The sequence below is a fragment of the Haematobacter sp. genome (assembly GCF_032102465.1).
GTDB lineage: Bacteria > Pseudomonadota > Alphaproteobacteria > Rhodobacterales > Rhodobacteraceae > Haematobacter.
Genome location: NZ_DAMDHB010000003.1, coordinates 72,023 through 128,587, shown reverse-complemented (window position 1 = coordinate 128,587; position 56,565 = coordinate 72,023). Strand labels below are relative to the sequence as shown.

Sequence of the window (56,565 nt, the reverse complement as noted above, 5' to 3'; positions counted from 1 at the left end):
GCACCTGTACGTAACCGAGGCGCGGCATGGAAACCGCCGTGATCTGCCCACCGGGCCTTGCCGCGGGACAGACGCAGTGCTTTATCTTTGCCATGAGCAAGCGCAACGACAACCCCGCCGATCCGTTCAAAAAGGCCCTGGCCGAAGCGACCCGCACCATGGCGGCGGACCGCGATCTTGCCGTAACCTATTCGGTCGATCCTCCCGGCCAGACGAAGGAGGGGGTCAGGCTGCCGCAGATTTCCCGGCGGGTGACGAAGGACGAGGTGCTCCTCGCCCGTGGCACCGCCGATGCATTCGCGCTCCGCCATCGTTATCACAATACCGGAACCCACGCCCGTTACCTTCCGCAGGGTGATATGGCCCGCGATCTCTACGATGCCATGGAAACCGCGCGGACGGAGGCCATCGGCGCGCGGGAAATGCCCGGCACGGCCAAGAACATCGACGCCAAGATCGGCCATGAGGCAGAGCGGAAGGGCTACGGCCAGATCCGCGATGCGGCGGATGCGCCGCTGGCGCAGGCCGCGGGCTATCTCGTCCGTCACCTCGCGACCGGGCGGCCGCTGCCGCCTGCTGCGGCCAATGTGATGGGCCTGTGGCGGGATTTCATCGAGAATCAGGCAGGTGGGCAGTTCTCCAACCTTCAGGACGTGCTGGCGGATCAGGCGGCCTTTGCGCGTCTGGCGCGGCGGGTGATCTCCGATCTCGGCTATGGCGACCAGCTTGGTGACGATCCCGACCTCGAGAACGAGGATGAGGAAGACAGCGCCGAGACCGAAGACGATCAGGACGCGCCGGAGAGCGAGGGCGACGATCAGGAGCAGGGCGAGGAGAACGAGGCCAGCCCCGAACAGTCGCAGGAGCAGCAGCAGGACGCCGCCGAGGCGCAGGTCTCCACCGAACACGACGCCGATGGCGAGATGACCGAGGAGGCGGAGATGCCGGACGGCGAACCGCCGACCGACCCTCCGCCCCCTGCCCCGCATTCGGAAGCCGATCCCGGCTACAAGGTTTTCACCACCGCCTATGACGAGGAGATCAAGGCGGAGGAACTGGCCGATCCGGCGGAACTGGAACGGCTGCGCGCCTATCTGGACCAGCAGCTCGAACCGCTGAAGGGGGCCGTGTCCCGGCTGGCCAACAAGTTGCAGCGCCGCCTGCAGGCCCAGCAGAACCGCTCCTGGCTGTTCGATCTGGAGGAAGGCACGCTCGATGCCGGGCGGCTGGCCCGCGTCGTGGCGAACCCCACGACGCCGCTCTCCTTCAAGCAGGAGAAGGACACCGAATTCCGCGATACGGTCGTCACGCTGCTGCTGGACAATTCCGGCTCCATGCGCGGGCGACCCATTTCCATTGCCGCCATCTGTGCCGATATCCTCGCCCGGACGCTGGAACGCACGCAGGTGAAGGTGGAGATCCTCGGCTTCACCACGCGCGCGTGGAAGGGCGGGCAGAGCCGGGAAGCGTGGCTGGCCGCAGGCAGCCCTCCGCAGCCGGGACGCCTGAACGACCTGCGTCACATCATCTACAAATCCGCCGATTCGCCATGGCGGCGCACGCGCGAGAATCTCGGCCTGATGATGAAGGAAGGGCTGCTGAAGGAGAATATCGACGGTGAGGCGCTCGAATGGGCGCATCGGCGGCTGGCCGGTCGGCCGGAGGTGCGCAAGATCCTCATGGTCATCTCCGACGGCGCCCCGGTGGATGATTCCACGCTCTCCGTGAACCCGGCGAATTATCTTGAGAAACACCTGCGCGATGTGATTGCGATGGTGGAGCGCAAGAAGGCGGTGGAGCTTCTCGCCATCGGCATTGGTCACGACGTCACACGCTATTACAATCGGGCCGTCACAATCACCGATGTGGAGCAGCTTGCGGGCGCGATGACGGAGCAACTGGCCGCGCTGTTCGACGCCGATCCCCGGGCGCGGGCACGGGCGAAACTGCCCGGCGCCGGAGGGCGATTCGCCCGTCGGGCCTGATGGGCGCCCCACCCCTGGTGAGCGACTGTTTATAGCCGGCGCTGTCGTCCGGTCCCACGCCTGCGATGGAGTTGCGCCCCGCTCTCGTCTTGTCCGCGCCGCTGGCGCCGCGCTAGACAGGGGCGCGTCGGTTGGAGGCGCGGTCAGGCCGGGGGAGTCCCATGTTCCAGAGTTTCGATGCGCCCACGTCGCCGGAGCAGGGTCCGCCGCGACTCGCCGCACTGCGCAAGCTTCTGGCGGAGCGGGGGCTCGACGGTTTCATCGTGCCGCGCGCCGACGCCCATCAGGGCGAGTATGTCGCCGATCATGACGCGCGGCTGTCATGGCTCACCGGGTTCACCGGCTCGGCAGGGTTCGCGATCGTGCTGCCTGAAATCGCGGGCGTGTTCATCGACGGACGCTACCGCGTGCAGGTGAAGGCACAGGTCGCCCTCGACAGCTTCACCCCCGTTCCGTGGCCGGAGACAAAACCCGGCGACTGGATACGCACGCATCTGCCGCAGGGGCGGGTGGCCTACGACCCCTGGCTGCACAGCCGCGACGAGATCGACCGGATCGCCACCGCGCTGGCCGGATCCGGGGTGACGCTGGAGCCGACGGAGAACCTTGTTGACGCCATCTGGCCCGATCAGCCCACCCCGCCGCTTGGCCGGGTGGAGGTGCAGCCGGAGGCGCTGGCGGGCGAGACAAGCGCGGCGAAACGTGCCCGCCTCGCCGCGGCGCTGAAGGAGGCCGGGCAGAAGACCGCGATCCTCACCCTCGCCGACAGTATTTCGTGGCTTCTGAACATCCGGGGCCGCGACATTCCGCGCAACCCGGTCGTCCATGCCTTTGCCATCCTTGGCGATGACGGGCGGCTCCGGCTTTTTGTCGATGAGCGGAAGCTCGACGCGGATCTGCGCCGTCATCTCGGGCCGGAGATCAGCGTGGAACCGGTGGAGGACTTTGCCCCCGCGCTGGACGGCCTGAAAGGCCCGGTCCGCGTCGATCGGGCCTCCGCGCCCAAGGCGGTGTCGGACCGGCTCGCCGCTGCGGGTGTGGAGATCGTCTGGGCGCCGGATCCCTGCATCCTGCCGAAAGCCCGCAAGACCCCCGCCGAGATCGCCGGAACGGCGGAGGCGCATCTGCGCGACGGGGCGGCCATGTGCGCGTTCCTCGCCTGGCTCGATGCGGAGGCGCCGAAGGGTACGCTGACGGAGATCGCCGTTGTCTCCGCGCTCGAAGGCTTCCGCCGCGCGACCAATGCGCTCCGGGACATCAGCTTCGACACGATCTGCGGCGCGGGTCCGAACGGCGCCATCGTGCATTACCGTGTGACCGAAGGCACGGATCGTCCGGTGAAAACCGGAGAGCTTCTGCTGGTCGATTCGGGCGGGCAATATGTGGACGGCACGACGGACATCACCCGCACCGTCGCGGTCGGACAGGTGGGAGAGCCGGAGAAGCTTGCCTTCACGCGTGTGCTGCAGGGCATGGTCGCCATTTCTCGCGCCCGCTGGCCGCGCGGATTGGCGGGCCGCGATCTGGATGCGTTGGCGCGGATGCCGCTCTGGCTCGCCGGGCAGGATTACGACCATGGCACGGGGCACGGGGTTGGCGCATTCCTCTGCGTGCACGAGGGGCCGCAGCGCATTTCCCGCATCTCGGAAGTGCCGCTGGAGCCGGGCATGATCCTGTCCAACGAGCCGGGCTACTACCGCGAGGGCGCCTTCGGCATCCGCACGGAAAACCTGCTGGTGGTTGAGGAAGCCCCGACGCTTCCCGGCGGAGACGACCGGGCGATGCTCTCCTTCCGCACGCTCACCTGGGTGCCGATCGACCGGCGGCTGATCCTGCCCGACATGCTCTCGCCCGCGGAACGCTTCTGGATCGACGCCTATCACGCGGAAGTGCTGGAGCGCATCGGGGAGCGCGTCAGCCCGGAAACGCTGGATTGGCTGCAGAGGGCGACAGCCCCCCTCTGACCGTCAGGGGGAGAGCAGCGCCCGCGCCGCATCGCGCGCCGCATCGGTCACCACATCGCCCGCGAGCATGCGGGCGATCTCGTCCACCCGCGCCTCCGCGCCGAGCGGCGTGACCGAAGACAGCGTCATGCCGCCCTCCACCCGCTTTTCCACCCGCCAGTGCTGCGCGCCATAGGCCGCGACCTGCGGGGAATGGGTGACAACCAGCACCTGCGCCCCCTCCTCCGCCAGACGGTGGAGACGGCGCCCGATGGCATCGGCGGTGGCGCCTCCCACACCCCTGTCGATCTCGTCGAAGATCAGCGTCTGCCCGCCTGCCTGCCGGGTCAGCGACACTTTCAGCGCGAGGAGGAAACGCGAGAGTTCGCCCCCCGATGCGATCCGGTCCAGCGGACCCGCCGGTGCGCCGGGGTTCGTCGCCACTGTGAAGGTCACGGCATCCCGTCCCTCCGGGCCGGGATCGCCCTCCTCCACCAGCGTCGTGAAGACCGCGCGCTCCATGCGAAGCGGGCGCAGCTCCTCCGCCATGGACAGGTCGAGCCGTGTCGCGGCCTCCTGCCGCCGGGCGGTGAGCGCGCGGGCGGCGCTGTCATAGGCAAGGCTCGCCGCCTCCACCTCCGCGGCGGCGCGGAGAAGCGCCTGATCCCCCTGATCCACGGCAGCCAGCCGCGCCCGGATCGCCGCCGCCAGCGCAGGCAGGTCGTCGGCCAGCACCGCATGTTTGCGCGACAGCGCCCGGATGGCGAACAGCCGCTCCTCCACCGCTTCCAGCGCACCGGGATCGAAATCCAGCACATCCAGACAACGCTCCACCCCGGACTGCGCCTCCGCCAGTTCGGCAAGCGCGCGCCCCAGGGCGGCGACGGTCTCCTCCAGAACCCCCTCCACCTTGTCTGCGGCCCCCTCCAGCCAGCGGAGCGCATCCGTCATCGCGCCCTCTGCCCCCTGAAGGCCGAGCGCATCGCCCGCACGGGCCACATCGGCGCGGATGCGTTCCGCCCCCTGCATCATGCGGCGGCGGGCGTCGAGATCCGCCTCCTCCCCCACGTCCGGGGAGAGGCGCTCCAGCTCCGCATCGGCATGGCGCAGGAACTCCTCCTCCGCCTTGCCCGCCGCAAGCGCGGCAGTCGCGGCAGCCTCCGCCTGGCGCGCAGCGGCAAGCCGCCGCCATGCGATGCGGACTGCCTCCACCTCCGACGCGAGACCTCCGAAATCGTCCAGCAGCCGGCGATGCCCACGGGCGTTGAGCAGACCCCTGTCATCATGCTGGCCATGCAGCTCCACCAATGTCTCCGACAAGGCGCGAAGCAGCTCACCCCCGGCACGGCGGTCGTTGATCCACGCGGTCTTGCGCCCGTCCGGCATGTTCACGCGGCGGAGGATCAGTTCGCTGTCGTCGGGAAAACCGGCCTCCGTCATCACCGCCCGCGCCGGGTGCCCGGGGGGCAGGTCAAAGACCGCGGTCACCTCGCCCTGTGCCGCACCCTGCCGCACGAGCTCCGCCCGGCCGCGCCAGCCCAGCACGAATCCCAGCGCGTCGAGCAGGATGGATTTCCCCGCCCCCGTTTCGCCGGTCAGCACGTTCAGGCCCGGATGGAACGTCAGCTCCAGCCGGTCGATGATGAGAATGTCGCGGATATCCAGCCCGCGGAGCATGGTTCCCCCCAGCCCGCGCGGCCCGTCAGAGCCACTCGCCGCGGATCGTCTGCCGATAGATTCGCGACAGCCAGCTATCGCCCCGCACTTCAGGCTCCAGCCCGCGGCCGCGCAGGAGCGCGTAGCTGTCCTGATAGAACGGGCTGGACTGGAAGTTGTGCCCCAGAATCGCCGCCGCCGTTACCGCCTCGTTCTCGAAGCCGAGCGCGAGATACGCCTCCACCAGACGGTGCAGCGCCTCGGGCGTATAGGTCGTGGTCTGGTAATCCTCCACCACCACCCGGAACCGGTTGATCGCGGCGGTGTAATGCCCCCGGCTCAGGTAGAAGCGACCGATCTCCATCTCCTTCGCCGCAAGATGGTCGAAGGCGAGGTCGAACTTCATCATCGCCGATTTCGCATATTCGCTGTCGGGATATTTCTCGATCACGTCGCGGAGCGATTGAAGCGCCTGAAAGGTCAGCCCCTGATCGCGGCCAACGGCCTCGATCTGATCGTAATAGCTGAGTGCGAGAAGATACTGGGCATAGGCCGCATCCTGATCGCCGGGATAGAGATCGACGAACCGCTGGGCCGCACCGCGCGCGTTCTCATAGTCACGCGCCTGATGGTAGGAATAGGCCTCCATCACCAGCGCGCGCTTGGCCCATTCGGTATAGGGATAGAGCCGCTCGATCTCCGAGAAGTAATGCGCCGCGTCCTTCGGCTTGCGGTTTGTCTCAAGCTCATACTCACCGCGCTGGTAGATCTGCTCCGCGGTGAAATTGTCCAGCGGCACGTTCGTCCCCGAACCGCCATTCCCCGAACAGCCCGCGAGAATCGTCGCCAGCATCATCGACCCGACGAGAATCGCTCCCCGCTTGCAGCCTGCCATGATCCTGAACCTCATTCACTGCCCCACGGGCGATGCGCTTGCCGGTCTGCCGACCCCTTTTCGGGACGTTGCAGCCCGTTTCGCCGCCTGTTTCCCGTTGGTCCTAACATAGAAAAATCCGGGGCGCAAAACGGCAATCGACCCCCGGCGTCGCGAGGGTCGAAAGCGTGATCTTCGGGTTCAGATGAGAACGGGCACGTCGGTGCGGCGCACACCCACACCCGGCAGCTTTCCGCCCGTGACGCCTTCGGCCACATCGACCATGCGATAGGCGAAGGGATCCGCGAACAGCGCCCGGAGCAGCTTGTTGGTGAGCGCATGACCACCGCGTTGCGACGTGTATTTGCCAAGGATCGGTGCCCCTGCGAGCGCCAGATCGCCAAGCGCATCCAGCATCTTGTGGCGGACGGCCTCATCCTTGTGGCGCAGTCCGCCGGGGGACAGGACTTTGTCATCGTCAAAGACGACAGCATTCTCATAGGTGCCACCAAGCGCCAGACCATTGGCCTGCATCCGCTCCACATCGTCCTGACGGCAGAAGGTGCGGCTGTCGCACAGCTCCCGCACGAAAGCGCCGTTCGACATGTTGAGCGCCTTTTCCTGACGGCCGATTGCCGGCTCGGCGAAGTCGATCGTGAAGTCGATCTCCAGCATGTCGGCCGGATCCAGCCGCGCCCATGCCGCGCCATTGCGCACTTCGACGGGCTTCAGGATGCGCAGCGCGCGCACCGGCACTGCAAGCTCGCGCAGGCCGCGGGACAGGATACCCTTAACGAAGGGCTGCGCCGAACCATCCAGAATCGGTACTTCCGGCCCATCGACCTCCACCAGGGCGTTGGTCACGCCGCATCCGGCGAGCGCCGCCATCACGTGTTCGATAGTGGAGACCGACGCGCCGGAGCGGTTGGCGATCAGCGTGCAGAGTTTCGACGGCACCACCGCATCCCAGCGGGCCGGGATCAGGTTGTCCCCTTCCACATCTGTCCGGCGAAACCAGATCCCGTATTCGGCGGAGGCGGGATGGATCGTCATGCGCACGGGACGGCCGGAGTGGAGACCCACGCCGGTGAACGTCACCTGAGATTTGATCGTCGTTTGCACTTCGTTCATCCTTCTACACGCCGGGATCACAAACGCCTGTTTGCGGTCGATCCGACAAGCATGGAGGTAAGGGCTTGATATCCAGACCTCAATTCACTCTTTGCTACCTCATGTAACAGAGAGCGTTACACACCGCACAAACCTGCCGAACAAGCGGCGTTCGTTATCTAAGCATTTGAAAACAAAAATAAAAAGAGAGCCGAATTGCTTCGACCCTCCCAGGTTTTGTTCACGAAGTTTCTTGGTTTATTCAGTTTGCCTGACGCCGCAGGAAGGCCGGAATCTCGATCCGCTCCTGCTCGGGCGACATGTTCGGCTCTTCCTCGTAACCCGAAACCTGCGGCTGCTGGCGGGGTTGTTGCGGCGCGGGGCGCTCCGCCGGAGCGGCTGCCTCACCATGCCCGGTCATCCGGTTGATGAAGGAGCTGATCCCCATGCGTGGGCGTTCTGCTGCCGGGGCGGGTTGAGCCTGCTGCGGGCGATGCGCCACGGGGCGGGCGGCCTGAGGAGCGGGCGACTTGCTTACCGCGGCATGAAGACGGGCGAGCGTCTCCTCCGAAGGGGTGCCCGCGGGGCGCGCACCACGGGGAGCGACGAAGGCCGCCGGATCGTCATTGACCGGATAGTTACGCGCAGCCTGCGGCTGATAGGCGGGCTGCGGCTGATAAGCCGGCGGCGGCAGATCGTCCGCCTCCTCATAGCGCTGCTGCGGTTCCTGCCGGGCGGCATAGGCATCGAAGCTCGGCTCCTGCGGCTGGCGCTGCGGCTGCGGCTGCGGAGCCGGACGCGGTGCCCGGGCAGCGGGTTGCTGAACCGGTTGCTGGGACGCGTGGAACTGTTGCGGCTGGGGACGCTCCCGCGCGGCGGGCTGCTGCGGGACGAATTGCGGCGTGTGCTGGACGGGCTCAGCCTGCGCCTGCTGGGGCGCGAGCGGCGCGGCAAGGCTGCGGCGCGGCACGGGGAGTTCATCGGCCACGGGAGCAGCGTCGATACCGGTCGCCACGACGGAGACGCGGATCCGGCCCTCCATCGTCGTATCCAGCGTGGAGCCGACGATGATGTTGGCGTTCTGATCGACCTTGTCGCGGATGATGTTCGCCGCTTCGTCCAGTTCGAACAGGGTCAGATCGTAACCGCCGGTGATGTTGATGAGGACACCCTTCGCACCGTTCAGGCTGATCTCGTCCAGCAGCGGGTTGGCGATGGCCTTCTCCGCGGCGTGGATGGCGCGATCTTCGCCCTCTGCCTCACCGGTGCCCATCATGGCCTTGCCCATCTCGTCCATCACCGCGCGAACGTCGGCGAAGTCGAGATTGATGAGGCCCGGACGCACCATGAGGTCGGTCACGCCCTTCACGCCCTGATACAGCACGTCGTCGGCCATCTGGAACGCTTCGGTGAAGGTCGTGCGCTCATTGGCCAGACGGAACAGGTTCTGGTTCGGAATGATGATCAGCGTATCGACGACCTTCTGGAGGTTCTCGATCCCCTCCTCGGCCTGACGCATCCGCTTGTTGCCTTCGAACTGAAACGGCTTGGTCACGACGCCGACCGTCAGCACACCCAGTTCACGCGCGGCCTGCGCGATGATCGGCGCGGCGCCCGTTCCGGTGCCGCCGCCCATGCCTGCGGTGATGAAGCACATGTGCGCGCCGGCGAGATGGTCAACGATCTCCTCGATCGTCTCCTCGGCCGCGGCGGCGCCGACGGGAGGACGCGCACCGGCGCCAAGACCTTCCGTCACCTTCACGCCCATCTGGATGCGTGCGGTGGATTTCGACTGCTGGAGCGCCTGCGCGTCGGTGTTCGCGACGACGAACTCCACACCCTCAAGCTGCTTCTCGATCATGTTGTTGACGGCGTTACCGCCTGCCCCGCCGACGCCGAACACCGTGATACGCGGCTTCAGCTCTTCCTGGTCGTTGACCGTCAGGTTCAATGTCATGGTTCTGGTCCCGCCTGCCTGTGCCGGCTCATGGCCGATTTTTTCCCGCACGTTACCTAAAGGCTACAGTGTGTGGCAGCGAAGGTCACGAAAAAAACGCGGTTTTCCTACAAAATCTGGCCTGCCGCGCAGGGGCGGCAAGCGGGATTTCGCCTATGACGCAGGATGTAGCGGTTACCAGTTCTCGCGGAACCATTTGACCGCGCGGCGCAGGGAACGCGCCGGATAGCGACCCATCGGGATATCGAAATCCCACCACTCGTCCTGCGGGTGAGTCGCAAAAAGGCACAACCCCACGGATGAAGCGAAAGCGGCACCCGTGGCCGCCTGCGGCAGGCCCTGCACGCGGAGCGGACGGCCAAGACGCACCTGCTGGCCCAGGATCCGCGCGGCCAACCCGTCGATCCCCGGCATCTGGCTGCATCCGCCGGTCAGCACGATCTGCCGGGAGGGGAGATGCTCGAAGCCCGCGGCGTCGAGACGCGCGCGCACTTCCTCCAGTATCTCCTCCATCCGCGGACGAATGATACCGATCAGCTCGGAGCGGCTGACGGTCCGGCGATCCTTCTCCCAGTCGCCGGAATCGCCGCCGATCTCGATCATCTCGCGGTCATCGACGCCTGTTGCCACGACGCCGCCGTGGAAGGTCTTGATCCGCTCCGCCGTGGCCAGCGGGATGCGCAGGCCCTGCGCGATGTCGGAGGTGACATTCTCCCCCCCCATCCTCACGCTGTCGGCATAGATCATGTGGCGCTTGAGGAAGATCGACAGCCCGGTGGCGCCGCCGCCCATGTCGATACAGGCCGCACCCAGCTCCTGCTCATCCTCCACCAGCGCCGACATGCCGGAGACATAGGCGGAGGAGGCGATCCCCGCGAGTTCCAGATCGCAGCGCTTGATGCAGTGGAGCAGGTTCTGCACCGCCGCGCCCTCAACGGTCAGAAGGTGCATGTCGCAGGCCAGCCGCCGCCCCATCTGGCCGCGAGGATCGGCAAGGCCGGAGCGGTGATCGAGCGCGAAGTTCACCGGCTGGGCGTGCAGCACCTCGCGCCCATGACCGATGGGTGGCACCTCGCAGGCGGACAACACCTGAGCCACGTCTTCCTCGGTGACCAGACTGTCGGAAACCTCCACCTCACCCGCCAGCCCGTAGGAGCGCGGCTCGCCTCCGGCAAAGCAGGCGATGACATGGTCAACCCGCACATTGGCCATCTTCTGGGCGGCGGTGACGGCGGTGCGGATCGCACGTTCCGTCTCCTGCATCGCGGCCACCTCACCGTAGCGCACGCCGCGGGAGCGGGTGGTGGCGGCGCCGATGATGCGGAAGGAGGACTGGCCGGCCATCGGCCCCACGCCATCCTGCTCGCGGAAACTGTCCGGCCCGTCGAACCGCAGCACCACGCAGGCGATCTTGGAGGTGCCGATGTCGAGAATCGCCACGACTCCCCGCTGCATGGCCGCCCTGCGCATGTTCCGCATCGCACGTTGCGATTGATAGAGGTCGGTCAATGCAGGGCTCCCTTGGTCTGGCGTGTATTGCGTGCGGTGAGGCTTGCCCCCTGCAGCGCGGCGATGGCTTCTTCGGAAAGGCGGAGGGTCGGGCGGCGGCCGATGCGCATGTCCACGACCGTCACGTCGCGATCCAGCAGATCCTCCGCCTGATCGAGCGCGATGACCCGTTCGAGCGCGGCGACGGCATCCTGCTCCGGCAGCATGATCTCCTGCCCGCGGTCGAGCACGAGGTTCCAGCGCCGCTCCCCGATGCGGACAAGACCGCGGATGCGCGTGCGCAACGGCTCCGCCGCGGCAAGCAGCCGCATCGCTTCCGGCACCACGTCCTGAACACCCGGACCGGCGATCAGCGGCAGGTCCGGGCGGTCGATGCGGTTCTCCAGCCCGGCCACGCGGTGGCCGGCCTCATCCAGCAGCACGAGGTCATCGGCATTCCGCCACACGACGATCGGCAGACGTTCCGTCACCGCGACTTCCAGCGTCCCCTCCGGCCGCACCCGAACATCGGCGCGGCGCACGGCATCGAGCCCTTCGGCCCGGGCGCGAAGCGCGCTCAGGTCGAGCGCCAGCGACGACACGGGAAACTGCATGGCCAGCCCGGAACGGATCGCCTCCTCCGTCTCCGGCGAAGCGCCGCTCACCGTGAGACGGACGAGCTGCAACTCCGGCCGGCTCTCGATTCGGGCGCGGATGTCCTGAACGACACCCGCCACCTGCGCGCGGCGATCCGCGTTGGAGAACCAGATGCCAGCCACCGCGGCGACCAGAAGCAGGGGCACACCCGTACGTATCAGGCGGCGGTAAAGCGGGGTCAGCCAGATCCGCTGAAGGCGGTAGGCGATACGGGATGGGGCAGGATCGCGGCGCATCACCGATCGCACGAGGCATCCTCCACGATCCACCGGCACAGCTCCGGGAAGGAGATGCCCCGTGCCGCCGCCTGTTCCGGCGCAAGCGAGGTGGGGGTCATGCCGGGCTGGGTGTTCGTCTCCAGAATGACCAGCCCCTCTACCCCGCGGGAGTCGTCCCAGCGGAAATCGGAGCGACTGATCCCCCGGCAACCAAGCACCCGATGGGCACGGAGCGCATAGTCGAGACAGGCATCCGCCACTTCGGCGGGAATATCGGCGGGCACCACGTGACGCGACCCGCCGGGGCGGTACTTCGCGTCGTAATCATACCATCCCTCGGTGATGATATCGGTCACGGCCAGCGGCTCAGCCCCCATCACCGCGACCGTCAGATCGCGCCCGGGCACATAGGTTTCCAGCATCATCGTGCCGGAGACGCCGGTCAGCGCGGGAGGCCCGTTGTTGGCGGCTGCAACGATATGGATACCGACGGATGATCCTTCGTTATGGGGTTTGACCACATAGGGCGCGGCCATCACGTGACGTTCGCGCACCTCCTCCGCCGTGGCGAGGCAGCTTTCGACCACAGGAAGGCCGGCGACGGCAAAGGCGGCCTTGGCCCGGATCTTGTCCATCGCCAGGGCGGACGCCAGAACGCCCGAATGGGTATAGGGGATCCGCAGCCATTCGAGCAGGCCCTGAACGCAGCCGTCTTCCCCCCAGCGGCCATGCAGGGCATTGAACGCTACATCAGGGCGAATGGCATCGAGGCGCGCGGCCAGATCCGGCCCCGCGTCCACCTCGACCACATCGTAACCCGCCACCCTCAGCGCGCCGGCGCATTCACGCCCGGAGACAAGCGACACCTCCCGCTCCGCGGAAGGCCCACCCATCAGTACCGCCACCTTGGGGGCTGCCCTGCTCGACATGCCCCACCGCCTCGTCCGGGCTTTCGCCCTGTTATCAGGGGGTTGTCCCCCTTTTGGTTATTGGCCAGCCCAACAGGCCGTCAACTGCCCGCCGGTTTTCCGACGCGCATGATTTCCCATTCTAGCCACAAACCGCTCGATTGGAACACCCTATTTCGGACCTCCTCGCCCAGCCCCTCCAGATCGGCGGCATTCGCCCCCCCGGTATTGACGAGGAAATTGGCGTGTTTCGGGCTCATCTCCGCCCCGCCCCGCCGCGCGCCGCGCATGCCCGCGTCGTCGATGAGCTTCCACGCCTTCATCTCATGGCTGTCGTCGGCACGGCCCGTGGAGCTTGCACCCGACGGATTGCGGAATGTAGAACCGGCCGTCCGCTCCTTCACCGGCTGGGAGGCATCGCGGCGGGCGACCTGCTCCACCATCAGCGCCTCCAGCGCCGACGGGTCACCGGCAGGCGCACGGAAGGTGGCGGAGACGATCACCGCGCCCTCGGGCAGAAAGGTCTCCCGATAGCCGAAGGCAAGCGCCTCCCGCCCCAGAACCACCCGATCGCCGTTGCGCAGGATCGCCTCCGCACTCACGAAACGGTCGGCGACATAGGTGCCGTAGCAACCCGCGTTCATCCGCACCGCACCGCCGATGGAGCCGGGAATCGTGCGCAGGAACGTCAGATCCAGCCCCTCGGCGGCGGCCCTCCGGGCCACATGGGCATCGAGAGCGGCCGCCCCCGCCGTGACGGTGCCGTCCCCCGTCTCGATCCCATTGAACCCCCGGCCCAGTCGGATCACCACACCCGGAATACCGCCATCCCGCACGATGAGGTTGGAACCGACGCCGATGGGAAAGACCGCAATCGCCGGAGGCAGCGCGGCGAGGAAGCTGGAGAGATCCTCCACATCCGCGGGCTGGAACAACCAGTCCGCCGGACCGCCGACGCGGAGCCACGTCAGATCCGCCAGAGGGCGCGAGGGGGTGAGCGTGCCGCGCACGGCGGGAAGGGGAAGCGTGTCGGTCATGGCGATCCCATAGCGCGACATGCCCCGCCGCTCAACTCATCCGTCAAGGCGGCGACGCGGCGGCCGCTGGGTCATCGCCATGACGGTCATGCCGATCCCGAGCGCGACAAGCCCCAGCACCGGCCCGCAGGAATGGGTGAGGAGGCCCAGCACCGGAATGCCCGTCGCCAGCAGCGCCAGCACGACCCGCCGCCGCCCCCGCCAGCCACGCCGCGCCAGCACGGCCGCCAGCAGGAGCCACAGGGCAGACAGCAGGAAGGAGAAGGTCATATCGCCATGGCTGCGGCCATCCCCCTCAGGCCCGCGCGCGAAGCGGCGTGACGCGCGCCCCGCCCTGCCGGCCTTCCAGACGCGCGGGCAGGCCATGCGCCCAGCCGGAGATGGAACCTGCACCCAGCAACACCACCATGTCGCCGGGGCGCCCCTGCTCCCGCACCAGCCGGGCCAGATCGTCCTCGTCCAGAATGGCGCGGGCATGACGGTGGCCGTGCGCGATCAGCCCTGCCACGAGGTGATCGCGGTCGGCACCTTCCACAGGCTCCTCGCCCGCGGAATAGACATCGGTGATGCCCACCACATCAGCGTCGTTGAAGCAGGTGCAGAATTCTTCGAACAGGTTGTGCAGCCGGGAATAGCGGTGCGGCTGATGCACGGCGATCACGCGGCCCTTCGTTGCCTGACGCGCGGCCTTCAGCACGGCGGCGATCTCCACCGGATGGTGGCCGTAATCGTCGATGATGGTGACGCCGTTCACCTCGGCGACCTTGGTAAAGCGCCGGTTCACCCCGCCAAACGCCGCCAGCGCCGTGCGAATCTCGTCCTTCTTCATGCCCAGATGCCGCGCCACGGCGACGGCCGCCAGCGCGTTCGACACGTTGTGCTCCCCCGGCATGGGCAGGGTGCAGCCCTCGATCAGTCCGCCTTCCTCGTTCTGGAGGAGGATGTCGAATGCGGCGGTCCCGTTCTCATACCGCAGGTTCATCGCCCGCACGTCGGCCTGCGCGTTGAAGCCGAAGGTTACGACCTTGCGATCGGTCACACGGCCCACCAGCGCCTGAACCTCCGCATGGTCGGTACAGCAGACCGCGATGCCGTAGAACGGAATGTTGGTGACGAAATCGTAAAACCCCTTCCGCAGCGCGTCGAAGGTGCCCCAGTGCTCCATATGCTCCGGGTCGATGTTGGTCACGATGGCGATGGTCGCCGGAAGCCGGTTGAAGGAGCCATCCGATTCGTCCGCCTCCACGACCATCCACTCGCCCGCGCCCGCCCGCGCATTGGAGCCGTAGGCGTGGATGATGCCACCGTTGATGACGGTCGGATCGAAGCCGCCCTTGTCGAGCAGCGTCGCGACCATCGTGGTGGTGGTGGTCTTGCCGTGGGTTCCCGCCACGGCGACGTTCGAGCGCAGCCGCATCAGCTCCGCCAGCATTTCCGCCCGGCGCACGACCGGCAGGTTGCGCCGCCGCGCCTCCTCCAGTTCGGGGTTGCCGCGCTTGATGGCAGAGGAGATGACAACCACCGCCGCCTCGCCGATATTCTCCGCCCGCTGCCCCTCAAAGAAGGTCGCCCCCAGCCCCACCAGCCGGTCGGTGATCTTCGACGCCTTGGCGTCCGACCCCTGCACGGTATAGCCGAGCGTCATCAGCACCTCGGCAATGCCCGACATGCCGATGCCGCCGATGCCGACGAAATGGATGGGGCCGAGTTCGAGCGGCAGCTTGGTGGCAGCGTTCATCGGTTCTTTCCTTTGTTGGCGATCGCTTCGACCAGGGTGACGAGCCGTTCCGTCGCATCGGGGCGGCCTTCGCCCCGCGCGGCATCGGCCATGGCCTCCGCACGGGCAGGGTCCGACAGGACCGACGCTATCTGCTCCGAAAGCCCGGCAGGCTCAAGCCGGGATTCGGGAATGACGATGGCGGCACCTGCCTCGGCCAGCCCGCGGGCATTGGCGGTCTGGTGATCCGCAGCGGCAGCGGCAAAGGGGATCAGCAGTGACGGCCGGCCGATGGCCGCGATATCGGCGACCGACGAGGCGCCGGAGCGGGAAATGACAAGCTGCGCCTCCTCGATCCGCCGGGGCACGTCGGTGAAGAAGGTCTGCACCTCGGCCACTACGCCCGCCTTGCGATAGGCCTCCACCACGCGGGGCAGATCCTCCTCCCGTGCCTGGTGGGAGACCGAAAGCCGGGTGCGGAGCCGCTCCGGCAGCCGGGCAATGGCCTCCGGCACCACGTCGGACAGCACGCGCGCGCCCTGACTGCCGCCGATGACCAGCAGATGGATCACCCCCTCGCAAGGGGGGATATAGGAAGCGCCGACCTTCTCCCGCACCGCCGTGCGCACAGGATTGCCGGTATGCACCCCCTCCACCCCTGAAGGCAGGGCGGTGGGCCGCGTGCCGCAGGCCACGGCATCGACCCGCGAAGCAAAGGCGGTGTTCACCTTGCCCAGAACACCGTTCTGTTCATGGATCATGCGCGGCAGACCAAGCAACCAGGCAGCCCCGAGCGCCGGAATCGTCGGATAGCCGCCGAAGCCCACCACAACGGCGGGCCGGTCGCGGCGAAGGGCCCGCGCGCTTGCCAGAACGCCGCCCAGAATGCGGAACGGGGTCGCGGCCTTGGCCAGCGGACCTCCGCGCGCGAAGGTGGCAGAGCTCACCTCCTCCACCGGAACGGCCTGCGGGAAACCGGCGGTGTAGCGGGCGCCCCGCGCATCGGTGGAGAGCTTGACCCGCCAGCCCTTCTGCACCATCGCTTCCGCCAGCGCCTGGGCGGGGAACATGTGCCCGCCGGTGCCACCCGCCGCGATGAGCAGGAGCGGTGATGCCTCGCCGGCGGCCATGGATCAGCGCCCCTTCGTCAGGATGTCGCCGATCCGCCCCTGCGGCCGGGTCCGGGTGAAGGCGAGCAGCGCGCCCACGACGATCCCGCCCGCGATGAGCGAGGAACCGCCATAGCTCACGAAGGGGAGCGTCATGCCCTTGGCCGGAAGCATCCGCACCGCGACGCCCACGTTGATCATCGCCTGCACCCCGAACAGGCAGGCAAGTCCCGTCCCCGCGAGGCGGGTGAACATGTCCCGCTCCCGCGTCAGCCGGAACAGCGACCGTACGGTGATGAGGCAGAACAGCCCGATGATGCACAGCACGAGGATCAGGCCGTATTCCTCCGCCGCGACGGCAATGATGAAGTCGGTATGCGCATCGGGCAGCGACCATTTCACCTCGCCCTCGCCCACGCCCACGCCGAAGAAGCCGCCTTGCTGGATGGCGTTGGTGGCATAGCCGATCTGGGTGCGCGGGTCGATCTCGGCGGTCAGGAAGCCGTCGATTCGGCGTGCGAAGTGCTCGGAACCTTCATAGGCCACTGTCCCGCCGAACCCCACGATCCCTGCGACGATGAGCAGGAGCGTCATCGGTGCGCCCGCCACGAAATACATCACGCCCCAGGCGAACAGGATCAGCGCGGCCTGACCGAAGTCCGGCTGCATGGCCAGCATCCCGACGACCGTACCCGCAATGAGGAGCGACATTGTCTTGCCGGGCGGGCCGTTCGGATCCTGCCCCGCCGCCATCAGCCAGGCGCAGAGGATGACGAAGCCGGGCTTCAGGAACTCCGACGGTTGCACGGATGCGAAGCCGAAGGAGAACCAGCGGATCGCCCCCTTGCCGAAATCCGTCCCGAAGAACGGCAGCAGCGCCAGCGCCAGAAAGGCCCCGAAAAAGCCGATCACCCCGGCACGCCGCACCATTTCGGGCGACATCATCGAAACGATGAACATCGCGGCGATGGCGATGCCGCCGAAGAACATCTGACGATTGACGTAATAGAACGGGTCCAGCCCGTTGCGCGCGGCCAGCGGCGGAGAGGCGGCAAGGCCCAGCAGCAATCCCACGCCGAACAGCAGCAGGATGGCCGAAACGGCCCATTTGTCGATGGTCCGCCACCACCGCGGGAGTATAGGCTCACCGGCCCGAACGGGCGCAGTGCCGTAGACCATTTCCGTCATGGGAAGACTGCCCTCTGCCCTATACGCCCGGTTTTTCCCGGGTCTGATGCGGTAACCTAGCCGAAACCGTGGTTTCGCGCCAGCGTCAATACACCCGCTCCCCTGCCACGCCTGCGTGAGCGGGCGCGAGCGACAGGCTTCTCCCGAAGATCCAGCCTTCCCACAGGTGAACGTCGTCGAGAGCGGGCACCTCCGCCCTGCCCTTCCGTTCCACGAGGTCGATCATACCGCACAGGCCCACCACGGCGTCGAAGCGATCCTCCGCCGTCCTGTCTGCACCGAAACCCTGGGTAAGTGCAGTGAGAAGTTCGGTCGAGAGCCTTGCGCCCAGACGCTCCGCCCAGCCAATGACGCGGGCGGCCACCGTGGCCCGGTCGGCCTGCCGCCGCTTGCTGAAGCGGCCCTCCGGCATGAACTTCAGACGGCGCATCGCCTCCGCCGGATAGGTTTCCGCGAGGATGAAGGGCCGCTCCAGCATCTCCGTGCCGCGATCATAGGGCCAGAGCGCCGCACCGGCCCGGCGTGCGGGCAGGATGACCCGCATCCAGCCGTCCAGCGCGGCCTTGCCAACCTGATTGGCGCCCAGCGTCCAGAAAAGCGGCGCGGCAGGCCTTTCGTCGGTCGCACGGTCACAGCACCGGCGTAGATCATCCATCCGCTCGGCCCCCAGCGCACGGATGAGATCCTCCTGCCGGCGCCCGCCAGGCCGGTGCGGATAGAAGGGACGCTTCACCGAAATCTCATCGCTTTCTGCCGCGACGCACAGGAAGGCCGCCCAATCCTCCTCAGCCAGCGCGTCCAGCAGCGTTGGGAAATCGCGAAACCCCGTTTGCCGGCCGTAAAAGGCCGGAACGCCGATGGGAAAGTCGAACCCTGCGATCAGACGGCCCGCGCGGGAGGTGCGGAGCAGATCCGTGGCCTCCAACCCCCTCACCGGCGGGTGAAGCGTCCAGACCCCACCCTCACGCGTCGCCCGCGCCTGCCACCGCTTTTGCACAGCGACGCTCCAGTCCGCATGGATGATCGTTTCCACGGCAATCACCCTCGCCGGAGATGCAGGGACGTGGCGTCGGCTGCTGCATCACCGAAAATGCGAATGGTCTGGAACACCCGATTCGCTGCAGCGTTTCCAGAGGGAGGCCCAAGCTTCAACCGGAGGCCCGCCATGATCGAACTCGCTTTCATCGCCTGTCTGACCGCCGCACCCGCGCTTTGCGAAAAGAAAAGCCTGCTGTTCATCGAAGTCACGCCGCTCACCTGCATGATGAGCGCGCAGCCGGAACTCGCCCGCTGGGTGGACAGCCATCCGAAATGGCGGATCGCCCGATGGCGCTGCAACACCGCAACCACCGAAAAGGAAATCTGAGCCGGGGTCATGCGGGAGGCAGGGCGCGGACCAGTTCCATGAAATGTTCGCCGCGTTTCTCGAAGTTCGGATATTGATCGAAACTGGCCGCAGCAGGCGCGAGCAGGACGGTATCTCCTGCCTCTGCCTCCTCGGTCGCACGGGCAACGGCACGGTCCAGCGTTTCGCAGATTTCATGCGGCGTCTCACCGATCTCGAGCGCGAAATCCCGGGCGGAATGGCCAATGAGATAGGCTTTCACGACGGTCCCCAGCAAGGGCTTCAGCATCGTGATGCCGCCGTCCTTGCCCAGCCCGCCGGCGATCCAGCGGATACGCGGGAAGGCGGCCAGAGCCTTGGCCGCGGAATCCACGTTTGTGGCCTTGGAATCGTTGACGAAGGTCACGCCCGCGCGCTCCGCGACGATCTGGCTGCGGTGGGGCAGGCCCTCGAAGCTCAGGAACGCCTGCTCGATCACGCGCGGCGCGATGCCGAGCGTGCGCGTCGCCGCATAGGCCGCACAGGCGTTCTGGTAGTTGTGCGCGCCCGGAAGACCCTTGATCCTGCGCAGGTCAATGGAGGCGACCTGCCGCCCCTTGCGCCATTCCGACAGGAAACCGCGGCGGGCAAAGACGCTCCACCCCTCCCCCTCCAGTTTCCGGGCGACGGAGATGCGGATCACCCGATCATCCGCCGGGCCCTGCGAGAGCTGGTTCGCGAGGAACAGCCCCTCCGTCTCATCGATGCCGATGACGGCGCGATCAGGGCCGCCCTCTGCGAACAGTCGGCGCTTCGCGGCAAAGTAGCCGCCCATGCCGCCATGCCTGTCCAGATGGTCGGGCGAAAGGTTCGTGAACACGGCTATGTCGGGCGTGAGCGCGCGGGCAAGCTCCGTCTGATAGGAAGACAGCTCCAGCACGATCACCTCCCCATCCACCGGAGGCTCGATATCCAGAACGCCACGGCCGATGTTGCCCGCCATCTGCGTCGGCCGCCCGGCGACGGTCAGGATGTGGTGGATGAGCGCCGTCGTGGTGGATTTGCCGTTGGACCCGGTCACTGCGATAACACGCGGCGGCTGATCGTAGCGCGCCCAGTCCGCTTCGCCCCAGGACCGGAAGAACAGGCCGATATCGTTGTCAACCGGCACCCCCTCCATCATTGCGCGCGCTATGATTCGGTTGGGCTGGGGGTAGAGATGCGGGATGCCGGGGCTGACCACCAACAGCGAGACATCCTTCCAGGCGCCCTCACGTGTCAGATCATGCAGGGAGAACCCCTCGGCCTCGGCGCGGGCGCGCGATTCCGGGCTATCGTCCCACAAAAGCGGCTCCGCGCCGCCCGCGATCAGGGCACGCGCCGTCGCAAGGCCAGACCGGCCCAGCCCCAGAACAGCGATGCGCTGCCCCTCAACCCCCCTGACCGGTATCATGTCCCGCCGCTCCTGCTTTTATGCGCCGCTCCGTATCGCCACGAACGGCTGCTTCGTTGTCATCTCCGATTACCGCGCGGAACTGGCGGATGCCACGGCAAGATGCATCCTGTCCGGGGGGAGCGGCCTCCCGCCGGTCGCTTCCCGGACACGGCCCGGACAGCAACTCTGCGCGAGTCATCGCTCGCCATGCTTGTGTCTTTGCATCATTTGGGTAGGTTACGGAAAAATCGCAGTCAGGGGATACCTCATGAAATACCGTCTCGTCTTCGCCTTTTCCGCGCTCGCCCTCGCCGCGGCATGCAATCCGACACCGCATCAGCAGCGCCAACTGGAGTGCGGGATCGGCACCGTGGGCGGCGCGGCGCTTGGCGCAGCGGCGGGCAACGCCTTCGGGGGTGGCAGCGGCCGCACCATCATGACCGCCGCCGGCGGCGCGGCTGGCGCCATGGGTGGCCAATCGGTCGCCTGCCGCTGATCGCAAGCGGCCGGCAAGTCAGCCGCGAGACTCATTCCCAGAGGCGGCGATCAGCCGCCTCTGTTGCATTGCGGGACGTCGTTGTGGACTCCGTTCCTGGGCAGTGATGCGGCCGAGCCCCGGAGCCGGTTCACGAACTTCAGGACCTGTCGAGCTCCCGTTGCAACGCGGCCTCTCGCGCAGCAGCCTCCCGCTCGAAAAGTCGCTGGACACAACTTGCCTCATCGGACGACCCACGCAGGAAGCCCAGCTCCTCACATCGGTCCGCCGCATCGCTGATGACCACTTCCGGCGGGGTCGCCGGGGTCCGCGCGCAGGCACCGCAGAGGAGAATCAGGGCAATCAGCCTCATGTATTCTCTCCCAGAAGCGGCCCGGACAGGCGCAGCGCGCGCCGCCCCTGCATCTGGCCCAACCGCCCCTCCGCTATGTCGCGCCCATCTGAGCCGATGAGGCGGACCGCCTCGAGCGAGGCGCCGTCCAGCGGCAGGACCATTCCCGGCCGCAGGCTCGTCGCCGCTCCGAGCGGCAGGGTCAGCCGGGCGAGCCGGACGTCGAAACGCAGCGCCGCGCGGGAGACCTGCGCCTCCAGCCGCCGCGACCATTCCTCCGCGGCGAGCATGGGTTGCGGCAGCGCGGGCACGGCATCCACCCGGGCGCGCTCCATCTCCGGGATGGCCAGCAGCAGCACCGCGCGGCGCAGGCCAAAGCCGAAGGACAATGTGAGCCGGAGCGTACGATACGTCCGGTCCTCCATCATCAGGTCAAGAGGCCGGGGGTCGTCGAGATAGGAGCCGTAGCGGAAGCCCGCCACGTCCCGCAGCCCGGATCCGGCAGGCAGTTCCGCCATTTCACTGATGAAACTGTCGATGAACTCAGCCGTCAGCACGGCGTCCGTCGCAGTCGGTCGCCGTACCTGTGGATCGGCAGCAATCAGACGGCCTGTCATCCGCGCTTCGACCACGGAAGCAAGTCCCGGCAAGCTCAACGCGGCAAGTCCCAGCGCCTCCTCCGGGCCGGGGAGCAGACCGAAGAACGCGGGCGAGGGCAATGCATCCAGCAGTTCCGTCAGCCCATGGCGGCCATCCTCCACATTTTCCACCACCGCATCGAGACCCTCCACCTTCCGCGCCGCGCGGAGCAGCGCAAGCCGGGTCGCCCGCTCAGGCGTGGGAGGAGCCGCCTTTCTTACCGCGCGCGCGGAGGCCTTGCGCCGCAGTACCGAATCGCCTGTCGCCATCACGCATCCCTTCGTCACAGCTGCACGATGCCCGAAACAGGTTTATGGAAGGTTGATGCGACGCCCGGTTCCCGCCCGGATCGGCAGCACCGCCGGACCACGGCGCGGCAGCATGACACGGAACGCCGCCCCCGACTGGCCGGGGAGATAGGAGAGCGAGCCCCCCAGCCGCTCCATCACCTCGCGCGAGATGGCCAGCCCCAGACCCGCGCCTCCCGCGCGATTGCCGTCGGTGACCCGGTAGAACTTCTCGAAAATGAGCGCCCGGTGATGTGGCGCAATGCCCTGACCGTTGTCGAGGAAGTCGATCGCAAGCCGCCCGCGCGGCAGGGGCGTCACCTCGATCCGCAGCGTGGGAACCGCCGCGTCGCAGTATTTCCGCGCGTTAGAGATCAGGTTGATGAAGACCTGCGTGAGCCTGCCCGCATCGGTGACGATCTCCGTCCCCTCCCCCGCCGGATCGCGGTCGAGCCGGAGAAGCGGCCCCGTACCTCCCGCCTGCGCCGCGGCAAGCGCGGTGTCGATGAGATCGCCCAGCCGCACTTTTTGAAGGTCGAGCTGCACCTCGCCATGTTCCAGAACGGAGAGATCGAGAAGATCGTCCAGCAGCCGCGTCAGCCGCGCGGATTCAGCGGCCATGATCCCGGCATAGTGCCGCTGCCGCTCCGGCGGGAGGTCGCCATCCTCTGCCAGTATCTGCGAGAATGCCCGGATGGAGGTCATGGGCGTGCGCAACTCGTGACTGATCTGACCGAGAAACGCATCCTTCTGCACGGAGAGGGCCGTCAGCTTTTCATTGGCGGCGCGAAGCTGGCGGGCCGTACGGGCCAGTTCCTCCGACTTGGTTTCGAGCTGGCTGGAATATTCCATGATCTGTGCGGTTTCGTTGGCGACCGCCATCAGATCCTCCACCGTCACCAATGCCCGCCCGGCAAGCTGCGCGAGCATCGCATGCGCCGTGGCTGCCCCCACCGAACCGGCGAGCCGCCGCTCCAGCCGGCCAAGAAATTCGGGCGTGGTCTCCGGCAGAAGGCTCGACTGCCCCTGCGCCGCCGCCTCTCTGGAAAACAACTCCTGCGCATCGTCCCGCCCGAGTATCCGCTGGGCGAGCACCAGAAGCTCCTCCGCCTCGGCTCCGCTCCGCCGCCAGCCGCCGGGGGTGGCGTCCGCTTCGAAGGCGTTGACGAACTGAACGCCCTGAAGACGCTCGATCGGCGTGGGAAAGGTCAGGAGCGACACCAGAACATACGCCAGCGTGTTCAGCAGCATGGACCAGAAGAGCGCGTGCAGGAGCGGGTCCAGCGTATCCATCCCCAGCAGATGCGTGGGACGGAGCCATCCCCAGCCGAAGGGTCCGGCCGTCAGAAGCCCGGCGGCCCAGCCCGGCGCCAATGTGGGCAGGAGCAGGCAATAGGCCCAGAGCGCCGCGCCGATCAAAAGTCCCGCCATGGCCCCGGATCGCGTGGCCCCCCGCCAGCACAGCCCCCCGACCAGCGCGGGCAGCACCTGCGCGGCCCCCACGAAGGAGATCAGGCCGATTTCGGACAGGGCGGCGGCCTCGTTCATCATGCGGTAATAGACGTAGCCGAGGGCGAGCACGCCAAGGATCGACAGCCGCCGCGCGGTAAGGACGACGCCGCGCAGATCCTCGCTCACGCCCGGCCGGATGCGGAGCCAGAGCGGCGTCACGATATGGTTCGACACCATCGTGGCAAGCGCAATGGCCGCGACGATGACCATGGAGGTGGCGGAGGAGAAGCCGCCCAGAAACGCCAGCATGGCGAGCCATCCCTTGTCGAAGGACAGGGGCAGGGTCAGGACGAAAAGGTCCGGGTTGGAGCCTGCGGGCATATACTCCAGCCCGATCACCGCAATGGGCACGATGAACAGGCTCATCCCGAGCAGGTAGAGCGGAAAGGCCCAGCCCGCCGTGGCAAGGTAGCGCTCGTTGGTGTTCTCCACCACCAGCACCTGAAACATGCGTGGCAGGGTGAAGATCGCCGCCCCTGACAGCAGCGTCAGCCCCGCCCAGCGGCTCGGGACGAGCGTGCTGGCGGCCAGCGGCGAGGTTTCGATGCGGCGATACATGTCCACGGGCCCTGCCGCCACGAACCATACCACCCAGATACCGACGGCGATCAGCGCCACCAGCTTCACCACCGCCTCCACAGCGATGGCCCCGACAACCCCGTGGTTCTGTTCGTTCGCGGCGATCTTGCGCGTGCCGAACAGGATGGTGAAGAAGGCCAGCCCCACCGCCACCCAGAGCGCGGTGCCGGAGCCGGAAGCCGTCCACTCCTCCGGCACGTCCGCGGCAAAGACCCCGAAGGACAGCGTGACGGACCGCAGTTGCAGCGCGATATAGGGCGTGGCGGCAGCGACGGAGATCAGCGTGACCATCACCGCAACACGGCTCGACTTTCCGTAGCGGGCGGAGACGAGGTCCGCGATGGAAGTCACCCGCTGCTGCCGCCCGATCCGTACGAGCTTGCGAAGGAGAAGCCACCACCCGGCAAACACCAGGGTCGGCCCGAGATAGATGGTCGCGAACTCCAGCCCCGAGCGGGCGGCATAGCCCACCGCGCCGTAAAACGTCCATGCCGTGCAGTAGATGGACAGCGACAGCGTATAGACGAGCGGCGAGCGCAACAGCCGGAGCCGCCCGGCCTGCGCCTGCCGCTCCGCCCAGAAGGCGACGAGGAACAGAAAGACCACATAGGCCAGGCAGACGAGCAGCAGGAGTTTGAACGGGATCACGGCGCCGCGTCTCCCGCCAGTGTTCGCGGCCCGGCCCGGCCCCTGCGGCATGGCAGGGCAGCCGTCATGGCTCCGGGCCTTCGGGCGGCTCCGCCTCGCCCCCTGTCAGCCGTGCAAGGCGGCGGGACATGGCGAGGGCGGCCACAATCAGCAGCAACCACACGGCAAAGACGTAAAGCCCGACAGCCGCCAGAGATGGCTCTGCCCACAGAAGCGGGAGCAGAAACAGCATCAGGCCCACCGCGGGCAGCACGCGCGCCGCGTCCACCACGCGCCGCATCCGGTAGGTCTGGCGGGCGAGAAACACCGGCTGCTGTGTGCCCCGCATGGTCTATCCTCCCGCCAGATCGCGTACGGCGGCAAGCATGTCGGCATTGGAAAAGGGTTTGGCCACGAAGCGGCTTGCCCCGAGCCGCTCCGCCAGCTCGCGGTCCTTCAACTGGCTCCGCGCGGTGAGCATGAGAACGGGGATGGCGCGCGTCGCCGGATCGTCACGCATGTCCTTCAGGATGTCGAAGCCGGAGCGGCCGGGAAGCATCACGTCAAGAATGACGAGGAGCGGGCTGCGCGCAAGGATCGCGGTCATCGCGCTCGCCCCGTCCGCATGGGCGGCGACCTCCCAGCCGTCGCGGGCGAGGATATAGCGGATCGCTTCGGCGATATGGGGTTCGTCCTCGATGAGAAGCACGTCTCTCCGCATGGCGTGCGCCCCTCCCCCGGTCGCGGCTTGCGTTTTCGCGACTATCGCGGAAGGGCGAGGGCCTGTCAAAATCCCCCGTGGCTAAATTCCGGTGCAGATCACGGGTCAGGTGAGTTGCGTCAGGATCGACGGCTCTCGCCGCGCGATGCAGAACGCGCGCGGGCAGATGCGGCAGCCGGTCCCCACCGGAAGCGGCGGGCCGCTCCCCTCGTCCGGGAGAAGCAGCATCGCCGCCTCCACCACCTCTCCCGCCGCGAAACCGTCGGGCCAGCGTCGCTCCGCCGCCGCCCATACGCGGAAGACCCGTGGCGACCGGCCCGCCATCTCCACCCGCGCGCTGATGGGTTCGCCGGGGCGCGACAATGCACGGTAGATCGGCCATAGCGGGCAGCCCGCCCCGAAACGCGGCAGCGGAAAATCCGGCAGCGGCCTGCGGAAGGTCAGCGTGCCGGACGCATCGCACATTACGAAGCCGACCGTCTCAAGCAGCACCCCTGCCCGCCGCAGAACCGCGGTCGTCGGCACACCGAACCGGGCCGCGAGGCGGGTCGGGTCGGGCGCTTCGGCCCATAGGGCCCGAAACGGATGTTCCGGCATGAGGCGTGCATCCTCCCGGTAGCGGGCAAGGTGCCGCTCCGCCAGCAGCCGCGCGGAGGCGGAGACCCCCGTCAGATCCCGCGCCTCAAGAAGCCGCGCGGGATCTTCATCCCCTTCCAGCGAGGGAAAGCGATAGCCGCGCCCCTCCAGCCAGTTCTCCACCTCCTCCTGCGGCGAAGCGAGACCCGTCCGCTCCTCCGGCACGCTGTCGAGGTAATCGACCAGTGCCTCCGCCGCATGGGCCACCCGCTCTGAATCGCTGCGCAGGTTGCCGTGGAACCGGGAGCGCCATGCCGGGTCTATATCCTCCGTCTCTGCAAGGATCTCCGCTGTCGTGCGGATGGAGGTGATTGCGGAAAGCACCTCATGGAGCGCGGTAGAAAGGTAAGGGTCATGGGCGAGACGGTCAGTCAGCGTCTCCACCGCCCGCTCCAACCCCTGCACCTGCCGCGCCTGAGAAGCGAGCAGGCCCGCCCAGCCGGGAAAGCGTCCGGCGAATTCCTCCAGCCGGTCGATTTCCGTCCCGCTCTCCGCCCCTCCGGCAGCAGCCAGTCGCAGGCCGTCGATCACGCGGGCCTCCCCCCCCTCGCTCAACGCGGCCGTCTCCGTGCCGAGCGCATGGGCGATGCGGTCCAGCAGATCCTCGCTCACCCGGCGGCGATTGTGTTCGATGAGGTTGAGATAGGAGGCAGACACCCCCGCTGCCCGCGCAAGCTCCGCCTGTCGCAGCCCGAGAAGCCCCCGCCGCTCCCGGATGCGGCTGCCGAGCAATGACCGTCGCGCCATTCCGTCCCCCCGAAACGCTGCCCCGCCGCAAGGATGCGCGGCGGGCGCCGCGGAGGCAAGCACCCCGCCCGGGCGTGCTCCCCCCCGGCGTGCTCCCCCCGATCACGGCCCCCGCAGAACGGGAACCGTGATCGGGCGCGTGAGGTGGATCCCATCAGGCCAGCACCTGATCCCGCGGAAGAAAGCCGGTGGAGAGGAGGCTCACCCAATCGTCGAATCCCTGTCTTCGCGCGCAGGCGATCATCTCCCCCGCGTCATAGGGGACGAGGCGGAAGTTCACATGCCAGCCCTGCGCCCCTTCCTCCAGCACGGCGTAGGAGGCATGGGGAACCCCCGCTTCCACCCGATGCGGCAGGGGCGTGTCGTCGGTGTAGCCCGGACATCCCACGCTGCCGGGATTGACCGCGAGCCGGCCGTCCGACAACCGCACCGCGCGGGGCAGGTGCGTGTGCCCGCAAAGCAGCAACCGCTCCGTCAGCCCATGAGCGGAGGCCTCCGCCTCCTCCAGCGTCGCGGGCCGCATCCCGCCCCCGCCCGCCAGACGGTGCAACCAGTAGGTCACGTCGTCGCCGGGCGTGGCATGGCAAAGGAACACACCCTCCGCCACCCGGCAGGGCGGAAGACCGCCGAGCCAGGCGCGCGTCTCCTCATCGATGAGCGGCGCTGTGACATCCTCCCAGCTCGACCCTGCCCGCCGCTCCGCCAGCCAGCGGTCATGGTTGCCCCGCACGGTCGGCAGGTCGAGCGCCATGAGCCGCCGGGCTGTCCCCACGGGATCGAGCGGGCCGGAAAGGCAGTCGCCGAGATTGACCACCTCCTCCACGCCCAGCGCGGCGATATCGGCCAGCACGGCCTCCAGCGCGGCGCTGTTGCCGTGGATGTCTGCGATGGCGGCCAGACGGCGCATGACTCAGTTCAACGCCTTGTCGGTCACCGCATGGGTCCAGGCGCCCACCGGCTCCTTCGAGATCACGGGATCGGAACCGCCGCCCAGCAGCGTCTTGACCGTCCGCTCGTAATCGGCGGGATCGAGCGCTCCGTTGGAACCGGCGGTCAGCTTTGCCACCTCGGTCATCATGCGCTTCTGGTGGGACTCGGTCTGGGCGCCGGTTTCGTCGTATTCGAGCACGATCATCGCGGCATCATCGGCGTTCTCCTCCGCCCATTTCCAGCCCTTCATGGAAGCGCGGACGAATTTCGCCATCTTCTCCACGAACGCCGGGTCGGAGAGCCTGTCCTCCATCACGTAAAGCCCGTCCTCCAGCGTGGCGACGCCCTGATCCTCATACTTGAAGGTCACGAGCTGCTCCGGCGTGATACCGGCGTCGATCACCTGCCAGTATTCGTTGTAGGTCATGGTGGAGATACAGGCGGCCTGCTTCTGAAGAAGCGGATCGACGTTGAAGCCCTGCTTCAGCACCGTCACCCCCTGCGGCGAACCGTCGGTCGGGATGCCGAGATGCGCCATCCAGCTCAGGAACGGGTATTCGTTGCCGAAGAACCAGACGCCGAGCGTATGGCCGGGAAAATCCTTCGGCGTCGCGACGCCGCTTTCCTTCAGGCAGGTCAGCATCATGCCGGAGGTCTTGTAGGGCTGGGCGATGTTGACGACCGGCGTCCCGCCCTCCCGCGCGGCGAGGGCGGAGGGCATCCAGTCCACCATCACGTCGGCCCCGCCTCCCAGCAGCACCTGCACCGGCGCGATGTCCGGCCCACCGGGGCGGATGGTGACGTCCAGCCCCTCCGCCTCGTAAAAACCCTGGTCCAGCGCCACGTAATACCCCGCGAACTGCGCCTGCGTGACCCATTTGAGCTGCAGCGTGACCGCATCGGCGGCCATCGCGGCCCCCGCACTGCCGGTGGTGGCCAGCGCCGCCGCAAAAAGCATCTTCTTCATGTCGAACTCCCTGTTGCCGCGGTGTTTCCCGCGATTTCCCGTTCCAGATTTGCCACCTCCCCGCCTCGTTGAGAAGCGGGGACGCAGGCTCCCTCTCAGCCGCCGCGCTGGGCGGGGTGCCAGAAGGTCACCGCGCGCTCGGCCAGAGCGACGAGGCCATAGAAGGCTGTGCCCGCCGCCGCCGCGACCGCGATCTCCGCCCAGACCATGTCGAGACGCAGGCGGCCCACTTCAGTGGAGATGCGGAAGCCCATGCCGCGTGTGGGCGAGCCGAAGAATTCGGCCACGATGGCCCCGATGAGCGCCAGCGTCGCCGCGATCTTCAACCCGTTGAAGATGAAGGGCATCGCCGCGGGAACGCGCAGTTTGGCCAGCGCCTGACCATAGCGCGCGCCATAGGTCCGCATCAGATCCCGCTGCATTGGTTGCGTGGCGCGAAGCCCCTCCATGGCATTCACGAGCACCGGGAAGAACACCATGACCACGACGACCGCGGCCTTCGACTGCCAGTCGAACCCGAACCACATCACAAGAATGGGGGCGATCCCGATGACGGGAAGGGCCGCCACGAAATTGCCGATCGGCAGCAGCCCACGCTGAAGAAAGGGGGAGCGGTCGATGGCGACGGCAGTCAGCAACGCCGCCGCGGAGCCTATGACCCAGCCGGTCAGCGCGCCCTTGAGGAAAGTCTGGACGAAATCCTCCCGCAGCAGGGCCGCATTCCGCCAGACCGCCAACCCGATAGCGGAGGGCGGCGGCAGGATCGCTCCTGGCACGCCGAGGCCGCGCACCACCCCCTCCCACAGCACAAGGACCGTCACACCGAACAGGAGTGGCACGACGATCCTGACCCAGCGGCGGCGGGCAAAGCGCCCGTTCGCCAGACCGACGTTCACCGCCCAGGCGGCGAGCCAGAAAAGAAGCGCACCGATCAGCCAGCCTGACACACGCCCACCCTCCCTATGCCGGGGCGCGGCAAGACCGGGGCATCGAACCCCGGCCTTTCCGGCTGCCGCATGCGAGCGGTGAGGACACCGATCACCTCGCAAGCCCCATGTTGCCCAGCACCACGCGCTGAACAAGACCCACCACCGCCACAAGGAGCGCCGCCAGCAGGGCTGCCATGAAGAGCGCAGCCCAGATCTGAACCGTCTGTCCGTAGTAAGAGCCGGAGAGCAGCCGCGCGCCCAGCCCCGCCACCGCGCCGGTGGGCATTTCGCCGACGATCGCGCCCACGAGGGCCGCCGCCGCCGCCACCTTCAGCGCCGTGAAGAACCACGGGAGAGAGGCCGGGAGGCGGAGTTTGACGAACGTCTGGAAACCGCTGGCTGAATAGGTGCGCATGAGGTCGAGATCCGACGCCTCGGGGCTTCGCAGCCCCTTGGCCATGCCGACCACCACCGGGAAGAACGACAGATAGGCCGCGATCACCGCCTTCGGAAGCAGCCCCGACACCCCTACCGAGTTCAGCACCACGATGATCATCGGTGCAATGGCGAGGATCGGTATGGCCTGACTCGCGATGGCCCAGGGCATCACGCTCATCTCCATCGCGCGGCTGTAAACGATGCCGATCGCCAGCAGCAGCCCCGCCGCCGTGCCGATGGCAAAGCCCGCCAAAGTCGCGGAGAGCGTGATCCAGGCGTGATAGAGCAGGCTGCGCCGGGACGTGGGCGCAACCCCGGCCACCGTCCGCCACAACTCTGCGGCGACCTGATGCGGAGCGGGAAGTTTCGGGCGATCCTGCCCCATCGTATCCCGGATCACTTCCGCCAGCGTCGGCGTCGTTCCCGCGCGCGCGGCCTGATCGTAGGTCCAGGTGGCATTCATCCAGACCGCCGCGACGTACCAGACGGCAATCAGCAGTGCGACCAGCACCGCGACCGGCAGGACGGAGGCGCTACGCCCGGTCATCATGCCGCCGGTACCGCAGGCCGCTCCGCCCGATGCCATCCTCCCGCCCGTCGTCTGTCGCATGCTCCCTGTGCTGAAATCGCGCCTCGCTTGCCCCGGGAGTGGCTTGCCCGCCGCAGGATTTTAGCCGGCCGGGAAGGGGAGCCGTTGAGGTGGCCGCACCGGGCCCGCTCTCCCGGAGGACAGGCTGCCTCCTGAAGGGCGTGGTGGTCGCGGAAGCCTTAATGAGAACCACCTTGCCGGTCATGACGGAACCCTCGGAAAACATCCGGCCTCCGAACGCAATCTTTTCGCGCGGATGAAGCCGGCTCTCTGGACCTGCGGTGCCCACCGATAGAGCGGCGGGACGGTCTCGCGGACGCTCAAAAAGCATCGCTATCGTCCCCCGCCGATAAAGCGGCCCTCTGGACCTGTGGTACGCCGACGCAGCGGCGGGACCGTCCGACGGACCCTCAAACGGCATCGCCATGCCCCGCCCGCAGCCCCTCACGAACACGGTGCGCGATCTCGATGAACTCCCGGCTGTCGCGGATGTCGAGCGGCCGTTCGCGCGGGAGCGGGCTTTCGATGACATCCGTGATCCGCCCGGGACGCGGCGACATGACCACGATGTGGGTGGAGAGAAATACGGCCTCCGGGATCGAGTGGGTGACGAAGCCCACCGTCTTGCCCGTGCGGGCCCAGAGCGCCAGGAGTTGCTCGTTCAGACGGTCGCGTACGATCTCATCCAGCGCGCCGAAAGGTTCGTCCATTAGCAGGATATCCGCATCGAAGGCGAGCGCGCGGGCGATGGAGGCGCGCTGCTGCATGCCGCCCGACAGCTGCCAGGGGTATTTCCGCGCGAAGCCGCCAAGCTCCACCATATCGAGGACGCGCGCCACTCGCTCCCGCTGCTCCGCGCGCGGAAGGCCCATGATCTCCAGCGGCAGGCGGACATTGGCGGCGATGGTCCGCCACGGATAAAGCCCGGCCGCCTGAAAGACATAGCCGTAGGAGCGCTCCCGCCGCGCGGCATCCGGCGTCATGCCGTTGACGGACAGCTCGCCGGAAGTCGGCTCCTCCAGCCCCGCGATGGCACGCAGGAAGGTGGTCTTGCCGCAGCCGGAGGGACCGATGAAGGAGACGAAGTCTCCCTGCCGGATGGTGAGGTTCACATCCTTCAACGCAACGACGGGTCCATCCGCCGTAGTGAAGGTCAGGCCGAGGCCCTTGGCGGCGATCACGGGCCGCGGTTCACTCATGGCCGCTCACCTGCCGGAACGGCGTCGGTGGCCGCGCGGAGCAGCGCCGCTTCCACTCGGACCGGGTTGGGCGCCTGTGCCGCTGCTCCTCCGTCCGGTCTTGCGCCATGCCGCGCCGGATATTCTGCGGCAGCCGGAAAGGCCGGGGCTCGATGCCCCGGACTTTCCGACGCCCGGCAAGCGGTTCCGCTCATACGGACCTCGTGATGCCACCGTCCACGCGGATGTTCTGTCCGGTGATGTAGCCGCCCCCGGGAGAGGCAAGGAAGGCCACGGTCGCCGCGATCTCCTCCATATGGCCATAGCGGCCCATGGGAATCCGCGCCCGGGCCGCCTCCTTTTCCGGCAGGCTGTCGATGAAGCCGGGCAGAACGTTGTTCATCCTGACATTGTCGCGGGCATAGCGGTCGGAGAAGAGCTTGGTGAAGGCCGCCAGCCCCGCCCGCGCCACGCCCGAGGTCGGAAACGCCGGGTCGGGTTCGAAGGCCGCGAAGGTGGAGATGTTGATGATCGCGCCGCCGCCCTGCGCCACCATGATGGGCGTGACCAGCCGAGTCGGGCGCACCGCGTTCAGAAAATAGGTGTCGATCCCCCGGTGCCAGTCCTCGTCCGTAAGGTCGAGGATATCGGCCCGCGGCCCGTGTCCGGCGGAATTCACCAGCACATCGACCCGTCCCCAGCGCGCCATGGCGCCATCGACGAGCCGCGCGACATCCTGCTGCGACTGGTTGGAGCCCGTGATGCCGAGGCCGCCCAGCTCCTCCGCAAGCGCCTCTCCCTTGCCTGAGGAAGAAAGGATGCCGACCGCGAAGCCGTCCTTGGCCAGACGCCGGGCCGCCGCCGCACCCATTCCCGATCCGCCCGCAGTGACGAGAGCGACCTTCATCATCGCCCCCCGAGCCGCGCGCCAAGCAGCGTGGCGAGCGCCATGGAGCCTGCGACAATCGCCATTGAGCGGACGGGGTGGCGGTAAATCCACCAGGCGGATTTCATGTAGGCGGAGGGCAGGTGCGACGGGCGGCGGGCGGGTTGTGTCATGTCATACTCCGGTTGCTGGGATGGGCCCGCGGGCGACGGCGCGGGGTTCGGTCAGTTCCTTCCAGGTGGAGAGCGCGCGGCTGACCGGCCCTGCGGGCGGACGGTCCACAAAGCGGCCGTGTCCTTCCGCGGGACGGAGCGCGCCCTCCTCCGCCATCACGCGCCCGCGGGAAAGCACGAAGCGCGGCAGGCCCCGCACCTCCATCCCCTCGAACACGTTGTAGTCGATAGCGGATTGCTGCGAGGCGGCACTGATGGTCTTGCCCCGTTTCGGGTCGATGACCACCAGATCGGCATCCGCACCGACCAGAACCGCCCCCTTCCGAGGATAGATGTTCAGGATCTTGGCGATATTCGTGGAGGTCACAGCCACGAATTCGCTGGGCGTGAGCCGCCCCTGCTCCACCCCGTAGGTCCAGAGCAGCGCGAGACGATCTTCCACCCCGCCGGTGCCATTTGGGATCTTCGTGAAATCGCCCAGCCCGGTGCGCTTCTGCGCGGTGGTGAAGGCGCAGTGATCGGTCGCCACGCAGGACAATGTCCCCGCGGCCAGCCCGGCCCACAACCCGTCCTGATGCGCCTTGCTGCGGAAGGGCGGCGACATCACACGCCGGGCGGCGTGGTCCCAATCCGGGTTGGCATATTCGCCTTCGTCCAGCAGCAGATGCTGCACCAGCGGCTCGCCCCAGACGCGCTTGCCCTGCATCCGTGCGCGCCGGATGGCCTCATGCGCCTCCTCGCAGGAGACATGGACGATATAGACCGGCACCCCCGCCATGTCGGCGATGACGATGGCGCGGTTGGCGGCCTCCCCTTCCACGGCGGTCGGGCGGCTGTAGGCATGCGCCTCCGGGCCCGTATTGCCTTCGGCCATGAGGCGCGCCTGCATCTGGGCCACGATGTCGCCATTCTCGGCATGGACGAAGGGGATGGCGCCCAGATCCGCGCAGCGGCGAAAGGAGGCGAACATCTCCTCGTCATTCACCATGAGCGAGCCCTTGTAGGCCATGAAATGCTTGAAGGAGTTGATGCCGCGTTCCGTCACGGCCTTCATCTCCTCGAACACCTGCTGATCCCACCACGTGATCGCCATGTGAAAAGAGTAGTCGCAATGCGCCCGCGCGGATTTGTTGTCCCACATCTTCAGCGCGTCGAGAAGCGACTGCCCCGGCTCCGGCAGGACGAAATCCACCGTCATCGTCGTACCGCCCGCCAGTGCCGCGCGGGTGCCGCTGTCGAAGTCGTCAGCGGAATAGGTGCCCATGAAGGGCATCTCGAAATGCGTATGCGGGTCGATCCCGCCCGGCGCGACATAGCAACCCGTGGCGTCCAGTACGGTGTCGCCCGACAGGTCAGGCCCGATGGCGGCGATGCGCCCGCCCTCCACCAGAACATCGGCCCTGTAGCTCAGATCGGCGGTGAGGACGGTGCCGTTCTTTATAACAGTGGTCATAGGAACTCCCGCCTTCCGTCATCATGTTCGATCGCCAGATCCCGGTTCAGGATCGCACTTCCCTGACCTGCGGAGGTGCCGTTCGGCGCAGCACGGATGCCGCCACCGGACGTCACGCGCAGCCAGTTTGCGGCATCCTCGATCAGCCGGAATTTCACGGCGGTGCCGTCCCTGTTCTTCCTGCCGCCGTTCGTCCTGCCAGCGGGCGGAAAGCGCTTGGAGACCGGCAGCGGGTCGAGGCGGCCCTTCATGGGCTTCGCCCCCCGCGTAATGCGGGCGCAGAATGCTCTCAAACGACAACCTCCGCGCTTTTCAGGACCGCGTGGAGCAGCACGTTCGTGCCCTTCTCCGCCCATTCCGGGGTGATTTCCTCGGCCTCGTTATGGCTCACACCATCCTTGCAGGGGCAGAAGATCATCGTGGCAGGGGCGACCTGCGCGGCCCAGCAGGCATCGTGACCCGCGCCGGAGACGATGTTGCGGTGGCTATAGCCCAGTTCCTCCGCCGCCTCGCGCACATTGCCGACCAGCGTTTCGTCGAATGTCACCGGCTCGAAATGGCCGACCGCCTCCACCGCGCAGCCGACGCCCAGACCCTCGCAGATCGCCGCAGCCTCCGTCTCGATCCGGTAGCGCATGCGGGCAAGCTTTTCGGCGTCCGGCGTGCGGAGATCCACGGTGAAAACGACCTTGCCGGGAAGGACATTCCGGGAGTTCGGAAAAAACCGCGCCTGCCCGACACCCGCGACCGCACCGGGTTGCTCCTCGATCGCAATCCGCTGCACGCTCTCCAGAATGCGGCCGAAGGCGAGGCCCGCATTCACCCGCATCGCCATGGGCGTGGAGCCGGTATGCGCCTCCCGCCCCTCCAACGTGAATTCCAGCCACCAGAGGCCCTGACAATGGGTGACGACACCGATATCGACATCCTCCGCCTCAAGGATCGGACCCTGTTCGATATGGAGCTCATAATAGGCGTGCATGCGGCGCGCACCGATCTGCTCATCGCCCTTCCAGCCGATGCGCTCAAGCTCCGCGCCATAGGTCAGGCCATCGGCATCGGTGCGGCTGTAGGCATGCTCAAGACCGATCACGCCGGCAAAGACACCGGACGCCAGCATCGCGGGGGCAAAGCGCGCCCCTTCCTCATTCGACCAGTTGGTGACGACGATCGGATGCTTCGTGCGGATGTCCAGATCGTTCAGCGTGCGGATCACCTCCAGCCCGGCAAGCACACCCAGCACACCATCGAACCGCCCGCCCGTCGGCTGGGTGTCGAGATGGGAGCCGACATAGACCGGCAGGGCCTCTGCATCCGTGCCGGGACGGGTCGCGAACATCGTGCCCATCGCATCGACACCCATCGTCAGTCCCGCAGCCTCACACCAGCGGGCAAAGAGCGCGCGTCCCTCGCCATCCGCATCGGTCAGCGTCTGGCGGTTGTTGCCGCCCGCAACGCCGGGCCCGATCTCCGCCATATCCATCAGACTTGTCCACAGCCGCGCGCCATCGACCTTCAGATTCCCGGCTGCTGCCGTCATAGTCCGTCCTGCCTGTTCTTCCGCGCGCCTGTCCGGCAGCACACAGCGGACGCTATCAAAGGCCGGAAGACAGTCAACCCGGCCCCGGCGCCCGTTGCCGCTTCTCTGGCGCAAAGCCGGAGAAACGCCTATCATCAAGGCAACAGGAGATCGCGATGAAGCCAGAGGGCAAGGTCCGCCCCGCTCGCAAGACGCGGATACAGCGCAAGAATTCCGACGCGATCCTTGAGGCCGCGCTCGACCTCTTCTCCCAGCAGGGGTTCCGGGGCACCACGCTCGACGCCATCGCGGGGGCGGCGGGGCTGTCGAAACCGAACCTCCTCTATTACTTTCCGTCGAAGGAGGCGATCTATCTCACCCTGATCGGCAGAATGCTGGAAAGCTGGCTCGACCCGCTCCGCGCGCTGGATCCGGCGGGGGAACCGGTGGAGGAGATCCTCGCCTATGTCCGCCGCAAGCTGGAGATGAGCCGCCAGTTCCCTCGCGAAAGCCGATTGTTCGCCAATGAGGTTCTGCAGGGTGCTCCGCATATTGGCGGGGTGCTTGCGGGGGCGCTGGCCGAACTGGTGGAGGAGAAGGCGCAGGTCATCGCCCGCTGGTCCTCAGAGGGGCGGATCGCCGTGGTCCACCCCAAGCATCTGATCTTCTCCATCTGGGCAGAGACGCAGCATTACGCCGATTTCGACGTGCAGGTGCGCGCGGTGCTCGGCCCGCATGAAAGCGATCCCTTCCCCCCGGCGGAAGCCCATCTCGACCTGCTGTTCAGAAAGCTGCTGCAACCATGACCGATACCCTCCATGACGTGCCCCGCGATGCCCTTGTCCGGCATCTGCGCGACAGCCTCGGACAATCCGCGCGGTTGCGCCGGGAGCGGGGCTCCGCCCTCCTGACGGTCGAGGACAGTCCCGAACCGGGGGTGGAGAGCCACGCCACGCTTGGCCTCTCTGCCCTTCCGCTCCGGCTGGATGACGGCACCACCGCCGGTCACGGGGCGGAGATCGTGCTCGCCTCCGTCGTAGGTGAGGAAGGTGCGGGACTTCTGGCCGATATCGCGCAGCAGGTCGCCGACCATGGCAAGGCGCTGGTGCCTGACATGATCCTGACCGATGCGCTGAAGGGGCGCGCGGGCATCGCGCCGCATTTGCGCCATGTCCTCCTCTCCGCGCCTTTTCTGTGGAACACGCCGCCTGCGCCGCTTCGCCTGCCCGAACGGCTGGTGCTGTTCCTGCAGGCCATCCCGATCAGTGAGGCGGAGCGGGCCCTGGCCTTGCAAGACGGTGCAGAGCGGCTGGAGGATCTGCTGGAGCAAGCCGAAGCCGACGTACTCGATTTCGAGCGCGAGTCGGTGGTCTGAGGGCTGCTGAAAAGGGCCTTCAGATTTCCATTGGAGTGGAAACCGTTCGTAATCTGAGGAAATCTGGCCATCTTGGTCCCGTCCGCCGTCGATTTCCCCGATTCCAGAACCTGCGCCGGACACTTCAGACCTTTTTCAGCGCCCTGCCGGAGGGCGCGGCCCGTGGGCCACGCCCCTTCCCTCAGCGGCGGCGAAGCCGCAGGCCGGCCGCTGCGGCGATCCCGCCCATGAGCAGGAGGCCCGCCGCGGGCAGCGGAACCGCAGAGGGCGGCGGGAGGCTGCCTTCATCAAGCAGCGCATACTTCACCTGACCTCCGGCGACCAGATATTCGCCAAAGCCATCGCCCCAGAAGGAGACGGTTCCGAAGCTGCCGGTATCGTCAAAAGCCGCGACGAAAATCTCATAGACGATAGAGCCGTTTCCATCCTGCGACGGAAACTGTCCTTCGGACGGGTCCAGTGCGCTTCCCACAAGGATCGGAGCGCCGCCGTCAAACGAGATGTAGAGGTTCGTCGGGAGGAAGCAGCAGGTCGCCCAGTCGCCCACCTCGAAACCGAAGGCGTTGACCTTGTCCTTGAAGGTGAAGGTGATGCCGCTTCCGAAGGCCCCCAGTCCCGGCCCCGTTCCCGCCGGGCTGATGCCCAGTACCTGACCGGAGAGCGTGCCGTAAGTGGTGGAATAGAGCGTGCCGCCATCATTCTTGGTGATGGTGTAGTCGCCCCTGTCAATACTGTCCGACGCATAGGGAAGATCGTCGAGGACATCGTTCTTGACCACGCCATCCGCCGCCGCGACCGTTGCATCGAACTTCTGCTTGCCCGCCTTGACCCCGTCATAAACCGTCAGGGTCGTGGCTTGTGCCATGAGAGTGGACATGGCGAGCGCACATGCGCCCATCAAAGCTAACTTCATAAAAATCCCCCAATAAAATAGGCTCTTCGACCAAAATTCTGAGCCAACAGAAAGCAAAATCGCTTTCTTTTGGAAGATTAACCATGTTTTGACCGAAAGGCCAATAAAATTGCTGCGGGCCTTTGCCCCGAAAGCGTGCATGAGCGCGCTTTCGCGCCGCTACGATGCCCGCTTTAAACCGCGGGCCGTGTCGCATATAAGCGCGTCCAAAGGCCGAACGTCCTATCGCCGCACGAAGAGGAAGAGCATGACGAAATCCACGCGGGAGGCAGATGTCGCGTTCATCGAAGCGCTGGCAGAAATCCTGAACAAGAGCGACCTGGCGGAAATCGCCGTGAAACGCGACTATGGCGAGGACGACAGCCTCGACGTGCGCATCTCGCGCCAATCGACGGTGACCTATGCGCCCGCGCCGCAGGCGGCGTACGCGGCCCCGCTCGCAGTCGCCCCGGCCGCACCGGCGGCCCCCCAAGCGGCCGCGGTCGAGGATCCTGCCCAGCATCCGGGCGCCGTGACCTCCCCCATGGTCGGCACCGCCTATCTCCAGCCCGAACCCGGCGCGCAGCCGTTCGTGACGATCGGCGCGCAGGTGCGCGAGGGGCAGACCGTCCTCATCATCGAGGCGATGAAGACGATGAACCATATTCCGGCGCCGCGGGCCGGGACGGTCAAGCGGATCCTCATCGAGGACGGCACCCCTGTCGAATACGGCGCGCCCCTCATGATCATCGAGTGAGGCGGGAATGTTCGAGAAGATCCTGATCGCCAACCGGGGTGAGATCGCCCTTCGCGTCGTGCGCGCCTGTCAGGAGATGGGTATCCGCTCCGTCGCCGTGCATTCCACGGCCGATTCCGACGCGATGCATGTCCGCATGGCCGATGAGAGCGTCTGCATCGGGCCACCCCCCTCCTCCGAAAGCTATCTCTCGCCGCTCGCCATCATCTCCGCCTGCGAGATCACCGGCGCGGAAGCGATCCATCCCGGCTACGGCTTCCTGTCGGAGAACGCCAGCTTCGTGCAGATGGTGGAAGATCACGGCCTGACCTTCATCGGTCCGCGCGCCGAGCATATCCGCATCATGGGCGACAAGATCACCGCCAAGGAAACCATGCGCGCGCTCGGCGTGCCCTGCGTTCCCGGCTCCGACGGCGGCGTGCCGGATGTGGAGACGGCAAAGGTCATCGCGCGGGAGATCGGTTATCCGGTCATCATCAAGGCCACGGCCGGCGGCGGCGGGCGCGGGATGAAGACCGCGCGGAGCGAGGAGGATCTGGAGATCGCCTTCCGCACCGCCCGCTCCGAGGCCAAGGTCGCCTTCGGCAACGACGAGGTCTATATCGAGAAATACCTCGAAAAGCCCCGTCACATCGAGATCCAGATTTTCGGCGACGGCAAGGGCCAGGCCGTGCATCTGGGAGAGCGGGACTGCTCGCTCCAGCGCCGCCATCAGAAGGTGCTGGAAGAAGCCCCCGGGCCGGTGATCGACGCGGAAACCCGGGCGCGTATCGGGGCGATCTGCGCCGATGCGGTTGCCAAGATCGGCTATTCCGGTGCGGGCACCGTCGAGTTCCTATACGAGAATGGCGAGTTCTTCTTCATCGAGATGAACACCCGGCTTCAGGTGGAGCATCCGGTGACGGAGGCGATCTTCGGCGTCGATCTGGTGCGGGAGCAGATCCGCGTGGCCTCCGGCATGCCGCTCTCCTTCGGGCAGGACGATCTGGTCATCAACGGTCACGCCATCGAGGTGCGGATCAACGCCGAGCGGCTGCCGAACTTCGCGCCCTGCCCCGGTCTGGTGAAGATGTTCCATGCACCGGGCGGTCTGGGCGTGCGGATGGATTCGGCGCTCTACAGCGGCTACAAGATCCCGCCCTACTACGACAGCCTCGTCGGCAAGCTCATCGTGCATGGGCGCGACCGGGAGGAGGCGCTGGCGCGGCTGCGCCGGTCGCTGGGCGAGCTGATCGTGGACGGCGTGGATACCACGGTGCCGCTCTTCTACGACCTGATGGGCGAGCCGGACATTCAGGCCGGGAATTACGACATCCACTGGCTCGAACGCTGGCTGGCGCAGGCCTATGCCTGACCGGGGAGCGGCAGGCACCGAGGTCCTGCCGCTCGCGCCGGAGCTTCTGCTCCGTGCCTATGCCGCTGGCCTGTTTCCCATGGCGGACAGCCGTGAGGCGACGGAGCTGCGCTGGATAGACCCTCCGCTTCGGGGGGTCTTTTCACTCAACGACTTCCACATTTCCCGGTCATTGGCGCGCCGCATCCGCAGCGGCCGCTTTCGCGTGACCGCGGACCGCGCTTTTGCTGCCGTCATGGAAGGCTGCGCCGGACGGGAGGAGACATGGATCAACGACCAGATCATGTCGGTTTACGGCGCACTGCACCGCGCGGGCCACGCCCATTCCATAGAGGTATGGGAGGGGGAGATGCTGGTCGGAGGGGTCTATGGCGTGACGCTGGGGGCCGCGTTCTTCGGGGAGAGCATGTTCTCCCGCCGTACGGATGCCTCCAAGATCGCACTGGCCTATCTGGTGGACCGCTTGCGCGCCGGGGGTTACGTCCTGTTCGACACGCAGTTTCTGACGCCCCACCTCGCCAGTCTCGGCGCCATCGAAATCCCGCGCGCCACCTATCTGAAGCAGCTGCACGCCGCAATCAGGAAGGATGCGAGCTTCGAGGCACCCGGAGACATCCCCGCGCCGGAGGTTCTGCTCTCCCGTCAGGCGCAATGAGCCGTCAGTTGGTGCAGCGGAGTATCCACACGTCGTAGCGGGAACTTTCCAGCGCGGAGAGCGCCGGGCTGTCGGCGATCATCCAGCCCGCGAATACCGGGCCGCTGGTCTGGAGCGAATCGACGATCGTCAGATGTGCGTAAGCGTTGGAAGCGGGGTCGGCGCTGGGATAGCGGCATTCGTCGAGCGTGATGGAAAGCCGCCCTTCCGTCTTGGTTTCGCCGCGACGAAGGGGAATGTCCCGTGTCTCGCCGGAGACCTTGTCGAGCCAGCGAACCATGCCTCCCGTTGCGGAAGACACCGGAGCAGCCCCGGCGCCGCTTGCCGAGACCGCAAGCAAAGCCGCCACCAGGAGCGCGCGCCCGCCCGTCATTGCCCCGCAGGCGCCGGAGCGGGCTCTGTTTCGACGGGGGGTGACGCCTCTGTCGAGGAATGCTCCCCGGCTTCACCGCCACCGCTCAGCGCATCGCTGGCGGAGCCGCCGACAAACTTCATGAGTAGCGAAATAAGGCTGACCGACCCTTGCGTATCGACGATCTCATCGCCCGCGGCGAGGTTCATCGGCATCCCGCCCGGCACCAGTTCCATGAAGTTGCCGCCGAGCAGCCCTTCGGATGACACGAGCAGCGCCGTATCCTGCGGGAGTTCCAGCCCGTTCTGCACGGAGATCGTCATATCGGCGAAGTAGGTCTGCGGGTTCAGCGCAAGACCTGTGACCGACCCCACGCGGACGCCCGCGAGCCGTACATCGGTGCCGACGGCGATACCCTCGGCCGAGCGGAAGCTCGCATGCAGATCATAGCTGCCGCCCGCCCGATGCAGGCCGATTGTGCCCGAGGAATACAGCAGGAAACCCGCTGCGACGACAAGAACAAGTCCGCCAACCAGAACTTCGGAGATCTTCGTTTCCGCCATCTACCTACTCCGGCTGCCACGCCTCGTAATCCCGCCGTTCGGCAGGTTCGGGCCGCAGCAGCGATCCCGGCGGCACGTAGGCGAGCGGCGTGCCGGTCAGGTTCTCCTGATGCGGCTTTTCCCAGGTCTTGCGGGCCAGCGGCGCCTGTTCGGGGGTCTTGTCCCAGGTGTGGTGCAGCCAGCCATGCCAGTCGGGGCTGATACGAGAGGCCTCTGCCTCACCGTTGTAGATGACCCAGCGACGGCTGCCGTCCTTGTTGCGGTAGAACACGTTGCCCTGATCGTCCTCACCGACACGGATGCCGTTACGCCAGGTGAAGACCTGCGTTCCGATGGTCTGGCCATTCCACCAGGTCAGCACACGTTTGAGAAAGTCCATCCGTCCCTCCGGGCCTTGCCTGCCCTGATATGGCCCATCCCCGCCACGACGTCCAGTCGTGACGGGACGGACAACCTCAACTCCGCGTGCCGGAGAAGCGGCGTTCCCAGTCCTCGCGGTCTTCATCCGCGATCTTGTTGAACAGCACGTCCGGCACCTCGAAGGCATGTCCGGGTTTGAGCTGCGTCAGCGCCTCCGCCAGATCGTCGGGCCACACCCCTTCCATCGTGCGGAGCGAGGCCAGCATCCGCGCCGAGGTATCGGGAATGAACGGCGCGGAAATGACAGCATAGACCCGGATGAGGTTCAGCGCGAGCCGGGTGATCGCCGCCGCCCGCTCCGGGTCCGTCTTGACGGCAGTCCAGGGCGCGGCCGATTGCAGATACTCGTTGCCGGCCACCCACATGGCGCGCAGCTCGGAGGAGGCCTTGCGGATCTCCATCTGCTCCATGAAGGTCTCATAGGCGCGAAGCCGGGTGGTGAGTTCGGCGATCAGCGCCTCCTCCTGCGGGCCCCAGTCACCGCCCTCCGGCACTGCCTCCCCGAACTTGGAGCGGCAGAACTTCGTGACACGGGACACGAGGTTGCCCAGCACATCGGCCAGATCCTTGTTCACGCTCGCCTGGAAATTCTCCCAGGTGAACTCGCTGTCGGAATTCTCCGGCGCATGGGAGAGCAGCCACCAGCGCCAGTAGTCGGCGGGCAGGATCGACAGCGCCTGATCCATGAACACGCCGCGGCCCTGGCTGGTGGAGAACTGGCCGCCGTCATAGTTCAGGTAGTTGAACGACTTGATGTAATCGACAAGCCGCCACGGCTCGCCCGACCCCATGATCGTCGCGGGGAATGACAGAGTGTGGAAGGGGACGTTGTCCTTGCCCATGAACTGGAAGTAGGTGACGTCATCGCCGCCCTCGTCCAGCCGCCACCAGCGCCGCCAGGCACTGTCGGGCAGGCCCTGCGCATCGGCCCATTCCGCCGTCGCGGCGATATATTCGATGGGCGCGTCGAACCACACGTAGAAGACCTTGCCCTCCATCCCCGGCCAGTCCTGGTCGCCCCGCTTCACCGGCACGCCCCAGTGCAGGTCGCGGGTGATGCCCCGGTCCTGCAACCCGTCGCCATCGTTCAGCCATTTCTTCGCGATGGAGGTGGTCAGGATCGGCCAGTCCGTCTTGGAAGCGATCCACTCTTCAAGCCGGTCGCGCATCAGGGACTGGCGGAGGTAGAGGTGTTTCGTCTCCCGCACTTCCAGATTGGTGGAGCCGGAGATGGCGGAGCGCGGATTTATCAGATCGGTCGGGTCGAGCTGCTTGGTGCAGTTCTCGCACTGGTCGCCCCGCGCCCGGTCATAGCCGCAGTTCGGGCAGGTGCCCTCGATATAGCGGTCGGGCAGGAAGCGGTTGTCATCGATGGAGAACACCTGCCGCTCCGCCACCTCGGCGATCATGCCGTTGTCGGCGAGCTTGCCGGCGAAATGCTGCGTGAGCTTGCGGTTGCGCTCTGAGGACGACCGTCCGAAGTGATCGAAGGACAGCCGGAAGCCCGCGGCAAGCTCCTTCTGCACCTCATGCATCTCCGCGCAGTACTCTTCCACGGGCTTGCCTGCCTTGGCCGCGGCCAGTTCGGCGGGCGTGCCGTGTTCATCGGTCGCGCAGATGAACATGACCTCATGCCCCCGTGCCCGCATGTAGCGGGCAAACAGGTCGGCAGGCAGCTGCGAGCCCACCAGATTGCCCAGATGCTTGATCCCGTTGATGTAGGGGATTGCAGAGGTGATGAGAATACGGGCCATGCGCGTCTTTCCTGTCGGGCCTGCCAGATTGCCTGCCGCTTTGCTTGCCGGTCTGCGCCCCCTTTACCGCAGGCTCCCGGCCTCCGCCAGCGGTCAGGCGCGAAGGGATTGCGGAACGGAGGGACGCGGCCTATGGGATGAAATGTCGCAGGTCATCGTCCGCCGCGCGTCATGAAGGGGGTGCAATGGACTTTCTCTCCTCCAGCCTCGCAGTGCTGTTTCAGGTGATCGCCATCGACCTCGTGCTCGCCGGGGACAACGCGGTGGTCATCGGGCTGGCCGCCGCCGGTCTTCCTCCCGATCAGCGGCGCAAGGCCATCTTCATCGGCATCATCGCGGCCACGGTCCTCCGTGTGATCCTCGCGACGGTGACGACGCAACTTCTGGAAGTGGTGGGGCTGATCCTCGTCGGGGGGCTCCTGCTCCTCTGGGTCTGCTGGAAGATGTATCGCGAACTCCGCACGCCGGAGGAGCACGAGATCGCCGCGCATGAGGCGCTCGGCGATGCGGACCTGACGGGCGAGGGTCAGGTGGGCGAGCGTGCTCCGCGCAAGACGCTGGGGCAGGCCGTCCGGCAGATCGTGATCGCCGACGTTTCCATGTCGCTCGACAATGTGCTGGCGGTCGCGGGCGCCGCGCGGGAACATCCGGGGCTGCTTGCCCTCGGGCTGGTGTTTTCGGTGGCGCTGATGGGATTTGCGGCCTCGCTGGTGGCGCGGCTGCTGCATCGCTACCGCTGGATCGGCTATGTCGGGCTGCTCATCATCCTCTACATCGCGCTCGACATGATCTATCGCGGGGCGATGGATGTCTGGGCCGTGGCTGAAGCGACGGGCGTTTGACAGGCTGCTTAAAAGCCCTCAAGTGCCATGTTCCCGCTCTGAACTCCGGGAAATCGCCCTCCGGAACTGTGTGGATTTCCGGCTGGATTCGGCGGATCGCGCATGATTTCCGCTCCGGCGCAGCAGCCTCTCAAGCGCGTACCGCCGGAGGGCAGGAGCGCCCTGATGGCACCATAATTCGGCGATGACCGGAGGCGATCCCTGGCAGGCCGCGGAAAGCAACATTCCGGGGTTGCCCCTGGGCGGGGATCTTTCCCCCATCGTTGAAGAGCGCCCCGGAAACCGCAAGTTCTGGCTCATGACCGAACCGATTTTCCGACGTTCGGCGTAAGCCGGGGATAGATGCCCGACTTTTCCGCAGCCTTCTGGACAATCCCGGGCATGGGAGGGCGGGAGCGCCTGCCCCCCGCGCTCCGCGTTCAGTGCGCCTCCGCCCAGTTGTCGCCCCAGCCCGCATCCACCACCAGCGGCACGGAAAGCTCGACGGCAGGAAGCGCCGCGCCCTCCATCACGGCACGAACGCGCCCGATCAGTTCCTCCACGGCGCGATCCTCCACCTCGAACACCAGTTCGTCATGCACCTGCAGAAGCATCTTCGCGGGCAGATCGGCGATGGTCTGCGGCACGCGGATCATGGCGCGGCGGATCACATCGGCGGCGGTGCCCTGAATGGGCGCGTTGATCGCCGCGCGGCGGGCGAAACCTGCCGTCGGCCCCTTGGCGTTGATCTCCGGCGTGTGGATCTTGCGGCCGAAGAGCGTGCGGACGAATCCGTGCTTCTTCGCGAATTCGATCGTGCCGTTCATATACCCCCGGATGCCGGGAAACCGCTCGAAATAAGTGTCGATGAAGCGCTGCGCCTGATCGCGCGGGATGCGCAGGTTCCGGGCGAGGCCGAATCCCGAAATCCCGTAGATCACCCCGAAGTTGATGGCCTTCGCCTGCCGCCGAACCATCGGGTCCATGCCTTCGATCGGCACCCCGAACATTTCGGAGGCGGTCATCGCGTGGATGTCCAGCCCTTCGTCGAAGGCGCTGCGCAGTTCCGGGATCTCCGCCACGTGGGCAAGAATGCGAAGCTCGATCTGGCTGTAGTCGAGGGAGACGAGCTTGCAGCCCGGCTGGGCCACGAAGGCCTCGCGGATGCGCCGCCCCTCCTCCGTCCGCACGGGGATGTTCTGAAGGTTCGGATCGGTGGAGGCGAGCCGCCCGGTGTTCGCCCCGGCGATGGAATAGCTGGTGTGCACACGGCCCGTCTCCGGGTGGATATGGGTCTGAAGCGCGTCCGTATAGGTTGATTTCAGCTTGGAGAGCTGGCGCCAGTCCAGCACCCGGGCGGGCAGGTCATGGCCTTCCGCGGCCAGATCCTCAAGGATGTCCGCCCCCGTTCCATAAGCGCCGTTCTTGCCCTTGGAACCGCCCGCAAGGCTCATGCGCTCGAACAGGATCTCGCCGAGTTGCTTCGGAGACCCGACGTTGAACGGCTCCCCCGCAAGTTCATGGATCTCCGCTTCCAGCCCCGCCATCTTCTGCGCGAAAGCGTTGGACATGCGGGAGAGCGCGTCGCGGTTGACGAGGATCCCCGCCATTTCCATCCCCGCCAGGACCGGGACGAGCGGGCGCTCCAGCGTCTCATAGACCGTGGTCACCCGCGCCCTGTGCAACTGCGGCTTGAACCGCCGCCAGAGCCGGAAGGTGACATCCGCATCCTCGGCGGCATATTTCACCGCCTCCGCGACCGGCACGCGGTCAAAGGTGATCTGACTCTTGCCCGAACCGATCAGCGACTTGATCGGGATGCACTGGTGCTGAAGATAGGTGTCCGCCAGCACATCCATGCCGTGATTGTGCAACCCGGAATTCATCGCGTAGGACATCAGCATCGTGTCGTCGATGGGGGCGACATCGATGCCGTAGCGGCGCAGGATCTTCAGGTCGTATTTCACGTTCTGGCCGATCTTGAGGATCGCGGCATCCTCCAGCACGGGCCGGAGCGCATCGATCACCATGTCCAGCGGCAGTTGCCCCTCCGCCAGATCGGAACCGCCGAACAGGTCGCCCTCCCCCACCCGGTGCGACAGCGGGATATAGGCCGCGCGGCCCGGCGCGGTGGCCAGCGATATACCGACCAGATCGGCCCGCATCTCGTCAAGCGAGGTGGTTTCCGTGTCGAAGGCCACAAGCCCCGTGTCGCGAATCTCGGCGATCCACGCCTCCAGCGTGTCCATGTCCCGGATCCATGTGTAATCCGCGGGCGTGAAGGGCGGCTCCTCCATCGCCTCCGCCGGCTCCTCATCGGCGGGCGGCACATCGGAGACCGCGGGCGGCAGGATGCCCTTCCGGTCGGCAATGCGCTTCGTCAGCGTGCGAAGCTCCATGCGGGCGAGGAAGTCCATCAGAATCTCCGCCTCCGGCTCCTGCACTTCCAGCGTCGCCAGATCGCAGTCGAGCGGCATGTCGCAATGCAGCTCCACCAGCCTGCGGGAGATGCGGATCTGCTCCGCGTTGTTCAACAGCGTCTCGCGCCGCTTCGGCTGCTTGATCTCGCCCGCCCGCTCCAGCAGCGTCTCCACATCGCCATATTCCTGGATGAGCATCGCCGCGGTCTTGATGCCGATGCCGGGCGCGCCGGGGATGTTGTCCACCGAGTCGCCCGCCAGCGCCTGCACATCCACCACCTTGGCGGGCGGCACGCCGAATTTCTCCTCGACCTCCTCGGGGCCGATGCGGCGGTTCTTCATCGCGTCGAGCATCTCCACCCCGTCGCCGACGAGCTGCATCAGATCCTTGTCGGAGGAGATGATGGTGACCCGTCCGCCCGCATCGCGCGCCCGGCAGGCCAGCGTGGCGATGATGTCGTCGGCCTCGTATTCCTCGATCTCGATGCAGGGAATGCCAAAGGCGCGGACCGCTTCGCGGGTGAGCGGGAACTGCGGGCGCAGATCCTCCGGGAGCTCCGGGCGGTTCGCCTTGTAGAGCGGGTAGATGTCGTTGCGGAAGGTCTTGGAGGAATAGTCGAAGATCACCGCCAGGTGGGTTGCCGCATCGGCGGAGCTGCTGTTGCCGTCCACATATTTGAACAGCATGTTGCAGAAGCCCGCGACCGCACCGATCGGCAGGCCGTCCGACTTCCGGGTCAGCGGCGGCAGGGCATGATAGGCGCGGAAGATGAAGGCGGAGCCGTCGATCAGGTGCAGGTGATGCCCCTTGCCGAAGGGCATCGCCCCCGTGCCGCCTGCCGTATCGTCCTTCGCCATATCCGCCTCCATCGCCGTCAGGCCGTCCTTTTACTCCGGCGGGCGGCGGGATGCGAGGGCCGGCGGAACCAGCGTCGTGCCTTCCGGGCCGGTCAGTGCGCGTCGGGCACCGCGTTCGGGTCGAGCACGAAGCGCTTGTCGCAGTAGCCGCATTCGACCCAGCCCGGCTCCTCCGGGATCGTCAGCCATACCCGCGGATGGCCGAGCGCGCCTTCGCCACCGTCGCAGGCGATGCGGCGGGAATGGACGATTTCCGTTTCGGGGGCTTCGATGGTCATGCCTTGGCTCCGCTCGTGGCTCAAACTGGTCGGCTCAGCAGCTGCTGCTTATCTGCCTCACCCCCGCCCAGCAAGGGGGGCACCGCAGGGTTGCGGTTCAGGATAGCCGCGCATCCCGCCTGCGGGCAAGCGGCGCACCTCTTGCGCCACGTCGCTTGCCGGGGTGCTCGGACCTCTTTCCGCAGGGCCGGCGCATCAGGGACGACGGCCTGCCTCCCGCGACAATGGCTGCCCTGCCCGGTCGATCCGAAGCTGGTAGCAGTTATTGCGCGCCGAACGCACGTGCAGATAGGCCACCGCCGCGTCTGAGAGAAGCTCTGCCGCCCGCTGGGTCAGGCCGGACGTGGCGACGACCTGCCCCGTCCCGTAAACGATGCGATGATCGGCGCTGTAGCCGCGCAGGATATAATCGGGGGAGGAGAGGATATCCGGCAGCGCCCCGCTGTCGGGCGCCCGCTCGCAAGCGGCACAAAGGAAGATCGGCCCGGTTTCCGCATAGGGTTGCAGCGCCGGAAACGGCCGCCATGCGAGCGTGAGGTAGTCGCGCCCCACCGGAATGTGGCGCAGGCAGTGGCGGCAGGGAAGCGAGCCTTCCGCCGCGCGGCGAAGCTCGGGCGGCAGGTCGTAGGCATCCCGCCCGCCCTCGCGCAGGCGAGCGACTTCAGGGCCGGGAAGCGCGGAAAACAGGACCATGGCAGGCTCCTTTTTCCGCACCATCGCCTGTCGGGGCACAGACCCGCCACCCGGATCCTGCGCAAAGGACCGCCCGGCCCCGAGGCCGCACAGACCTCAACGCGCCGCCGCCCCGCCGGCGGGTTCAGTCCCGGGGCAGCATCCGGCCCAGTTGTCGCCCGCCCAGAATATGCACGTGGAGATGGGGCACTTCCTGATGGCCATGCACGCCAGCGTTGGTGATCGCGCGAAAGCCCATGCCGCCGTCCTTCGTCTCGACCTTCGTCATCTCGCAGACCTTGCCGATGGTGCGGTTGAAATCGAGGATCTCCGCATCGGAAGCTTCCTGCGTGAAATGATCGAGGCTCGCGTACGGCCCTTTCGGGATCACCAGCACATGCACCGGAGCCTGCGGCTGGATATCCGCGAAGGCGAGCGTGTGTTCGGTTTCGAGCACCGTCTTGTTCGGGATTTCTCCCCGAAGGATCTTCGCAAAGATGTTCTGGTCGTCGTAAGCGTAGCCCACTGCCGTCTCCTGCCCTGGTGTCGCGACTCGCCGTCTGCCTAGCATGGCCCGCGCGGGGAAGTCAGCCCGGTCGATCGAACTGATGGGAGTCGCATGGCGATCCCTCCGCTGGAGCAGACGCACGGATGTTCGGCGCGCGCTCGACACCGGGGGTCGCGGGGGGCGTCCCCCGCGCCGCCGAAGCTGCGCGCCGATCAGGCAGAGGCGGACCCGTGCCCCGGGGTCACAGCCATCCGGCCACAATCCGAAGCGAGAACATCCGGGCCTGCGTGATCGCCCGGAGCCGCGCAGCTCCGCGACATGGCCCATGGCGGTGCCTTGATCCGGCCGAAATTCCTGCCCGGGGCGCGGGTCATCCGGCAACCGAACGGCTCGCATATGGTCCGCTCGCAGACATGTCAGCCGCTCACGAGGTGCCTTCCGGCAAAAGCCCCGGAGTCGCCCGGTTGCGGCCCTGCCGGACAGGCGCGCTTGCGTGCAGGGCGCATCGGGCGCTACATCTGACCGCGCATCTGACGGAGCCCCTATGTCCCTCCCCCTGAACCCCCGCATGGCCGCCACCTTCCCTCCCCCGGTGATGGAGGCCCGGCGCTGGCTCTTCGGCGTGGAGTTCCCGCCGGACCGTCCGCTCATCAACGTGAGCCAGGCAGCCCCGGTGGAGCCTCCGCCGGAACCGCTCCGCCGCGCCATCGCAGAGGCCTCGCTGAACGACCCCGCAGCCCATCTCTACGGCCCCGTGCTCGGCATGCCGGAGTTGCGCGAGGAGATCGCGACGCAATGGTCCGCCGCCTATGGCGGAGAGATCCGGCCCGCGCAGGTCGCCATCACGCAGGGCTGCAATCAGGCATTCACCGCCATCATGTCCACGCTCGCGGGCGAAGGGGACGAGGTAATCCTGCCGACACCGTGGTATTTCAACCACAAGATGTGGCTCGACATGCAGGGCGTCGCTGCCGTGCCGCTCGCGACCGGCCCGGGGCTGATCCCGGAAGCCGAAGCCGCGGCGCGGCTCATCACCCCCCGGACGCGCGCCATCGTGCTCGTCTCGCCCAACAATCCGGGCGGGGCGGAATATCCGCCCGAAACTGTCCGCGCCTTCTTCGAGCTTGCCCGGGCGCGGGGCATCGCGCTGGTGCTGGACGAGACCTACCGGGATTTCGACGCCCGCTCCAGCGCGCCGCACGACCTGTTCGCCGATCCCGACTGGCACGACACGCTCATCCACCTCTACTCCTTCTCCAAGGCATACCGCCTGACCGGCCACCGCGTCGGCGCCATCGTCGCGTCGGAGCGGCAGTTGGCGGAGGCGGAGAAGTTTCTCGACACCGTGGCGATCTGCGCGGGCCAGCTCGGGCAGCGCGGCGCGCTCTGGGGCATGCGGAACCTCGCACAATGGGTTGCGGGCGAACGGGCGGAGATCCTCGACCGTCGCGCTGCCATCGTGGAAGGCTTCCCCCGGCTGGAGGGATGGAAGCTTCTCGGCTGCGGCGCCTATTTCGCCTATGTGGAGCATCCCTTCACCCTGCCCTCCGATCAGGCGGCCCAGCGGCTGGTGCGGGAGGCGGGCGTATTGCTGCTGCCGGGCACGATGTTCATGCCCGAAGGCGATGCCTCCGGCGCACGCGCCTTCCGCATCGCCTTCGCCAATATCGACCGCGCGGGTATCGGCGAGTTGTTCGGACGGTTGTCGCAGGTTGCCATGTGATGCTTGCCCGGCCCCGTTCCGTGCCGTAGGAAGCCCCGGACCAGCAGAGGGATCCGCGCATGGCCAAGTTTCGGAGCAAGGGGGCAAACGTCACCATCTGGGTGCTGATGGGGCTGCTCATCTTCGGTCTGGGCGGGTTCGGCGTCACCAATTTCGGCGGCGGGGCGACGGCTGTCGCCACGGTGAACGGGCGTGACGTGACCGCCAACGACTATGCCCGCGCGCTGGAGCAGCAACTCCGCACCTTCTCCGCCCAGTCGGGCCGGGCGCTCACCCTGCGGGACGCGCAGGCCATGGGTCTGGACGCGGCAGTGCGCAACCAGCTCGTCGGGCGGGCGCTCATCGATGCGGAGCTGGAACGGATCGGCCTTTCCGCCGGAGATCAGGAAGTCCAGCGGCAGGTGCTCGCCATCTCCGCCTTCCATGGTCTGGACGGCAAGTTCGACCGCCGCGCCTATGCCGACGGTCTGCGCCGTGCCGGCTACACGGAGGCCGAGTTCGAGCGCACACTCCGCGACGACGCCGCCCGCGGTGTATTGCAGACGGCGATCGCCAGCGGCGTGGCCGAGCCGGGCACCTTTGCCGACACCCTCGTGCGTTATCTGGCGGAGACGCGCTCCGCCACGCATATCACGCTGACCGACGCGAACCTTTCCACGCCGGTGCCTGAGCCGGGAGAGGCCGAGCTCACCGCATGGTATGACGCGCACAAGGATCTCTACACGCTGCCCGAAGCGCGGCGCATCAGCTACGCTTGGGTAACGCCCGATACACTCGCCCCGACGGTCGAGGTGAGCGATGCCGCGCTGCGGAGCGCCTATGACCAGCGGCAGGAGGAGTTCGTCCAGCCCGAACGGCGGCTGGTCGAGCGCATGGTCTTCGGCTCAGACGCTGAGGCTCAGGATGCAAAGGCGCGCCTCGATGCCGGACAGATCACGCGGGACGGCCTGCTCGCGGAACGCCGCATCACGGCGGCGGACATCGACCTTGGCGATGTGGCGGAGGCCGAACTGGGCGCTGCGGGGGCCGAGGTGTTCGCGCTGTCGGCTCCCGGCGTGGTCGGACCGCTGCCCTCGGATTTCGGGCCGGCGCTCTACTGGATGAACGGCATCCTCGAAGCCCAGAACATCACCTTCGACGAGGCGCGGGACCAGCTTCGCGGCGAAGTCGCCGTGGAGGAGGCCCGCCGCCAGATCACGGCAGACACCCCGAAGTTCGACGACCTGATTGCCGGCGGCGCGACGGTGGAGGAGCTGTCCCGCGACACGATCATGGAGGAAGGGCGTATCGACTTCCGCCCCGATTCGGAGGACGGCCCCGCCGCCTATCCGGAGTTCCGTGACGCGGCCCGCACCGTGCAGAAGAACGACTTCCCCCGCCTGATCCAGCTTTCCGATGGCGGTCTCGCCGTGCTGCGGATGGATGAGATCCTGCCCCCGCAGGCGATCCCCTTTGCCGAAGTGCGGGATCGTGTGGCGGCAGACTGGCGTCACGATGCCGTTCAGAAGGCGTTGGAGGCGGAGGCCGCGACGCTGGAGAGCCGTCTCGCGGCTGGCGAGGCGATCACCGCGCTTGGCCACCCCGCCGCGAAGGTGGAGGCGCTCCGCCGCGACTCCGTGGTGGAGGGCACTCCCCCCGGCTTCACGGAGGCGGTCTTTGCCCTGCAACCGGGCGCCCGGCAGACGGTGAAGGGCGACGGGATGATCTCCCTTGTACAGCTCGACAGCGTGAATTCCCCGGATGCGAGCGATCCCGATGTGCTCGCCCTGCATGACGGTCTGGCCCAGCAGGGCGGACAGGCGCTGGCGCAGGACATGTTCGACTATTTCTCCACCGCATTGCACTCGGACGCGAAGATCAGCTTCAATCAGGCTGTCATCAATTCCGTGCATTCCCGCTTCCCGTGAGGCAGACGTGGCGCTTATCCCCTCCTTCGACGCTTTCGAGGCCGGCTGGAACGCCGGCCGCAACCAGCTCGTCTATACCCGGCTCGCCGCGGATCTGGACACGCCCGTCTCGTTGATGCTGAAGCTCGCCGAGGCGCGGGCCGACAGCTTCCTGCTGGAATCCGTGACTGGAGGAGAGGTCCGTGGCCGGTTCTCCGTCATCGGGATGAAGCCTGACCTGATCTGGGATTGCCGGGGAGAGGAAAGCCGCATCAACCGGCAGGCGCGCTTCGACCCGGCCGCCTTCGAGGATCTGCCCGGCTCCCCCCTGGAAACGCTGCGCACACTCATCGAGGAATCGCGGGTGGAGATGCCCGCCGACCTCCCCGCGATCGCCTGCGGCCTGTTCGGCTATCTTGGCTACGACATGATCCGGCTGGTGGAGAAACTCGGCACCCCCGGCCCCGACCCGATCGGCGCCCCGGATGCGGTGATGATCCGCCCCTCCGTCATTGCCGTTCTGGACGGGGTGAAGGGGGAGGTGACGCTCGTCTCGCCCGCATGGGTCTCCTCCGGGCTGAGCGCGCGGGCCGCCTATGCGCAGGCGGCGGAGCGGGTGATGGACGCGCTCCGCGACCTCGACCGCAGCGTGGAGGGTGACAACCGGGTATTGCACGAGACGGCCCCCGTGGGCGAACCCCGCTCCAACTTCACCAAGGAGGGCTACAAGGCCGCCGTGGAGAAGGCCAAGGAATACATCCGTGCGGGCGACATCTTTCAGGTGGTCCCGGCGCAGCGCTGGACGCAGGATTTCCGCCTGCCGCCCTTTGCGCTTTACCGGAGCCTGCGGCGCACCAACCCCTCGCCCTTCATGTTCTTCTTCAACTTCGGCGGTTTCCAGATCATCGGGGCCAGCCCGGAGATTCTCGTCCGTCTCCGGGATGGGGAGGTGACCGTCCGCCCCATCGCCGGCACCCGCCCCCGTGGTGCCACGCCGGAGGAGGACCGCGCGCTCGAAGCCGATCTGCTCGCCGACCCGAAGGAGCGGGCGGAGCATCTGATGCTGCTCGATCTTGGCCGGAACGACGTGGGCCGCGTGGCGCGGGTGGGCACCGTCCATCCGACGGAGAAATTCACCATCGAGCGCTACAGCCACGTCATGCACATCGTCTCCAACGTAGTGGGTCAGCTGGCGGAGGGTCAGGATGCGCTTTCCGCCCTTCTGGCGGGGCTGCCCGCAGGCACCGTCTCCGGCGCGCCGAAGGTGCGGGCGATGCAGATCATCGACGAGCTGGAGCCGGAGAAACGCGGCGTCTATGGCGGCGGTGTCGGCTATTTCTCCGCCAATGGCGAGATGGATATGTGCATCGCGCTCCGCACCGGGGTGCTGAAGGACCAGAAGCTCTATGTTCAGGCGGGGGGCGGCGTGGTCTTCGACAGCGACCCTGAGTCCGAATGGATGGAGACGGTGAACAAATCGCGCGCGCTCCGTCGCGCGGCGGAGGATGCGGGGCTGTTCGTGCGCCGCGGCAACGGCTGACACCGCGGTCGCGGGTGCGAAGACGACGGGTCGGCTGAAATCCTGCGGGATCACGCTGCTGCGGCGCACCTGCGGTGCTCCCGGATAACTGTCTCCCGCAGGGATGACTGCAGATGAGCGGGCCGGAGCGAGGGGGCCTCTCTTTCCGGCCATCCCGCGCTCATCGCATGATAGCGGGGGAACCCCCTCCCGGCGCAACTCGCCCCTGGCAGGCTGCTGAAAAAGTCGGGCATCTCCCCGCGCTCGCGTTGAAAGCCAGAACATCTGTGCGGTCACGCGCCAAAGCTGGCAGTTCCCGGGGGCGTTCCTCAACAATGCGGTGAAGATCTCCATTCCAGGGCAACCGCGGAATGCTTTTTGGCCTGTGTTGGAGCGGAAATCGTTCGCCATCTGACGAAATCCAGCCGGAAATCTATATATTTCCGGACGTTCCCGGGCCGATTTTCCGATTTCCGGCTCACAGGCGTGATATTTCGGGACTTTTTCAGCAGCCTGTTAGGGGTGGATCTCCTCCCCCCTTGGGTGTCTGCTGCGATGGATCAAGGAAAGGACATCCCATGCAGACCAGACCGCTCGGCCGGACCGGCATCGACATCGCGCCGCTCGTTTTCGGTGGCAACGTTTTCGGCTGGACCATCGACGAGGCGCAGAGCTTCCGCGTTCTCGATGCCTTCGTGGATCATGGTTTCAACGCCATCGACACAGCCGATGTCTATTCCCGCTGGGCCGAGGGCAATCAGGGCGGCGAATCGGAGACGATCGTCGGACGCTGGCTTCAGACCCGCCCCGGCCTGCGTGACAGGGTGAAGATCTTCACCAAGGTCGGCTCCGACATGGGAAAGCCGGGCCACAAGGGGCTTGGCGCGGCCTGGATCATGGAGGCCGTGGAGGATTCGCTCCGCCGGTTGCAGGTGGAGCGCATCGACCTCTACTTCTCCCACTTTCCCGATTCGACCCCGCATGAAGAGACGCTGGAGGCTTATTCCCGCCTGCTGAAAGCGGGCAAGATCGGCGCCATCGGCTGTTCCAACTTCGACGCAGGTCAGCTGCGGGCCGCGCTGGACGTGGCGGCGGCGGAAGGTCTGCCGCGTTACGGCGTGCTCCAGCCGGAGTACAACCTCTACGACCGGGAGAAGTTTGACGGCCCGCTCCGCGATCTGTGCATCGCGGAGGATATCGGCGTGGTCTGCTACTATGCGCTGGCCTCCGGTTTCCTCAGCGGCAAGTATCGCAGCGAGGCCGACCTTGGGCAGAGCGCGCGCGGCGGCAAGGCCAAGGCCTACCTGACGCCCAAGGGGCTGCGTATTCTCGACGCCCTTGACCGCGTGGCGGAGGCCCATGGCGCGCAGCCGGCGGAGGTCGCGCTCGCCTGGCTGATCGCCCGGAAAGGCGTCACCGCGCCCATAGCCTCCGCAACGCGTGAGGAACAGGTCACCAGCTTCGCCCGCGCGGTGATGATCGACCTGAAGCCAGAGGAAGTCGATCTGCTCACCC

The 56,565-nt window shown here is 66.9% G+C and carries 53 protein-coding genes (1 of these 53 running past the window's edge); 14 read left to right on the top strand and 39 right to left on the bottom strand.

Going from position 1 to position 56,565, the window contains the following annotated elements; genetic code table 11:
- Positions 1-92: 92 nt before the first annotated feature.
- Together cobT and RT513_RS03870 are read left to right on the top strand one after the other, a co-directional pair.
- Positions 93-1,985 carry a cobaltochelatase subunit CobT gene (gene cobT, locus RT513_RS03875; RefSeq protein WP_290685011.1) on the top strand — a complete coding sequence of 631 codons (1,893 nt, stop codon included), beginning with the start codon at positions 93-95 and terminating at the stop codon, positions 1,983-1,985.
- A 161-nt stretch (positions 1,986-2,146) separates the two neighbouring features.
- Entirely contained in the window at positions 2,147-3,949 is a 1,803-nt protein-coding gene (locus RT513_RS03870; protein ID WP_290684838.1) for an aminopeptidase P family protein, read from the top strand.
- A gap of 3 nt (positions 3,950-3,952) precedes the next feature.
- Here RT513_RS03870 and recN read toward each other — a convergent pair whose 3' ends face one another.
- The 13 genes from recN to RT513_RS03805 form a co-directional block, all read right to left on the bottom strand.
- Positions 3,953-5,605, bottom strand: coding sequence for a DNA repair protein RecN (recN, locus tag RT513_RS03865; protein ID WP_088214281.1), 1,653 nt, complete (start codon positions 5,603-5,605; stop codon positions 3,953-3,955).
- 25 nt (positions 5,606-5,630) lie between these two features.
- A complete protein-coding gene (locus RT513_RS03860; RefSeq protein WP_088214372.1) occupies positions 5,631-6,479 on the bottom strand; it encodes an outer membrane protein assembly factor BamD in 849 nt (282 codons plus the stop codon).
- A gap of 180 nt (positions 6,480-6,659) precedes the next feature.
- Entirely contained in the window at positions 6,660-7,580 is a 921-nt protein-coding gene (lpxC, locus tag RT513_RS03855; RefSeq protein ID WP_088214371.1) for a UDP-3-O-acyl-N-acetylglucosamine deacetylase, read from the bottom strand.
- Between the two features lie 250 nt (positions 7,581-7,830).
- On the bottom strand, positions 7,831-9,525 hold the full coding sequence (ftsZ, locus tag RT513_RS03850) for a cell division protein FtsZ (protein WP_290684845.1): 1,695 nt from the start codon (positions 9,523-9,525) through the stop codon (positions 7,831-7,833).
- A gap of 174 nt (positions 9,526-9,699) precedes the next feature.
- Positions 9,700-11,034, bottom strand: coding sequence for a cell division protein FtsA (gene ftsA, locus RT513_RS03845; RefSeq protein ID WP_035708102.1), 1,335 nt, complete (start codon positions 11,032-11,034; stop codon positions 9,700-9,702).
- Positions 11,031-11,918 (bottom strand): cell division protein FtsQ/DivIB, encoded by an 888-nt coding sequence (locus tag RT513_RS03840; protein WP_290684851.1) that lies wholly within the window; start codon positions 11,916-11,918, stop codon positions 11,031-11,033. Before RT513_RS03840 ends, ftsA begins: the two co-directional genes overlap by 4 nt.
- Positions 11,906-12,817 carry a D-alanine--D-alanine ligase gene (locus RT513_RS03835; protein WP_290684853.1) on the bottom strand — a complete coding sequence of 304 codons (912 nt, stop codon included), beginning with the start codon at positions 12,815-12,817 and terminating at the stop codon, positions 11,906-11,908. Before RT513_RS03835 ends, RT513_RS03840 begins: the two co-directional genes overlap by 13 nt.
- Positions 12,818-12,897: 80 nt before the next feature.
- Positions 12,898-13,833, bottom strand: coding sequence for a UDP-N-acetylmuramate dehydrogenase (gene murB / locus RT513_RS03830; RefSeq protein ID WP_290684855.1), 936 nt, complete (start codon positions 13,831-13,833; stop codon positions 12,898-12,900).
- A gap of 36 nt (positions 13,834-13,869) precedes the next feature.
- Positions 13,870-14,103, bottom strand: coding sequence for a DUF2484 family protein (locus RT513_RS03825; RefSeq protein WP_290684857.1), 234 nt, complete (start codon positions 14,101-14,103; stop codon positions 13,870-13,872).
- Between the two features lie 25 nt (positions 14,104-14,128).
- A complete protein-coding gene (gene murC / locus RT513_RS03820; RefSeq protein ID WP_088214276.1) occupies positions 14,129-15,571 on the bottom strand; it encodes a UDP-N-acetylmuramate--L-alanine ligase in 1,443 nt (480 codons plus the stop codon).
- Entirely contained in the window at positions 15,568-16,680 is a 1,113-nt protein-coding gene (murG, locus tag RT513_RS03815) for an undecaprenyldiphospho-muramoylpentapeptide beta-N-acetylglucosaminyltransferase (RefSeq protein WP_290684859.1), read from the bottom strand. The genes murC and murG overlap by 4 nt, the downstream gene beginning before the upstream one ends.
- 3 nt (positions 16,681-16,683) lie before the next feature.
- Positions 16,684-17,847, bottom strand: coding sequence for a putative peptidoglycan glycosyltransferase FtsW (locus tag RT513_RS03810; RefSeq protein ID WP_088214274.1), 1,164 nt, complete (start codon positions 17,845-17,847; stop codon positions 16,684-16,686).
- An 85-nt stretch (positions 17,848-17,932) separates the two neighbouring features.
- Positions 17,933-18,880: a hypothetical protein gene (locus RT513_RS03805; RefSeq protein ID WP_290684862.1), complete on the bottom strand. Its 948-nt coding sequence runs from the start codon at positions 18,878-18,880 to the stop codon at positions 17,933-17,935.
- Between the two features lie 132 nt (positions 18,881-19,012).
- Between RT513_RS03805 and RT513_RS03800 the strand changes: the two genes are divergently transcribed.
- Positions 19,013-19,213, top strand: coding sequence for a hypothetical protein (locus RT513_RS03800; protein WP_088214272.1), 201 nt, complete (start codon positions 19,013-19,015; stop codon positions 19,211-19,213).
- Between the two features lie 7 nt (positions 19,214-19,220).
- Here the strand turns inward: RT513_RS03800 and murD are convergent, their stop codons facing one another.
- Positions 19,221-20,624 (bottom strand): UDP-N-acetylmuramoyl-L-alanine--D-glutamate ligase, encoded by a 1,404-nt coding sequence (murD, locus tag RT513_RS03795; RefSeq protein ID WP_290684864.1) that lies wholly within the window; start codon positions 20,622-20,624, stop codon positions 19,221-19,223.
- Between the two features lie 250 nt (positions 20,625-20,874).
- On the opposite strand from murD, the gene RT513_RS03790 reads away from it, so the two are divergent.
- Positions 20,875-21,102 (top strand): glycine zipper 2TM domain-containing protein, encoded by a 228-nt coding sequence (locus RT513_RS03790; protein WP_088214270.1) that lies wholly within the window; start codon positions 20,875-20,877, stop codon positions 21,100-21,102.
- 139 nt (positions 21,103-21,241) lie between these two features.
- Here the strand turns inward: RT513_RS03790 and RT513_RS03785 are convergent, their stop codons facing one another.
- The 16 genes from RT513_RS03785 to RT513_RS03710 form a co-directional block, all read right to left on the bottom strand.
- Positions 21,242-21,454, bottom strand: a complete 213-nt coding sequence (locus tag RT513_RS03785) for a hypothetical protein (protein WP_290684867.1) — start codon at positions 21,452-21,454, stop codon at positions 21,242-21,244.
- Positions 21,451-22,341 (bottom strand): FliM/FliN family flagellar motor C-terminal domain-containing protein, encoded by an 891-nt coding sequence (locus RT513_RS03780; protein WP_290684869.1) that lies wholly within the window; start codon positions 22,339-22,341, stop codon positions 21,451-21,453. Before RT513_RS03780 ends, RT513_RS03785 begins: the two co-directional genes overlap by 4 nt.
- Positions 22,342-22,383: 42 nt before the next feature.
- Positions 22,384-25,095, bottom strand: a complete 2,712-nt coding sequence (locus tag RT513_RS03775) for an ATP-binding protein (protein WP_290685015.1) — start codon at positions 25,093-25,095, stop codon at positions 22,384-22,386.
- Between the two features lie 67 nt (positions 25,096-25,162).
- Positions 25,163-25,426, bottom strand: a complete 264-nt coding sequence (locus tag RT513_RS03770; RefSeq protein WP_290684871.1) for a hypothetical protein — start codon at positions 25,424-25,426, stop codon at positions 25,163-25,165.
- Positions 25,427-25,429: 3 nt separating this feature from the next.
- Positions 25,430-25,798 (bottom strand): response regulator transcription factor, encoded by a 369-nt coding sequence (locus RT513_RS03765; protein WP_088214266.1) that lies wholly within the window; start codon positions 25,796-25,798, stop codon positions 25,430-25,432.
- Positions 25,799-25,903: 105 nt separating this feature from the next.
- Positions 25,904-27,181 (bottom strand): helix-turn-helix transcriptional regulator, encoded by a 1,278-nt coding sequence (locus RT513_RS03760; RefSeq protein ID WP_088214265.1) that lies wholly within the window; start codon positions 27,179-27,181, stop codon positions 25,904-25,906.
- Positions 27,182-27,335: 154 nt separating this feature from the next.
- Positions 27,336-28,088: a metallophosphoesterase family protein gene (locus RT513_RS03755; RefSeq protein WP_290684874.1), complete on the bottom strand. Its 753-nt coding sequence runs from the start codon at positions 28,086-28,088 to the stop codon at positions 27,336-27,338.
- A gap of 3 nt (positions 28,089-28,091) precedes the next feature.
- Positions 28,092-29,078, bottom strand: a complete 987-nt coding sequence (locus RT513_RS03750) for an ABC transporter substrate-binding protein (RefSeq protein ID WP_290684876.1) — start codon at positions 29,076-29,078, stop codon at positions 28,092-28,094.
- Positions 29,079-29,173: 95 nt separating this feature from the next.
- A complete protein-coding gene (locus RT513_RS03745) occupies positions 29,174-29,974 on the bottom strand; it encodes an ABC transporter permease (RefSeq protein ID WP_409518393.1) in 801 nt (266 codons plus the stop codon).
- 142 nt (positions 29,975-30,116) lie between these two features.
- Positions 30,117-30,992 carry an ABC transporter permease gene (locus RT513_RS03740; RefSeq protein ID WP_290685017.1) on the bottom strand — a complete coding sequence of 292 codons (876 nt, stop codon included), beginning with the start codon at positions 30,990-30,992 and terminating at the stop codon, positions 30,117-30,119.
- Positions 30,993-31,444: 452 nt separating this feature from the next.
- Positions 31,445-32,233 carry an ABC transporter ATP-binding protein gene (locus RT513_RS03735; protein ID WP_290684880.1) on the bottom strand — a complete coding sequence of 263 codons (789 nt, stop codon included), beginning with the start codon at positions 32,231-32,233 and terminating at the stop codon, positions 31,445-31,447.
- Positions 32,234-32,423: 190 nt separating this feature from the next.
- A complete protein-coding gene (locus RT513_RS03730; RefSeq protein ID WP_290684882.1) occupies positions 32,424-33,122 on the bottom strand; it encodes an SDR family oxidoreductase in 699 nt (232 codons plus the stop codon).
- Complete coding sequence (locus RT513_RS03725; RefSeq protein WP_179209113.1) at positions 33,119-33,271, bottom strand: hypothetical protein; 153 nt, start codon at positions 33,269-33,271, stop codon at positions 33,119-33,121. The genes RT513_RS03730 and RT513_RS03725 overlap by 4 nt, the downstream gene beginning before the upstream one ends.
- A 1-nt stretch (position 33,272) precedes the next feature.
- Positions 33,273-34,724, bottom strand: a complete 1,452-nt coding sequence (gene hydA, locus RT513_RS03720) for a dihydropyrimidinase (protein ID WP_290684886.1) — start codon at positions 34,722-34,724, stop codon at positions 33,273-33,275.
- Positions 34,721-34,975, bottom strand: a complete 255-nt coding sequence (locus tag RT513_RS03715; RefSeq protein WP_290684888.1) for a hypothetical protein — start codon at positions 34,973-34,975, stop codon at positions 34,721-34,723. Before RT513_RS03715 ends, hydA begins: the two co-directional genes overlap by 4 nt.
- A gap of 38 nt (positions 34,976-35,013) precedes the next feature.
- Positions 35,014-36,264, bottom strand: coding sequence for a Zn-dependent hydrolase (locus tag RT513_RS03710; RefSeq protein WP_290684891.1), 1,251 nt, complete (start codon positions 36,262-36,264; stop codon positions 35,014-35,016).
- Between the two features lie 155 nt (positions 36,265-36,419).
- On the opposite strand from RT513_RS03710, the gene RT513_RS03705 reads away from it, so the two are divergent.
- Positions 36,420-37,049, top strand: coding sequence for a TetR family transcriptional regulator C-terminal domain-containing protein (locus RT513_RS03705; protein ID WP_290684893.1), 630 nt, complete (start codon positions 36,420-36,422; stop codon positions 37,047-37,049).
- Positions 37,046-37,618, top strand: coding sequence for a suppressor of fused domain protein (locus RT513_RS03700; protein ID WP_290684895.1), 573 nt, complete (start codon positions 37,046-37,048; stop codon positions 37,616-37,618). Before RT513_RS03705 ends, RT513_RS03700 begins: the two co-directional genes overlap by 4 nt.
- 181 nt (positions 37,619-37,799) lie before the next feature.
- Here RT513_RS03700 and RT513_RS03695 read toward each other — a convergent pair whose 3' ends face one another.
- On the bottom strand, positions 37,800-38,483 hold the full coding sequence (locus RT513_RS03695; protein ID WP_313533608.1) for a hypothetical protein: 684 nt from the start codon (positions 38,481-38,483) through the stop codon (positions 37,800-37,802).
- A 295-nt stretch (positions 38,484-38,778) separates the two neighbouring features.
- Between RT513_RS03695 and accB the strand changes: the two genes are divergently transcribed.
- From accB to aat, 3 genes are read left to right on the top strand one after another with little or no spacing between them, the layout of a single operon-like run.
- Entirely contained in the window at positions 38,779-39,267 is a 489-nt protein-coding gene (accB, locus tag RT513_RS03690; protein ID WP_088214253.1) for an acetyl-CoA carboxylase biotin carboxyl carrier protein, read from the top strand.
- A 7-nt stretch (positions 39,268-39,274) separates the two neighbouring features.
- The gene (gene accC, locus RT513_RS03685; protein WP_088214252.1) at positions 39,275-40,621 is read left to right on the top strand and encodes an acetyl-CoA carboxylase biotin carboxylase subunit; all 1,347 of its coding nucleotides are present in this window, start codon (positions 39,275-39,277) and stop codon (positions 40,619-40,621) included.
- Positions 40,614-41,276, top strand: a complete 663-nt coding sequence (gene aat, locus RT513_RS03680; RefSeq protein ID WP_088214251.1) for a leucyl/phenylalanyl-tRNA--protein transferase — start codon at positions 40,614-40,616, stop codon at positions 41,274-41,276. The genes accC and aat overlap by 8 nt, the downstream gene beginning before the upstream one ends.
- Positions 41,277-41,280: 4 nt before the next feature.
- On the opposite strand, the gene RT513_RS03675 is transcribed toward aat, so the two are convergent.
- The 4 genes from RT513_RS03675 to metG form a co-directional block, all read right to left on the bottom strand.
- A complete protein-coding gene (locus RT513_RS03675) occupies positions 41,281-41,556 on the bottom strand; it encodes a DUF2155 domain-containing protein (RefSeq protein WP_256947227.1) in 276 nt (91 codons plus the stop codon).
- Between the two features lie 89 nt (positions 41,557-41,645).
- Complete coding sequence (locus RT513_RS03670; RefSeq protein ID WP_290684901.1) at positions 41,646-42,191, bottom strand: outer membrane lipid asymmetry maintenance protein MlaD; 546 nt, start codon at positions 42,189-42,191, stop codon at positions 41,646-41,648.
- Positions 42,192-42,195: 4 nt separating this feature from the next.
- On the bottom strand, positions 42,196-42,570 hold the full coding sequence (locus tag RT513_RS03665) for an NADH:ubiquinone oxidoreductase subunit NDUFA12 (protein WP_035744715.1): 375 nt from the start codon (positions 42,568-42,570) through the stop codon (positions 42,196-42,198).
- Between the two features lie 76 nt (positions 42,571-42,646).
- Positions 42,647-44,365 carry a methionine--tRNA ligase gene (metG, locus tag RT513_RS03660; protein WP_088214248.1) on the bottom strand — a complete coding sequence of 573 codons (1,719 nt, stop codon included), beginning with the start codon at positions 44,363-44,365 and terminating at the stop codon, positions 42,647-42,649.
- A gap of 185 nt (positions 44,366-44,550) precedes the next feature.
- On the opposite strand from metG, the gene RT513_RS03655 reads away from it, so the two are divergent.
- Complete coding sequence (locus tag RT513_RS03655; RefSeq protein WP_088214247.1) at positions 44,551-45,207, top strand: TerC family protein; 657 nt, start codon at positions 44,551-44,553, stop codon at positions 45,205-45,207.
- Between the two features lie 419 nt (positions 45,208-45,626).
- On the opposite strand, the gene polA is transcribed toward RT513_RS03655, so the two are convergent.
- From polA to RT513_RS03635, 4 genes are all read right to left on the bottom strand, one after another.
- A complete protein-coding gene (gene polA, locus RT513_RS03650; protein ID WP_290685020.1) occupies positions 45,627-48,428 on the bottom strand; it encodes a DNA polymerase I in 2,802 nt (933 codons plus the stop codon).
- Between the two features lie 128 nt (positions 48,429-48,556).
- Positions 48,557-48,742: a zinc-finger domain-containing protein gene (locus RT513_RS03645; RefSeq protein WP_035708036.1), complete on the bottom strand. Its 186-nt coding sequence runs from the start codon at positions 48,740-48,742 to the stop codon at positions 48,557-48,559.
- 195 nt (positions 48,743-48,937) lie between these two features.
- Complete coding sequence (locus RT513_RS03640) at positions 48,938-49,435, bottom strand: DUF1203 domain-containing protein (protein WP_290684908.1); 498 nt, start codon at positions 49,433-49,435, stop codon at positions 48,938-48,940.
- Between the two features lie 124 nt (positions 49,436-49,559).
- Positions 49,560-49,940 carry an HIT domain-containing protein gene (locus RT513_RS03635; protein WP_088214246.1) on the bottom strand — a complete coding sequence of 127 codons (381 nt, stop codon included), beginning with the start codon at positions 49,938-49,940 and terminating at the stop codon, positions 49,560-49,562.
- Positions 49,941-50,466: 526 nt separating this feature from the next.
- Between RT513_RS03635 and RT513_RS03630 the strand changes: the two genes are divergently transcribed.
- The 4 genes from RT513_RS03630 to RT513_RS03615 all read left to right on the top strand — a co-directional run.
- Positions 50,467-51,645 (top strand): aminotransferase, encoded by a 1,179-nt coding sequence (locus tag RT513_RS03630; RefSeq protein WP_290684911.1) that lies wholly within the window; start codon positions 50,467-50,469, stop codon positions 51,643-51,645.
- Positions 51,646-51,704: 59 nt separating this feature from the next.
- On the top strand, positions 51,705-53,552 hold the full coding sequence (locus RT513_RS03625) for a SurA N-terminal domain-containing protein (protein ID WP_088214244.1): 1,848 nt from the start codon (positions 51,705-51,707) through the stop codon (positions 53,550-53,552).
- A gap of 7 nt (positions 53,553-53,559) precedes the next feature.
- Positions 53,560-55,071, top strand: a complete 1,512-nt coding sequence (gene trpE / locus RT513_RS03620) for an anthranilate synthase component I (RefSeq protein WP_088214243.1) — start codon at positions 53,560-53,562, stop codon at positions 55,069-55,071.
- A gap of 557 nt (positions 55,072-55,628) precedes the next feature.
- Positions 55,629-56,565, top strand: partial view of an aldo/keto reductase gene (locus RT513_RS03615; protein ID WP_290684915.1) — the 5' portion only. Its footprint extends 14 nt past the window's final position; only the first 937 of its 951 coding nucleotides appear in the window; it begins with the start codon at positions 55,629-55,631; its stop codon lies beyond the right edge, outside the window.

What these genes read in the sequence shown, in the direction of transcription:
- cobT (WP_290685011.1), top strand. Translation starts at nt 93, where the DNA reads ATGAGCAAGCGCAACGACAACCCCGCCGATCCGTTCAAAAAGGCCCTG.
- RT513_RS03870 (WP_290684838.1), top strand. Translation starts at nt 2,147, where the DNA reads ATGTTCCAGAGTTTCGATGCGCCCACGTCGCCGGAGCAGGGTCCGCCG.
- recN (WP_088214281.1), bottom strand. Translation starts at nt 5,605, where the DNA reads ATGCTCCGCGGGCTGGATATCCGCGACATTCTCATCATCGACCGGCTG.
- RT513_RS03860 (WP_088214372.1), bottom strand. Translation starts at nt 6,479, where the DNA reads ATGGCAGGCTGCAAGCGGGGAGCGATTCTCGTCGGGTCGATGATGCTG.
- ftsZ (WP_290684845.1), bottom strand. Translation starts at nt 9,525, where the DNA reads ATGACATTGAACCTGACGGTCAACGACCAGGAAGAGCTGAAGCCGCGT.
- RT513_RS03835 (WP_290684853.1), bottom strand. Translation starts at nt 12,817, where the DNA reads ATGTCGAGCAGGGCAGCCCCCAAGGTGGCGGTACTGATGGGTGGGCCT.
- murB (WP_290684855.1), bottom strand. Translation starts at nt 13,833, where the DNA reads ATGACCGACACGCTTCCCCTTCCCGCCGTGCGCGGCACGCTCACCCCC.
- RT513_RS03825 (WP_290684857.1), bottom strand. Translation starts at nt 14,103, where the DNA reads ATGACCTTCTCCTTCCTGCTGTCTGCCCTGTGGCTCCTGCTGGCGGCC.
- murC (WP_088214276.1), bottom strand. Translation starts at nt 15,571, where the DNA reads ATGAACGCTGCCACCAAGCTGCCGCTCGAACTCGGCCCCATCCATTTC.
- murG (WP_290684859.1), bottom strand. Translation starts at nt 16,680, where the DNA reads ATGGCCGCCGGCGAGGCATCACCGCTCCTGCTCATCGCGGCGGGTGGC.
- RT513_RS03810 (WP_088214274.1), bottom strand. Translation starts at nt 17,847, where the DNA reads ATGACGGAAATGGTCTACGGCACTGCGCCCGTTCGGGCCGGTGAGCCT.
- RT513_RS03800 (WP_088214272.1), top strand. Translation starts at nt 19,013, where the DNA reads ATGATCGAACTCGCTTTCATCGCCTGTCTGACCGCCGCACCCGCGCTT.
- murD (WP_290684864.1), bottom strand. Translation starts at nt 20,624, where the DNA reads ATGATACCGGTCAGGGGGGTTGAGGGGCAGCGCATCGCTGTTCTGGGG.
- RT513_RS03790 (WP_088214270.1), top strand. Translation starts at nt 20,875, where the DNA reads ATGAAATACCGTCTCGTCTTCGCCTTTTCCGCGCTCGCCCTCGCCGCG.
- RT513_RS03785 (WP_290684867.1), bottom strand. Translation starts at nt 21,454, where the DNA reads ATGAGGCTGATTGCCCTGATTCTCCTCTGCGGTGCCTGCGCGCGGACC.
- RT513_RS03780 (WP_290684869.1), bottom strand. Translation starts at nt 22,341, where the DNA reads ATGGCGACAGGCGATTCGGTACTGCGGCGCAAGGCCTCCGCGCGCGCG.
- RT513_RS03770 (WP_290684871.1), bottom strand. Translation starts at nt 25,426, where the DNA reads ATGCGGGGCACACAGCAGCCGGTGTTTCTCGCCCGCCAGACCTACCGG.
- RT513_RS03765 (WP_088214266.1), bottom strand. Translation starts at nt 25,798, where the DNA reads ATGCGGAGAGACGTGCTTCTCATCGAGGACGAACCCCATATCGCCGAA.
- RT513_RS03760 (WP_088214265.1), bottom strand. Translation starts at nt 27,181, where the DNA reads ATGGCGCGACGGTCATTGCTCGGCAGCCGCATCCGGGAGCGGCGGGGG.
- RT513_RS03755 (WP_290684874.1), bottom strand. Translation starts at nt 28,088, where the DNA reads ATGCGCCGTCTGGCCGCCATCGCAGACATCCACGGCAACAGCGCCGCG.
- RT513_RS03750 (WP_290684876.1), bottom strand. Translation starts at nt 29,078, where the DNA reads ATGAAGAAGATGCTTTTTGCGGCGGCGCTGGCCACCACCGGCAGTGCG.
- RT513_RS03740 (WP_290685017.1), bottom strand. Translation starts at nt 30,992, where the DNA reads ATGACCGGGCGTAGCGCCTCCGTCCTGCCGGTCGCGGTGCTGGTCGCA.
- RT513_RS03735 (WP_290684880.1), bottom strand. Translation starts at nt 32,233, where the DNA reads ATGAGTGAACCGCGGCCCGTGATCGCCGCCAAGGGCCTCGGCCTGACC.
- RT513_RS03730 (WP_290684882.1), bottom strand. Translation starts at nt 33,122, where the DNA reads ATGATGAAGGTCGCTCTCGTCACTGCGGGCGGATCGGGAATGGGTGCG.
- RT513_RS03725 (WP_179209113.1), bottom strand. Translation starts at nt 33,271, where the DNA reads ATGACACAACCCGCCCGCCGCCCGTCGCACCTGCCCTCCGCCTACATG.
- hydA (WP_290684886.1), bottom strand. Translation starts at nt 34,724, where the DNA reads ATGACCACTGTTATAAAGAACGGCACCGTCCTCACCGCCGATCTGAGC.
- RT513_RS03715 (WP_290684888.1), bottom strand. Translation starts at nt 34,975, where the DNA reads ATGAAGGGCCGCCTCGACCCGCTGCCGGTCTCCAAGCGCTTTCCGCCC.
- RT513_RS03710 (WP_290684891.1), bottom strand. Translation starts at nt 36,264, where the DNA reads ATGACGGCAGCAGCCGGGAATCTGAAGGTCGATGGCGCGCGGCTGTGG.
- RT513_RS03705 (WP_290684893.1), top strand. Translation starts at nt 36,420, where the DNA reads ATGAAGCCAGAGGGCAAGGTCCGCCCCGCTCGCAAGACGCGGATACAG.
- RT513_RS03700 (WP_290684895.1), top strand. Translation starts at nt 37,046, where the DNA reads ATGACCGATACCCTCCATGACGTGCCCCGCGATGCCCTTGTCCGGCAT.
- RT513_RS03695 (WP_313533608.1), bottom strand. Translation starts at nt 38,483, where the DNA reads ATGGCACAAGCCACGACCCTGACGGTTTATGACGGGGTCAAGGCGGGC.
- accB (WP_088214253.1), top strand. Translation starts at nt 38,779, where the DNA reads ATGACGAAATCCACGCGGGAGGCAGATGTCGCGTTCATCGAAGCGCTG.
- accC (WP_088214252.1), top strand. Translation starts at nt 39,275, where the DNA reads ATGTTCGAGAAGATCCTGATCGCCAACCGGGGTGAGATCGCCCTTCGC.
- aat (WP_088214251.1), top strand. Translation starts at nt 40,614, where the DNA reads ATGCCTGACCGGGGAGCGGCAGGCACCGAGGTCCTGCCGCTCGCGCCG.
- RT513_RS03675 (WP_256947227.1), bottom strand. Translation starts at nt 41,556, where the DNA reads ATGGTTCGCTGGCTCGACAAGGTCTCCGGCGAGACACGGGACATTCCC.
- RT513_RS03670 (WP_290684901.1), bottom strand. Translation starts at nt 42,191, where the DNA reads ATGGCGGAAACGAAGATCTCCGAAGTTCTGGTTGGCGGACTTGTTCTT.
- RT513_RS03665 (WP_035744715.1), bottom strand. Translation starts at nt 42,570, where the DNA reads ATGGACTTTCTCAAACGTGTGCTGACCTGGTGGAATGGCCAGACCATC.
- metG (WP_088214248.1), bottom strand. Translation starts at nt 44,365, where the DNA reads ATGGCCCGTATTCTCATCACCTCTGCAATCCCCTACATCAACGGGATC.
- RT513_RS03655 (WP_088214247.1), top strand. Translation starts at nt 44,551, where the DNA reads ATGGACTTTCTCTCCTCCAGCCTCGCAGTGCTGTTTCAGGTGATCGCC.
- polA (WP_290685020.1), bottom strand. Translation starts at nt 48,428, where the DNA reads ATGCCCTTCGGCAAGGGGCATCACCTGCACCTGATCGACGGCTCCGCC.
- RT513_RS03645 (WP_035708036.1), bottom strand. Translation starts at nt 48,742, where the DNA reads ATGACCATCGAAGCCCCCGAAACGGAAATCGTCCATTCCCGCCGCATC.
- RT513_RS03640 (WP_290684908.1), bottom strand. Translation starts at nt 49,435, where the DNA reads ATGGTCCTGTTTTCCGCGCTTCCCGGCCCTGAAGTCGCTCGCCTGCGC.
- RT513_RS03630 (WP_290684911.1), top strand. Translation starts at nt 50,467, where the DNA reads ATGTCCCTCCCCCTGAACCCCCGCATGGCCGCCACCTTCCCTCCCCCG.
- RT513_RS03625 (WP_088214244.1), top strand. Translation starts at nt 51,705, where the DNA reads ATGGCCAAGTTTCGGAGCAAGGGGGCAAACGTCACCATCTGGGTGCTG.